A 57,671-nucleotide genomic window follows, 5' to 3' on the forward strand; every position below is an offset into this window, starting at 1 on the left:
AGGGCGGCTGTTGAAAGTTTTTCTCAAGGGTTTAGCTGCAATTATAGTATGATGACAGCAAGATATAGCCAAAACAAGCGTCCAGCCATCACGGATTCAGGCACCTGTCATTTTCGGACCGGGGCCAACCCTTGCAAAGCCTGCTCAAAAAGACTGTGCAGGGCCATGAGCACATCTTCTTCTGTGAGCAACCGCTTGGTAAACCAGGCTGACACCACCATGTTGTAGAGGCCGTAGAGGTGACCAAGGACCAGGGTGAGTTCGAGGTCACGCCGCAGTTCTCCCCTTGCCTGTGCCTGTTTGAGCAGAGGAATCAGCAAAGCGATGTACCGTTCATCGATTCTTCTCGATTCCTCCAGAGCAAAATCCTTGGGATAAAAGGTTTCCCGCATCAGGATCCGGCCAAACTCGGGGTTGTGAAAAATAAAGCGAAAATCTTCCCGGTAGATGGCCACCAGCCGTTCAAGTAAAGGCATGCCCGGGGTATCAGTCGCCAGAATAGTGGCACGGGTTATTTCCATCTGCTCTTCGCAGAAAGCGAGGAAAATCTCACTTTTTTTACGGAAATAGGAATACACGGTCCCCTTGCCGATCCCGGCAGCCCGGGCAAGATCGGCAATACTGGTCCGCTCGTAGCCTTTGGCGGTAAACAGGCGCACAGCCGCCTCGAGAATAGCGATCTTGGTTTTTCGTTTACGTTGCTCACGTTTTCCGGACATGTCACTCCCTCCTGAATCCGTGAGCGTTCGTCCGTGCGTCAGCTTCGTTGTTCGTGGCCGTTCGATTAATGGACACTTTATCGGACGGTTACGGGCAATGAAGATGGCGTGCGGACGGATGCCCCGAAGGGCGGCTGGTGAAATTCAGCACCAAGGATTCCGCTCCAATTAAAACATGATTACAGCAAGATAATATAAAACAAGAGTCCAGCCGTCACGGATTCAGGTCCCTGAAAAATTGACCCGAGTCGACTTTTTACCAGGCCCCACCCAGAGAAACAACAAGAAAAATCGACCACGGTCGATTTTTCTTGCGGAAATATCAGGATGGTGTTGACCTGACTACCGGTCCGGCTTATCTTGCTGGGAGCAAGCGTTCCGCTGGGGATAACAACACCCTTGAATCCATGAGCATCCCGAAGGGCGGCTGGTGCAAGGTGTTGCCAAGGATTTCGCTGCAATTACAAAATGAGTACAACAAGATAGAATAGATCCAAAACAAGAGTCCAGCCGTCACGGATTCAGGAACACAGCAAAGAGGCCGTATGGACATCAAAGGACTGCGCAAGGAATATTCGAGCCCGATTCTCAGCCGGGACATGCTCGACCCTGATCCCATTCGGCAATTTGCACGTTGGTTTGCCGATGCCAGTGCCTCGGACATGCTGGAACCCAATGCCATGTCTCTGGCCACGGCCGGTGTGGATGGTCAGCCCACCCTGCGGACCGTGTTGTTAAAATTTTTTGATCACAACGGTTTCGTCTTTTTCACCAACTATGGCAGCCGCAAGGCCAGGCAGATTGCCGCCAATCACCGGGTTGCGCTGCTCTTCTCCTGGATCAGACTGGAACGCCAGGTTGAAATCATCGGCAAGGCTGAAAAAGTCAGCAGCGTTGAATCGGCCCGCTATTTCGCCACCCGGCCCCGGGACAGCCAGATAGGCGCCTGGATTTCCCGCCAGAGTACGATTCTGAGTTCAAGAAAACTGCTGATGATGGAACTGGAAAAAATGAAAGTCAGATTTCTCCAGGGAGAAATTCCCCTGCCCGATTTCTGGGGAGGATACCGCGTCTATCCGACCAGCCTGGAATTCTGGCAGGGACAAACCAGTCGCCTCCATGATCGCTTTCTCTATACCCGGAGTGATGGGGACGGCTGGAATCTGCAACGACTGGCGCCCTGATGATCGCCTCGCCACCCCATTCAGCCAAGTCCACCTCCGGAAACCGAACCATGGTCAATGACCACATCCTGCGCATGCTGGAAACCATTGCCGGGCAGGGCAATGTCTCCACCCAGTCCACTGATCTGCTCACCCATGCCTACGACGCCACCCGGCAAAAATTCCTGCCGGATGTTGTCGTGCACGTCGAAAACACCGAGCAGGTCAGCCGCATTGTCCGCCTGGCCAATACCAAAAAAATCCCCATCCTTCCTCGCGGTGCCGGCAGCGGTTTCACCGGCGGCAGCCTGCCGGTGCGGGGTGGCATCGTCCTCGTCCTCACCAGGATGAACCGCATTCTTGAAATCGACACCGACAACCTTATCACCGTGGTGGAGCCGGGTGTGGTCACCGGTCGCCTGCAGGCCGAAGTGGAAAAACTGGGTCTGTTCTACCCGCCTGATCCTGCTTCCAAGGATTTTTCCACCCTGGGCGGCAATATCGCCGAGTGTGCCGGCGGGCCACGCTGTGTCAAATACGGGGTGACCAGGGATTATGTCCTCGGTCTGGAGGTGGTCCTGCCCTCGGGAGACATCATCCATACCGGCGGGCGAACCATGAAAAATGTGGTCGGCTACGATCTCACCAGGCTTTTTGTCGGCTCCGAGGGCACCCTGGGTGTGGTGACCCGCATCATCCTTCGTCTGCTGCCCCGGCCCGAAAGCCGCAAGACCATGCTGGTCGCCTTTGCCAGCATCGATGGTGCCGCCCGCGCGGTCTCCACCATCATTCAAGGTAAAATCATCCCCACTACCCTTGAGTTCATGGACGCCTCCGCCATTGATTGCGTACGCCGCACCGCGTCCTTGGATCTGCCCGCGGCCTGCCGGGCGGTGCTGATTATCGAAGTGGACGGGGAGGAAACGGCATTGGATCGACAGGTTGGGAATATCGGGGAACTCATCGCCTCTCTTGATGTACTCGCCACCAGCATCGCGGCGACCACGGCCGAGTCCGAGGCGATCTGGCAGGTACGCCGCAGTGTCAGTGCCAGTCTCCGCTCTCTCAACCCCGATAAATTCAACGAGGATATTGTCGTCCCCCGTTCCAAGGTGCCGGAGATGATCCATGCACTGGAGGCGATCGCGGCCCGCTACGGGGTGGCGATCGTCAATTTCGGCCATGCCGGTGACGGCAATATCCATGTCAATGTCATGGTGGATCTGGCCGAGATCGGCATGCGGGAAACCGTGGACCAGGTTCTCGATGAAATTTTCCGCGCCACCGTCCACCTTGGCGGGTCGGTAAGCGGCGAGCACGGTATCGGCACCGCCAAGGCCCCTTTCATTGCCATGGAACTCGATCCCGCGACCCTGGCCTGCATGCAGACCATCAAGAAGGCCCTTGACCCCAATAATATCATGAATCCGGGCAAAATCTTTCCCGAGTCGGCAGACGAACATCGTCTTTCCGCGTCCCGCCCCTGAACCATCATTCTGAATCCGTGACGGCTGGTGAAAGATATTGGCAAGGGTTCAACTGCACTTATACGATGAGTACAACAAGATATATCCAAAACAAGATTCCAGCCGTTACGGATTCAGGATCATTCTGAATTCGTGACGCCTGATGAACGGTGTTGTCAAGGGTTCAGCTGCAATTATACGATGAGTACAACAAGATATATCCATAACAAGATTCCAGCCGTCACGGATTCAGAATCATGACTGTGTCAAGCTCTCTTGCTGACCTGCGCCACCATATTGACCAATGTGTCCGCTGCGGCGCCTGCCAGGCTCATTGCCCGGTCTACCTGGAGACCTGCCGCGAAAGCTCAGTGGCCCGAGGAAAAATAGCCCTGGCCGAAGCGGTGCTGAACGGAGCCGTCGATCTCGAGGATCGGTTACGGCAGGAAGCGGGGCTCTGCCTGCTCTGCGGTTCCTGTGCCGCCAAATGTCCCAACCAGGTGCCCGCCGACGCCCTTGTTGCCGCCCTGCGGGAACGAATCACCGCCGCCCGAGGCCTGTCGTCGCTTGGCCGGGGTGTGGCTCTATTCACCGGATCCCAGCGACTGCTGCGCGGCCTCCTGCGGAGCGCGAACCTGTTTTCTTCTCTTTTCTTTACGAAAATCCCGACCCAGAGTGGCCTGCGCCTGCGTTTCTCACCGGCTGCCCTCAAAGAGCGTGTTGTGCCCGCCCTTGCCAGACACACTCTTTTTGACCGACTGCCGGAATTCCTGCCGGGTGATGAGGACAAGCCGGTTCTCGGTGTTTTCGCCGGTTGTGCCCTGACCTATCTTTATCCGGCAACCGGCGAAGCCATGGTCCGCCTGCTCAACCGGCTGGGGTATCCAGTGGCTCTGCCCCGGTCCCAGGGCTGTTGCGGCATGCCGGCGCTTGCTACCGGCAACCAAAGGCTTGTGGGGCAGTTGACCGCTGCCAACACGGCAGCCTTCAAGTCGAACGGGACCAAAACCATCATCACCGCCTGCGCCACCTGCCACGGGATGCTGGCCGATCAGCCGGTCATCCACGGCTCTCCGGGCGGTGCGTCCGTCCAGGACATCCATGTCTTTCTTGTCCAGGCCGGTCTGGTGGACACCCTGGCCACCTTACCTGCAGCACCCCGGCGCATCCGGGTCACCTACCACGACCCCTGCCATCTGCGCAATCGGGGCATCACCCGTGAACCCCGGGCGCTTCTTCAGGCCCTGCCGGGGGTCGAGCTGATCGAGATGGAAGGTGCGGGGCTCTGCTGCGGCATGGGCGGAACCTTCACTGCCGCCCACCCCGAACTCAGCCGGGCCATCGGCGACCGCAAACTGGCCGGTCTGCAGGCCACCAGGGCCTCGGTCATTGCCAGCAGTTGTCCCGGCTGTGTTCTGCAGTTGCAGGATATCATCACCCGCGCCGACCTGCCGGTCAAAGTGGTTCATACCCTGGATCTCATTGACCAGGCCATGTCCGGAGAGGGACCGGCATGACCCAGCCACGCTTGCACCTGCGCTACGGTCGCGGCAGCCTCGAGTGGATCCTGCCCGCCACCACAACCATGCTTGATGTCCGTGAGCCACCCCACACCTTCACGCCCGATTCCTTAACGGAGGACTTGGCCTCCGCACTCCCCGCTGCCCTTGGCAAGGGGCAGGTTGCCATCGTGGTGGCCGATAAGACCAGACGCTGCGACTATCCCGTCGTCCTGCCCCTGATCCTGACCGCCCTGCACAAACGCGGTGTTCACCAGGAACAAGTAGTTTTTTACATAGCCTACGGCAATCATGCCCCGCAAAACCGGGAAGAATCTCTTGCCACCTATGGTTCGACCTATGGTGATTACCCCTTTGTCCATCATCGCGCTGACCAGGCAGACCTTTTCGTTGACCTGGGGACAACCAGACTTGGCACCCCGGTCCGAATCCGCGGGGACCTGATGGCAGCGAGCCTGATCCTGACGGTGGGCGCGATCTCGCACCATTATTTCGCCGGCTTTGGCGGTGGCCGCAAACTCCTTTTTCCAGGGCTGGCCGAATGTCGGGCGATCGAAGCCAATCATCGTCTCTTTCTCGACCTTGACGGCCAGAGACTCCACCCCGGCTGCCGGGCAGGACAGCTGGAAGGCAATCCGATTGCCGAGGATCTGGCCGAGATTCATGCCATGTTGCCGCCCCATATCGCCATCCATGGCCTGCCCGACAGCAGGGGAACCATGGCCTCGTTTCGCATCGGCCGCACCTATGACGTTTTCCTTGAGGCATGCCGGTATCACGATGACCATTACCGGGCGCTTGACGATCGCCGCTATGATCTGGTGCTGGCATCGGCTGGAGGTTATCCCAAGGACATCAACCTGATTCAGGCCCACAAAAGCATCGACAATGCGGCTGCCTTTGTCCGGGACAAGGGCACTCTCATCGTCCTGGCCGAGTGTGCCGATGGACTTGGTTCCACCACTTTTCTTCCTTATTTCCAGATGGGGGGACACCAGGCAGCCTTTATCCATCTTGCCCGCCACTACAGCGGCAATGGCGGAACCGCATTGGCGTTGATGGCCAAATGCCAACGGATCACCATCCATCTGATGAGTACCCTGGATCAGTCTCTGTGCCGACAACTGGGCATAAACCCCATCAGCAGGACTGCCATGCAAAAGTTGATCGACACTGATCGATCCACCCTGGCCGTGATCCGCAACGCTTCCATGCTCATCCGCGGCCCAGCACATCCCGGGCAGGCATGAAGGACAGAAGACCGTTTACCTGTTGATAGTTCAGTTCCTCCGTGCTAAAAAGACCACTTGACAGCATGCTGAACAAAACTGATTGTTTACAGTATTCCGGGCACGAATACATTGTTTCTTATATTTATAATAATAACAAAAAATTAAGATCAAAAAACAATGGTAATGGTCAGCAGGCACCCTTCACTGAAACTCCCACGGAGTGGGTCACCACTCTAAAGGCGGAACTCCCGATACCACCCTTTCCTTGTTCCCCACCCCTGTCCCTTTGAGATTTTCTGGTACGACACTCCCATGACATCAAAGAAAAAAAATCCGGTCATCGACCTTCTGGCCTCGGTGCAGCTTGCCCTGTTTCTCATCTTTCTGCTGGCATCGACCTCGATCATCGGCACCCTCATTCCGCAAAACAACCCCCCATCGTTTTATATCCAGGCGTATGGAGAAAAAGCCGCGCTGATAATGCAGCTCCTCCATATTCCCGATATGTATAATTCCTGGTGGTTTCTGACCCTGCTTGCCGTCTTTGCCCTCAACCTGACCGTCTGCAGCCTGGAACGTATCCCCAGGGTTATTCGTACCATCCGCAAGGACGGGCTGAGCATGGCCACGGAACAAGTGGAAAAACTGCCGATCCGCCAGGAGAGAACCCTTGCCGCATCTCCGGAAGAAGCCGCCGAGCACGTGGCCGGGGTGCTTCGCGGCCAGGGCTGGCAGGCACGAACAACCGACCGGGACAACGGCCGCCTCTTCTTTGCCGAAAAAGAGGCCTGGTCCCGATTCGGCGTCTATATTGTTCATCTGTCCATCCTTGTCATTCTGATCGGGGCACTCATCGGGTCACCGGCGGTAGCACGAAAAATTCTCCAGAACCCTTCTTTTGCCTTCAAAGGCTCGGTGATGATTCCGGAATCCCAGACCATCGAGCAGATCACCGCCTTTAAAACCCGCCAGCGGCTGGATTTAGGTTTTGCTCTCCGTTTAGATTCTTTCCTCATCGAACACTATCCCAACGGCATGCCGAAAACCTATCGATCCAGTGTCACCATTTTCGAGAATGGTCAACCCGCGCATACTGCGGATATCGAGGTAAACACTCCACTGATCCATAGAGGCATCACCTTCTACCAGGCGAGCTATCAGCCTCTCCAGAATTTCATTATCGGCATCCGCCAGGATGGACGGGAAACCGATCACACGGAAATTGTTGCTCCGGAACGACAAAGAACCTGGCAGGAAGCAGGAGTCAGCTATGGTATCCTCAACCTGGAGAACCGTGGTGAGGTGACCCAGAGGCTGAAAATCTGGTTCACCGACAACCAGGGCGAACCAGCAATCTTCTGGCTGCCCGCCGGCCAGGAAGCGCGGATCGAGCGACCTTCCGGCGTCTACCATTTTCAGGCACGGCAAATGTATGCCTCCGGACTGCAGGTCGCCAAAGACCCGGGAGTCTGGGTAGTGTATACCGGTTGCCTGCTCATGCTCATAGGTCTGTATATAGCCTTTTTCAGGTCCCATCGCCGGATCTATGTGCTGATCCAGCCGGATGGCCAGGGCTCCCGTCTTCTTTTCGCAGGGACAACCACCAAGAACAAGGAGGGACTGGAAAAGAAGATGAACAACCTGGCAAGCAAGTTAGACACATAAAATAGAGAACCACCCATCAGCGCAGCATTGGCTGCCAAGCAGGATTCCCATGGACAGTTCACAACTTTTCGGCGGCGTCATGGTCGCCTACATCATTGCCACCGTTTTTTACTTCGTTCTTTTTCTCTTTAAAAGTCAACGGGCAGGCCAACTCGGCATGTTGCTTGCCTTGGGAGGGGTTCTTGTTCATACTGTTGCCATTGGTCTGCGCTGGTATGAATCCTATCTAATGGGCATTGGCCGGCCCCCCCTGACCAACATGTATGAATCCCTGGTCTTTTTTGCCTGGTGCACCGCCCTGCTCTACCTGTTGATGGAATTCAGGTTCAAGATCCGGGTCGTGGGCACATTTGTCATGCCCTGTATCGCCTTGATCATGGCCTATGCTTCTTTTTCCGCCCGAATTGATGATCGGATCACCCCGCTGATCCCGGCCCTCCAGTCGGACTGGCTCATTGCCCATGTGGTCACCTGTTTCATCGGCTACGGTGCCTTTACGGTCGCTTTCTGTCTGGGGGTGATGTACCTGCTCAAGCAGGCCGCAATCAACCGGAAAGGCGAGAATACTTCCCGCCTGGCCGCTCTGCCGGACCTCAAGGTCATCGACGATCTCACCTATAAATCCATAGTCCTCGGCTTTCTGTGGTTAACAGCGGGCATCATCACCGGGGCGATTTGGGCCAATGAGGCCTGGGGAACCTATTGGAGCTGGGATCCCAAGGAAACCTGGTCCATTATCACCTGGTTTGTCTACGCGCTCACCCTGCATGCCCGCTTTACCCGGGGCTGGAGCGGCAGCCGTATAGCCTGGATGGCCATTGTTGGCTTCATGTCCGTTCTTTTTCTCTACTTCGGGGTCAATTTCTTTCTGTCCGGCCTGCACAGCTATGCTTAACTCAGACAAGCTGATTCCAGAATCCGTGACGGCAGGAATCATCCTGTATAAGATGCAAGCCCTCCGTTGACAACTCCCCGGAAGCAGGCTATATCTTCGCGGCAATTGTCTTATGAAAGTCCGGCAAGAGGCTTATGGGCAAAGACAAACGATTTCAATTTCCGAACCGTGCACCCCTTGCCTTTCCCCCGATAAACGGCCACGGAGATGCAAGGGCTCTTGACGGATTGTCGTTTTGATCAGATTGCAAACACCAAGGAGAAGGAGAGAGCAGATGAAAAAACAATTGATCTATGGGGTTGTCCTGGCATGTTGCTGCGCCATTGGTTACATCAGCCTGGCGAGCGCCACTGCCGACCCCGGTCCGGACGAAATGATCCTTGAATCCACCATCGATCCGGCCAAAACCCCACGAACGGCCTTCTTTACACATGGGGCCCATCAGGCCCGCATGGAATGCGGGGTCTGCCACCATGGTGCTGATGCCGACGGCAACCGCATCGATTACACCGAAGAACTCGACATTGCCAGGTGTGAAAGCTGTCACAACAGTTCCGCCGATATGCCGCAAGGGCTCGGTACATTCAAGGATGCCGCCCACGCCCAATGTATCGGTTGTCATCGGGAAACCGACCCGGCGCTGGCCAGATGCAACGTCTGCCATAAATAGCGTCTGGATTCCGTTGCAATTATAGCAAGATATATCCAAATTAAGCGTCCAGCCGTCACGGATTCAAGCATCTGTGAGGACTCCACATGGAATTCTCGAGTTCCCTCACGAACGAGCGTGACACGCATCGGCTGTGGGCAACGCAAAAAGGCTGCCCTGTGGAACAGGGCAGCCTTTTTGTTCGACCAGGTAATCCGCCACTGGTGGATTGGTCATTCTTTTTCATTCTTTTTCATTCTTTTTCCACATGCATGCGGGAAATATCGCCGACCTGGAGGACCAGCTCACCCAGAGCGGTCAGCAGATTCAACCGGTTTTGACGAACTGCCGGATCTTCAGCCATCACCAGAACCTTGTCAAAAAAGTGATCAACCGGTTCTTTCATGGTCAGCATCACATCCAGAGCCGCATGGTAGGAACCGGTGCCGAGCAGCGGCAATGCCTTGCTCCGCACCTCTTCCAGGGCGTTAAACAAGGCTTGTTCGGCTGGATCGGTGAGCAGGGCTGCACTGACTTCAGTTGTGGCATTGTCCTTGATGATATTGCGAATCCGCTTGAAGGAGCCAGCCAGAACACGGAAGCTTTCCTGACCGCGGAGTTGATCAAGCGCATTGAGTCGAGCCAGACAGTCCACAGGATCATCAAATCCAACTGAAGTCGCTGCTTCAACCAGTTCCTGGGATAAACCGCGAGCGACCTGCTCATTTTCAAACCGGAGGCGAATAAAGGCCAGCACGTCGGCAACGGTCTTTTCCGCCGCGTCGGTAATCAGGCCGGCATACCCCTGCAAGGCGGACTCGGCTGCATCCCTGATGGAGAGAGAAATATTGAGACCGCGGATGATTGAGAGCAGCCCGATCGCCTGACGCCTGAGTCCGAAGGCATCCTTGTTGCCCGTTGGTTTTTCACCGATGGCAAAACATCCCACCAGGGTATCCATCCGATCGGCAAGACCGACCAGGGCGCCAATCAGTGACGAAGGGGGATGCCCACCGGCCCGCAGAGGTTGGTAATGCTCTTCAATCGCCTGGGCGACCTCTGCTTTCTCGCCGTCGCGGAGGGCATAGACCCGCCCCATGATCCCTTGCAGTGAAGGAAATTCACCCACCATGGCCGTGAGCAGGTCCGCCTTGGCCAGGTTGGCTGCCCGGGTGACGTCCTCCCGCAGATCCGGGGCAATGCGGTCGGCGAGTATTGCGGCCAGCGCGGTGATCCGCTCACTTTTTTCCTTCATCGTGCCCAACCTGTTTTGAAAGACAATGCCATCGAGTTGGGCGCAGCGATCGACCAGGGGACGTCTTCGATCTTCGTTGAAAAAAAACAGGCCGTCTTCAAGGCGGGCCCGCAACACCCGTTCATGGCCGCTGGCGGCGAGCTGCATGTCCTTGACCCCGGTATTGTTGACCGCCACAAACAAAGGCAGCAGGTTACCGTCGGCACCGGCCACGGGAAAATACTTCTGATGCTCCCGCATGGACGTCACCAGGGTTTCCTGCGGCAACCGCAGAAACTTGCGGTCAAAATGTCCGCAAATACCGTAGGGCCATTCCACCAGGTTGGTCACAGTATCCACCAGTCCCTCCTCCAGGACCGGCCGGGCATCGGCATTACCGCCGTATGTATCAACTGCCTGCTGTACCGCTTCGACCACCAACGCCCGCCGCTCTACCGGATCAGCGAGGACAAAACGTTCCCGCAGGCCGCTGAGGTAGGATTCAAGGTCGCTGACCGCAAACGGTTCAGGCGCCATGAATCTATGCCCCCGGGTAGTGTTACCCGATTTCATTCCCTCCAGATCCAAGGGTACGACCTTGCCGTTATACAGGGCCAGCAGCCATTGGATCGGTCGCCCGAAGGTCATGCTTTTATCGGCCCAGCGCATCGATTTGGGGAAAACCAGCTCATGGACCAGCGATTCGAGCAGTGCCGGGAGCAGTGCCATGGTCTCCTGCCCCTTGATATCCTCCACGGCCAGCAGATACTCTCCTTTGGCCGTGGAGATCACCTGCAGTTGCTCCGGCTGCAGCCCCCGGGAACGGGCGAATCCAATGGCCGCCTGGGTCAGTCGTCCTTCGGCATCAAATCCGGCTTTTTTCGATGGGCCGATGTGCTCCTGCCGTCGATCCTCCTGTTGGGACTGCACAGCACCTATTACCAGCGTCAGACGACGTGGGGTGCCAAAGGTGCGAATGGAATCAAAGCCCAGGTTGAGGTCCTCAAGTTTTCTGGCTGCACCGGCGGCCAGGGCATCAAGGGCCGGCTGAATATATCCGGCCGGGATTTCTTCTGTTCCAATCTCAAAAAGAAGTTCACTCATCGCAGTCTGTTGGTGTTGAGTTGATCTTGAGGCAGGCAGAGGAAACTCCTCTCTTTGTTGTCACCTTGCCCGGAGCCGACCGCCAGGTGCTGGATTCAGGACGGTTGTCTGTTGTTCGGTAAGCAATCACAACCCGTGACTGGTTACTGTTGTTCGGGCCATTCAGTAGAGGCAAATGTTGCATACCCGCTGACAATGTTTTTCACAACAACTTTGTACCAATCAAAGGCGTCACTTTGATCAAGAGCCGATCCAATCCGATTGCACATGGTTTCCACGGAATCCGGTCGGTTCCGTTCGGGCAGCGCCCCCTGCCTGATCAATTCGATCAGATCTTCGATCCAGAGAAAACGGTTCATCCGCACAGCCGCGGTGACCACACCCCATATACCTGAAAATCGGGCGAAACTTTCATGCTCTTCCCGGCAACAGAGCAGGGGGACCGGGACATCAACCTCAACGACCAGATCAAGTTGATTGGCGAGAGACCCGTGCAGACGGCAATCATATCGTTCCACGCCGGGTGCCTGCATGACCGTTGCCGCGCGAAGAAAATACGGGAACTCGATCTCCAGGTGCGCTGCCTCGGCTTCAAGCCGGATTTTCATCTCCTCCAGGATGAGGTGAAAGGTTCTGAGGTTGAATTTTCCATGAAATCGGTTGAGGATTTCGATAAACCGGCTCATGTGGGTGCCTTTGAAGCGATGCGGCAGGTTGACGTACATGTTGACCCTGGCCACCGTGTGCTGGGTTTTTCGCTCCTTGTCCAGGACAATAATCGGATACGAGATAGTCTTGACACCGACTTTGCGTATATCGATGCGCCGGGAGTCGTGCAGGCTCTGAATATCTTTCATGGGGATTTCGGTGCAGGCCCGGAATGGAATCTCGTCCCTCTCCCCCTCCACCAGAGAACAAGGCTCAGGCAAGATGCTCGCGGACGACGGCCTTGAGCTCGTCGAGGTTTGCCGATTTGACCACATAGGCCTCAGACGCCCAGGTGCTGAAATCCTGCTTGTATTCCTGATACGCGGAGCTGAGAATAACCGGCAGGTCTGCGCGCATTTCCTTCATCTGCCGCAGCACCTCGATACCATTCATACCGGGCATGTTAATATCCAGGATAACGAGATCAGGCGGCTGAATCTGGAATTTGGCCAGAGCTTCTTCACCATTGCGGGCCGAATCGACCAGATACCCTTCATCTTCGAATTCCTCCCGATACAGCAACTGGATAGCTTCTTCGTCATCAACCAGCAAAATGCGTTTCTTAGCCACGAACTCCTCCTACAGTTGGACCTCCCGAAGATACTCGCAGGTTTCTTCCGGCGGCATGGGATTGATGTAGAAACCAGTGCCCCATTCAAATCCGGCAATGGAGGTCAGCTTGGGAACGATCTCGAAATGCCAGTGATAATGCTCCAGCGGGCCGGAGCGAAGAGGCTGGGTATGGAGGACAAAATTGTACGGCACATTGGCAATACAACCGTCCAGTCGCCGCAGGGTTTCAGAGAAAATCTCCGCCAGGGCGATCAGGGACGCGTCATCCTGATCGACATAGGAAGAATTATGCTCCCTGGGCAGAATCCACATTTCAAATGGTGACCTGGGAGCAAAGGGGGTGATAGTGACAAAGTGGCTGTTTTCGCAGACCAGCCTGATTTTCTGCTGAATTTCCTGACGGATGATGTCACAGAAGATGCACCGGTCTTTATACTTGAAATAGGACAGACTGCCGTCGAGTTCCGAGGTCACCATGCGGGGCAGGATAGGCAGAGCGACCAATTGGGAATGGGAATGCTCCAGGGATGCCCCCGCTGCCTGGCCAAAATTTTTAAAAACCACCACATAATTAAAGCGCCGATCCTGGGAAAGATCGCGGATACGGTCGCGAAATGCCCTGAAGGTCAACAGCATCTGACTGGGGGGTAGGTGGGAAAAGCGAGCCTGGTGATCAGGTGTCTCGATGATGACCTCATGGGCACCGATGCCGTTCATGCGATCGTAGAGCCCCTCACCCTGCTTGTCAAGATGGCCTTCAATCACCAGGGCTGGATACTTGTTGGGCACAACACGCATCTTCCAGCCGGAAGAATTCGGAACCCCCCATTCCCGGCCATAGACCAGCACCTCATTGGGGGTGGTTTTTTCGTGCCCAGGGCACAGGGGACAAAAACCACCCTTGACCTTGAACTCCTCAACCAGGAAATCAGTAGGTCGCTTGCCCCGTTCCTGAGCGATTATGATCCAGCGACCGAGGATCGGATCTTTGCGTAATTCAGGCATTGAATCTCTTACCGCCCCTGTTCTTTTTCCTGCTGTTCCTGCCGGGTCTTGCAGTCAATGCAGAACTTGGCCACCGGTCGGGCCTGCAGCCGTTTAAATGCAATTTCGCAACCGCAGCCAACACAGATGCCATAGGACCCGTCTTCGATCCGGGCGAGGGCCTCGTCAACCTTATCCATGAGTTTGCGCTCCCTGCCGCGGATGCGCAACTCGAAACTGCGGTCCGATTCCATACTGGCCCGATCGTTGGGGTCCGGGACATTGCCGGTCTGGGTGGTCATCTCGCTGAGGGTCTGTTCCACGTCACTATTGATTTCAGCTTTGATTGCCTCAAGCTGTTGTTTAAAATACTGCAGGTTTTTTTCATCCATTTCCACTCTCCAACATAGGTGGGGGTTGTCCAACTCAACTCCGCCAGGGCGACCATCAATTCCGTGCCTTGATCCTGGACCGTCTGTACCCGTTCTCCGGGTACAGTCATCACAGGACTTTCCCGGTGCCTGCAACCAGGGCTCGAGGGTGCAACACGGGATCACGTCCTGACAAACACCCCGCTTGTACCGCCGCTCTTCCGCAGCAGACGGATATCCGAGATGACCATTGTTTTGTCAACAGCCTTGCACATATCGTAAATGGTCAGGGCAGCAACCGAAACCGCTGTCAGTGCTTCCATTTCAACCCCGGTTCGTCCGGTCATGCCCACCCTTGCCTCAACTTCGATCATTGCCTGCTGGTCGTTCAGGATGAAAGAGATGTCAGCCGAGGTGATGGGCAAAGGATGACACAGGGGAATAAGTTGATCAACCTTTTTGGCAGCCATGATGCCGGCTATCCGGGCCACGCCGAGCACATCTCCCTTTGCCACCGTCCCCTGGCGGATCATCTCGAAGGCCTGTGGTGTCATCCGTACAGTGGCGGCGGCCACTGCCCGGCGGACAGTCTCGCCCTTGCCACTGACATCGACCATCCGGGCATTGCCGGCGGCATCAAAATGCGTCAGGCGCGACTCATCAGCCATTGGCTACCTTTTCCGAGTCGTCGCTTTTCTTTTTCTGTTTGCCAAGGTGGCCGTGAAATAAGCGGGAGAAAAACCCTTCCTCTTCCTGTTCCTTGCTCATGCCATCGAATTCCCTGAGCAGTTCCTTTTGCCGTTTGCTCAGTTTTGTGGGAGTCTGTACCTGCACCTCAACCACCATATCGCCCCTGCCTCCTCCGCGCAGACTGGGAACCCCCTCACCCCGCAGGGTGAATCGTTCACCGGATTGGGTTCCGGCCGGTATCTTGAGTTTGCTGGTTCCGTGAATGGTGGGCGCTTCCACCTCGCATCCCAGGGCGGCCCGCACCATGGACAACGGCAACCGCAGGTAGATGGTCTGGCCATCACGCTGGAAGTATTCATGATCGTCAACATGGATGACCACATAGAGATCACCGGATGGACCGCCGCGACGCCCGCCCTCACCCTCGCCGGTGAGACGCATCCGCGATCCGGTATCAACTCCTGCCGGAATACGGATATTGACTTTTTTGCTGCGATTGACCAATCCCTGTCCATGACAATCGGCACAGGGGTCGGTGATCACCTGGCCGGTACCGCCGCAACGGGGGCAGGTCGTGCTCACCTGAAAAAATCCCTGCGAACGAATGACCTGGCCCCGCCCCTGACATCCGGGGCACGTCTGTGGATGATGGCCTGGTCGTGCGCCTGTCCCCTCACAGGTCCAGCAGGTTTCCCTTTTGGTGATTTCCACCTGCCGGTTGACGCCATGGACGGCTTCCATGAACGAGATGTTAATATCGTAGCGAAGATCCTCGCCCTGCACCGGTGCGTTGGGATCCCGTCGTCTGCCACGACCGCTGAAGCCGAAGATATCACCGAAAATATCGTTGATATGGGAAAAAATATCATCATTGCTCCCCGGTCCTCGATAGCCACTGTTATGCAGGCCTTCCTTGCCATAGGTGTCATAGATCCGCCGTTTCTGTCCATCACTGAGCACCTCATAGGCCTCGGCGGCTTCCTTGAATTTTCCTTCGGCCTCGGGGTTGCCGTTGTTGCGGTCAGGATGATACTGCATGGCCAGCTTCCGATAGGCTTTTTTGATGACCTCAGCGGAAGCGTCTTGAGCGACTCCGAGAATTTCGTAATAACTCTTGCTCATGATTGTCTCTACGTACACTAGCTTTCGTTACTCTTCACTGTCTTCTGCTTCAGCCGCAACAGCGACTTTTTCCTCAGCCTTGCGTTTCCTGGGAAGATCGTGGATGTTCTCAAAGGTCACCTCACCGGCGGCAATCTCCCGCAGAGTCATGACAATCTCTTTGTTCTTACCGGCAACAAGAAAAGGTTCGCCTTTCCGATGCTGGCGAATCCTTGCCACTGTCAGATGGATCAGGGAAAAACGGTTCCCATCTCCCACTTTTTCCAGACAGTCTTCCACCGTGATTCGTGCCATGTTCTCCTTCTCCTCTATTAAAAATCCCGGAGCAAACCATCTCCGAGCGTCTTTACCAACCTGTCCCGCCCGGTTTTCCTGAAAAAATCAAAAAAAATACCTCAGGCGGACCGACCGTTGAACCTGAATCCGTGACGGCTGGACTTTTATTTGGATTGTATTCTGCTGTTATCAGGCTTTAATTGCAGCGAAATCTTTGATAATAACCTTCACTCGCCGCCCTTCGGGGCGTCCAACTTCTCGCCATCTTCATTGCCCGTTATTATCCATCAAAGTGTCCTTCCATCGAACGGTTACGGATAACAAAGCTGCCGTGCGGACAAACACTCACGGATCCAGGGTTTTAGTAATAATCATGATCCTGGATTTGACAAGAGCCCCCTTCGTTTGCGGGATTGCACACTATCGAGCCTGATCATGCGCAGATTGAGCGCAGCTGAACAAATACAGCTTTTCAAGCGGCAAAGGGATTGCGCAGCAGCAGGGTTTCTTCACGATCGGGTCCCACCGAAACAAGAATCGGAGCCACCCCGGTCAGATCCTCCAGCCGACGCAGATAGTCTCTGGCCGCTGACGGCAGATCCTCATACGCACGGACAGCGGTGATTTCAGTATCCCATCCAGCCATCTCCTCATACACAGGCCGTGCCAGGCGGGCGAGGCGGATGTTTTCCGGCATGTGCCTGTAGGTGGTGTCTGCCACCTCATAGCTGGTGGCGATCCTGAGTTTTTTCAAGCCGGAGAGTACATCCAGCTTGGTCACCGCAAAACCGGTCAACCCGTTGAGACGGACAGCATCATTGGCAACCACGGCATCAAACCATCCACAGCGCCGTCGCCTGCCGGTTGTTGCCCCGTATTCATGACCCTTGCTTTGCAAAGCATCGCCAATGACATCCCCTTCGGGCAACTCGGTGGGAAAAGGTCCCTCGCCAACCCGGGTGGTGTAGGCCTTGAGAATACCGATGACCTCGCTGATATGCGCGGGCCCGAAGCCCGCGCCGATACAGGCATTGCCGGCGATGGTATTGGAAGAGGTGACAAAGGGATAGGTCCCGTGATCGATATCGAGCTGGGTTCCCTGGGCACCTTCAAACAGGATGTGCTTACCCTGCCGCCTGGCTTGATCGAGTTCCACCGAGACATTGCCGATCAACGGGGCCAGTTGCTCGGCAAAACCGGCAAATTGCTCCAGGATCGAGCTGATATCAAGCGGTTCACCGCCAAATTGCCTGGTGAGAATGAAATTCTTTTCATCCACGGCGGCCTGCAGCTTATCCTTGAACAGGCCTGGATCGAGGAGATCACCGACCTTCATGCCGACCCGGCCGACCTTGTCCATGTAACAGGGCCCAATGCCACGTCCGGTGGTCCCGATTTTATTTTCCCTGGCCAGCGCTTCTTCGCGGGCCTGATCGAGACGGCGGTGATAGGGCATGATCAGGTGGGCGTTACTGCTGATGAGCAGGGACCTGCGACTGACCGAAATGCCCTGTTCGCCCAGACCGGCAATTTCATCGAGCAGAACACCGGGATCGATGATGACACCGTTGCCGATGACACAGGTTTTGTTCTCATAGAGGATACCCGAGGGGATGATATGAAAAATGTATGTCCGACCGTCCACCACCAGGGTATGGCCCGCATTGTTCCCTCCCTGAAAACGAACGACATAATCGGCATACCTGGTCAACAGGTCAACAATTTTACCTTTCCCCTCATCACCCCACTGGGCACCAACCACCACCACACTGGCCATGTTCTCTCCAAAATATCGATGTGTATACAGGAAAAATCGGGCCGCCCACCCCTTCCGGCCCAGAAGAACCTTTTCCAGGAGCAACGCTGTCCTGGATCCGTGAGCATTCGTCCAAGCGTCAGCTTTATTGCCTGTGACCGTTCGATGAAAAGAGACTGTATCGGACGTTTACGGGCAATGAAGATGGCGTGCGGACGAACGCCCCGAAGGCCGGCTGGTGCAGGGTACTCTCAAGGATCCTGCTTCAATTACAAGGTGATTACAGCAAGATATATCCAGAACAAGCGTTCAGCCGTCACGGATTCAGGCTGTCATAAACCTTATTAATTTAGCAGTTATGAATCAAAAAGTCAAACAAGAGCCAAATACTCTCGAATACTGTCGGGGAAAAAACAAGTTAGTGTCGAACCGGCCACCAGGATAGGCACAGTGCGGTTTGCCGCATCCCTGAACCCATCTCTTGGTCCCGCCCGCTCCTGCCTTGCTTGACACCTTGGGTCAAATTTCGTACTGTTATAGTTTTGAACCTGTTGATTCACCAGTCGCAAATACACGAATAGTTCTGCGCGGCGAAAGCACTTTGATGATCGCTGCCAAACCCTCGCATCAACATCAACACCAGCTCCCGGTATCTGCCCATGTTTGGAATCGGCCTCCCGGAATTAATCGTTATCTTTGCCGTTGCCCTCATTGTGGTTGGTCCGGACAAATTGCCGGGTCTGGCCCGCTCCCTTGCCAAAGGGCTGGCAGAGATGAAAAATACCATGCACCAGGTCAAGGAAAGTCTGGCTCAGGAAAGCGAAGACCTGAATTCAGTCGAAAAAGACCTGCGCAAATCCGCCGACGAACTGAAGGCAAAAATGCTGGATGTCGACCCTTCTGTCTGGGAGATACCAACAAGGCAACCTTCCGAAAAAAACGAGGAAAACGACCCCATCGATCTGCGGCCGGTGTCACCGTACCCTCAGGAAAACGAGGGCGGCAAAGCCCCCCTGCCCCCTGAAGAGAAAGGGCAACAAGAGGCTGACCAGAACCCTGACCAGGATCAACCTTCAAACCGGCAAGGCAGCGAACCAGCAACCCGCCACCATGATTGAAGTTCTGGAACAGTACCGCCCGCATCAGGTGGAGATGCGCAGGCGGCTGATGTACTGCTGCCTGACCATTGCCCTCACCAGCTGCATCGCCTATCTGTTCAAGGAGCAAATCGCCTCCTGGTGTATGCAACCGTTGTACATGGCCTACCCGGACCTGGGTAAACTGGTGTACACCAATCTGATGGAAGCTTTTATCAGCTACCTGAAGCTGTCGCTGCTGACTGGATTGATCGTCAGTTTTCCCTTTATCCTGTATCAAGCCTGGCTCTTTATCGCCCCGGGTCTGCGCAAACACGAACAGCAACTGGTGCGGCGCATCACCCTGTGGGGCAGCCTGCTCTTTGCCGGTGGCGCCCTGTTCGCTTTTTTCATTGTCCTGCCCACACTGCTCGCCTACTTCATGAGCTACGCCGGAGAAGACCTCACGCCAATGATCAAGATCGGTCTCTACCTGACGTTCATTGCCCGCACCATCCTCGCTTTTGCCCTTGCCTTTGAAATTCCCTTTCTCATGGTCATGGCCACCCGGACCGGGCTGCTTGCCCGTGATCATTTCCAGAAAAACCGCACCTACTTTTATATCGCCATTCTCGTACTCGCCTTTCTGCTCGCCGCCGGCGATCCCGTTGCCGCGCTGCTCATCTCCCTGCCCCTCTTCGTTCTCTACGAAACCGGGATCCTTGCCGGCAGAATCTTTGCCAACAGGAAAACCCATCAGGATCCCGCCAACCGGTGATTGTCGTGTATCCGCACGCAATCCCAGGCACCTCAGCCTTGCACGGTCGCCCCTGTCCCTCCTGCTGAAGCGGGAAACTGCTTCTCCCGCAACCTTTTTTCTTTCTTTTTTCTCCTTGACTTGCCCTGTCCCTTTCCAGATAATCAGAACAGATGAACAACAAGTGGATTTTCCAGGTATAACAATGACTCTCACCTCAAAACGGTTCTCAAAAACAAAGTAGACCGGTCTGCTTTATTTCACTGTTTCAACCGGTGCGGAAACAGTGCAATCTTTGTTTTTTTCAGGAGTATGCGGTGAAAAATTTAAAACTGGGTGTCAAACTGGTCGGCGGCTTTATCATGACCGCCCTGATCATCCTGATAGTGGGGCTGCTCTCCATTTCTCAACAGGCCAACCTGCAACGACAAGCGGAAGAACTCGGCAATGAGGCAATTCCGGCGGTCCGTGACATTCTTGTCGTCAAAAGCGAGGCCGCCACTATTCAGGCCCTGATGCGGAGTCTGCTCACAACCTACGCCACCAGAGAACAGCGCGAACAGGCCCATCGCCAACTGCCGGAATCCCGGGCAATCTATGGCGCCGCCAGGGACCACTTCATGACCTTGCCCTTTTTCCCCTCGCTGGAAAACGAATGGCGGGAGTTCACCACCAATATCACCGCCTGGGTCGGGGTCAACAATCAGGTGGTGGAGATGTCCCAGGAACTCATGGCCATGGACATCACCCAGCCTGACCTGATGAAACAACTGATGGCTGAATTTGAAATCGCCCATTACACCCTGCTGGCCAATACAAGTCGCCTGGTGATGGCTGACATCCCCTTCGAAGGCGGCGAGAGCGCCACCGCCTGCACCCTGGGTCGATGGATGGACAACCCGGGTACCACCAACCCGGAAATCCTGGCCCTGATCAACCAGCTCAGAGAGCCGCACAATGAACTGCATCGCCAGGTGGGTCGGATCAAAAATCTGATGGCCAACGGTCAGGTGGAAGCGGCCCGGAACGCTCTCACCAACAATCTTTTTCCAGCCTCGGAGGAAGTCTTTGCCCTGTTCTACCAAATTAACGCCGTGGTGGACAATGCCAGCGAACTCTTTGTCCGTATGAACCAACTGCTGCTGATCGATGCCGCCGAGTTTCAGGACCGCACCTTTGCCGCCATCGACACCATGGTGCATAGTGCTGAGGAACTAGCCGCCGCCTCGGTGGCGGATGCCCAGACCATAGCCAACCGCGGACGCCTGATTACCATTATCTGTGTAATTGGTGGCATTCTCCTCGCCGTGGCCCTTGGCATCATCCTCACCCGTTTAATCACCGGGCCGCTGTTCAAAGGGGTCAACCTGGCCAAGGCCATGGCTGAAGGCGATCTGACCAAAACCATGGATGTCGACCAGAAAGACGAGATCGGCACGCTGGCCAACTCCCTCAACGAGATGACCACCAGCCTGCGACGGATGTTCGGCGATATCAGCCAGGGTGTAAGCCGGGTCGATGAGTCCTCGGTCCAACTCGCCGCCATCGCCAATCAGATGTCCTCCGGCTCCGAATCCACCGCCACCCGTTCCGGTCAGGTGGCCGCGGCAGCCGAGCAGATGAGCGCCAACCAGGCCTCGGTCGCCGCCGCCATGGAGCAGGCCTCGGTCAACGTCAATATGGTCGCCGCCGCCGCGGAAGAGATGAGCGCCACCATCAACGAGATCGCCAGTAACTCGGGCAAGGCCAAGGATATCACCGGCGAGGCGGTCAACCAGTCGCATAAGGCTTCGGAACGCGTCAATGAACTGGGCCGGGCCGCCGATGAAATCAATAAAGTCACCGAAGCCATCACCGAGATTTCCGAGCAGACCAACCTGCTGGCCCTCAACGCCACCATCGAGGCTGCCAGGGCTGGTGAGGCGGGTAAAGGCTTTGCGGTCGTGGCCAACGAGATCAAGGATCTGGCCAAGCAGACTGCCGAGGCCACCCTGGATATCAAGAATAAGATCGAGGGCATTCAGCAGGCCACCGGGGTGACGGTGACTGAAATCAACCAGATCAGCGCGGTCATCGCCGATGTCGACCAGATCGTTGCCACCATCGCCTCGGCGGTGGAGGAACAGTCCGCCACCACCAAGGAAATTGCCCAGAATGTCAACCAGGCCTCCCAGGGCATCACCGAGGTCAACGAAAATGTGGCGCAAAGCTCGACAGTCGCTGCTGAAATCGCCACCGACATTGCCGCGGTCAATGAAAGCGCCAACGAAATGAGCAATGCCAGTTCCCAGGTCAAGGTCAGTGCCGAGGAGTTGGCAACCATAGCGGAAAAACTCAAGGAAATGGTGGCCAGGTTCAAGACCTGATCAGCATCTGGAGTCCATGGAAAAAGGGGTGTCGCCCAAGCGGGCGGCGCCCCTTTTTTGTGGTGCTGGTCTCCCTTTCCTTAGTTTTGTCGTCGACTCTGAATCGGTAACGGCCGGACACTTGTTTTGGATATATCATGCTGTAATCGTGATATAATTACAGCAGAACCCTTGATGACAACCTTCACCGGCCGCCCTTCGGGCCGTCCGCTCACGGATCCAGAGCAGACGTACTCGAGAAAACCAATTGTTGGCTGAAGTGAGGCACGACCCCCTACATGTGCATCAAAGCATGACGGCAATGATGGCAAAATGGGGGGGGGGAACCGGCCATCCCTGCTCCTTCAGGCTTACACGCCAGTGGGCAGGACTTCCTGCTTGAGCAGGCAGCAGGAAATACGATGCACCGGAGAACCATCGGCATGATAACGGATGTTTTCAGGCTGGAGCAGCCGGTTCATGACGCAGCCCTCCGGAATGACCAGGGGAAAGAAGCGATCCTCGTTGAGGCCGTCGCGATGCACGAGCCGGTTCTCCTGGATATGAAAGCTGTGGATGGGGTAGTCTTCGCACAGCGGACAACGATACACCCGGCCGTTGGGAAAAACAAAATAATTCTCGGCTACAAGACCGGCACAGAGGAAGGGTTCATCGCTTTCCAGATACACCTTGGGATACACCGCATGGATCCCCAGGCGGGCGGCTTCGGCGGCCACACGGGGGACAACCGCCAGCCAGCGCTCCGGGTCGACCTGCCAATCGACTTCCGTCTTGACTGTGCTGACCGCCGAGGCACCGCGCAGGCCGATGACCTGGATGAAAAAGCGTCGCACCCCCAAATCCTCCAGCAAAGCCGGCATCCGGTGGAGATGATCGATATTGAGACTGGACACCGTATAGATCAGGCTGACGCTGAAACCGGCGGCCACGGCCCGACGGATATTGTCGGTGCAGACCGTAAACACTCCCTGCCCGCGGATCGGATCGTTGACCGCGGCCTCGGGACCATCCAGGCTGAAGCTGAGATAATCCAGTTCTTCCGGGGTGACCCGGTCCAGCAGGTTATGAAAAAGAAAACCGTTGGAATCAACGGTGACCGCATAGCGCATCGATTTTGCCGTCCTGATGATGGCAGCCAGATCGGGGTGCAGGGTGGGCTCGCCGCCAAGAAGGATGAGCTTGGTCTGCTTGTCCGGCCGGGCAAACAACCTCAGCCAGCTGACCGCGGTGGCCATGGACAGGGTAGTGCTACCGTGCTGGGCAGGGTTGATGTAGCAGTGACGGCAGGAAAGATTACAGGCGGTGAGCAGGTGAAAAAAAACGTTGCGTTCTCCGGGCTGAAAAGCAACGGTTTTTGCCGTCAGTATCTCGTTCATGGAAGCAAAGACAGGATATTATAATTGCAGCATCATCCTTGATGATGACCTTCACCAGCCGCCCTTCGGGCCGCCTGTGCGTGCTGACCGTCATGGGCTGCTCTCTTCAAGCGATTGTGCCAGGGTATAGCGGGCCAGGAGGCTGTCCTGCCAATAGGAGCCGCTGCGAAAAAACTGTTGAAACAGCCGCAGACTCTCCTGGCGCAACACCCGATCAACCAACTGAACCCGCATCTGGGCATAGAGGCTGTTGAGCAGGGGCAGGGGCAGGTTCGCTCCACCGCCCATGACATCTTCATAGGCCCAGACAAAGGAGCGGACCCCGGAAAGTAACAGGGTCGAATAGCACATCAGGCAGGGTTCCAGGGTTGAATAGACCGTGACCTCTTGCAGGTCCAGCTCGGGATGCTCGCCAATCAGGCGGCGCAGGGTGAGGATTTCGGCATGATCGATTTCGTTGCGGCACACCTCGGAGCTGTTCTGACGACGACCACGGGCTTTAATACAACCTTTCACCACCAGCACACAACCCACCGGGAATTCACCCTCCGCCAGAGCCTGGCGCGCTTCTTCCAGGGCAGCCTCCATATACTGTTCGTGGCTCGTCATCCGTGTGCATCCTTTTCACCGGCCTGCTTCGCTCCGGTCCAAGCGGTCATAGTTTTTCTATACCACGAAGACCAACCACTGTCAAAGCGGCACGGGTCGAACATCGTCATCATTCCAGGGTTTTTCCTGTACAGCGAACCACGCTCTGCAACAGGACGAGATCCTGGAAACCCTGGGTTGATCCAGCCGGTTCGCCGGAAGCAGGCTTTCAGCGGGCAGCCGCGGCTGGGCAAAAGGGGATATCCGGAACCGCTGCCGACTACTTCCTGGATCCATGAGCGTTCGTCCGTGCGTCAGGTACTTGACCTGCAACTCCAACCTTCAGATGGAGCGTCCCAGACGCAGCACGTTTTTGCCGACAGCGATACCGGTCTCTGGCTGCACCCAATCGTGCCCTTTGTCGACACAGGGCAGGTAGACCAGTTGTGAGGAAACATCCGCCGTCCGTACCTCAGGCAGGGCCGGAAAAATCAACCGCGCCCCGGCGGTGGCCGCGGCGGCGAGAATGATCTTGATCGCTTGCCTGGCCTCGGTCTCCGGCAGAGTGACTGGATAAAACAGTTGCTGGATTCGCCCGGAGACCGGATTGAGCCGCCACTGGGCCAGGGTAGCCTGCCGGCTGGCCTGAAGAAAAACCTTCGGGCGCAACTTGATGGCGGGAACCCAGAAACTCATGCCCCGCTCACCCCATTGGGGACGGGGCAGAAAAGGTTGATTGGTTCGCTCCACAAAGTCGGCAAAACTGCTGATGGCCAGGGTGGGAATACGGGCACGAATCCGCCAGAAAGGCAGATAGAGCCGGGTGGCCCCGGTTCCGGGGACAAAACGCCAATCGACCGCGGCCAGCCCTTCTCTGACAAGGGACCAGGTCGTATGACAATGGGTGCAGACCATCACCTGGCAATCTGTCGACCCGTGCAGACCAGCACCGCACTGGGGGCAGAGGGTCGGCAGGAAACGAACCTGCCAGGCCTCCTGAAAAGGCCGGCCCCGCAGGGAGGTCTTGCCCGCTTGTTCGGGAGGGGCGAGCGGCAGGCCGGTCACCCCATCGAACACCCCCTGCCGCTTGTGCAACAGGGGAAGGTAAATATAGCTGAGGCTCTCACCTATATAGGCACGATGAAACAACTGTCCACCGGTCCGGACCGTAAGGCGACCGACGGCAGCCGCTTTGGCAAGGATGGCTCCTGCCTTGATCTGCCGGGGCAGATAGCTCGCTCCGCTCCCGGCATCGATCCGGCGCAATCGCATGGCCTGTGGCCGCACTCCCAATGAAGGCGGCAATCCGGCAACCTGGGCCGCCGCCTGGGTGGTATCCACCACCCGATGGCTGAGGCCGCGCTCGCTCACCAGGTAAATAGTACCCTTGAAACGAAGATACGGAGCCAGCAGCACCGAGGCTGCCTCTGGTGGTTTCGCCATGGGCAGAACATAGCGAAAAGGGCCATTCCCCTGCAGATAGTTGCGAGTCCCGCAAAAAGAACAGGTCAGCAGTCGATCGGTTTCGGTCAGCTCAACCGGACCGCCACATTGTGGACAGCCCTGCTCAATACGCAGATGCATAAGGTCTCCGCGATCGACGTACACGTCCACCGGATACAGCACAAGGCTGCCTGGTATGGAAAAGGGTTGCCAAACGACAAAAAAGGACTGCTCCCGCCATCAACAGCGATGGCCTTTGTTGGCCGAGAAAACCGGTCACGCGTTGATCTTTTCGCCACACTGATTACAGAACACCGCCCCGGGCAGGTTGGAGGTGTGGCAGTGAGGACAGATCATTTCTCTGGGTCGTTCTTCAGAGGGCAGGCCGCACCGGGAGCAAAAAGCAGCCCCGGGAGGGAGGTTTTCTCCGCAATGGCCGCACTGCTGCTGAATCAGCTGCTGATGACCGCAGTAGGGGCAGAAACGGGCATCCACCGGAATGGCATGGTCGCATTCCTGACACCTGGTCTCCACCGCGGGTTTGCCGGTCACCATACCGGCGGCGGGTTGGGTTCCTGAGAAAAGACCACTGAACATGGCCGGCATCATCATGCCCAGCCCCAATCCCAGACCGGCCCCTGCCTCTCCGCCTGATGCGGCCGCCTTTTCCATGGCCATGGCCGCCTTCATGCGGACAAAATTATCCATATCCTTGATCACGCTCAATCGGGAGCGGTCATCAATGGCCTGCTGCACTTCGGCCGGTGGGGTAATGGAGGTGATGTACAGGGCATCCAGGGCCAGGCCGAAACGGGCAAAATCCAGGGCTAACCGCTGCTGCAGGCCAACGGCAATGGCGTCGAAGGAACCGGGAAGATCAAAAAGGCTGTTGAGTTGTTCGCCCAGGTAATCATTGAAACGGGAGACGATCACCTGGCGCAGATAGTCCTCCACCTGTTCAGTGGTGTACTTGCCCATGGTTCCGGCCAGGGTATTGATCATCAGCACCGGCTGGACCACGCGGATATTGAAAACACCGTGAGCCCGCAGGCGCACCAGGCCCAGTTCGGCATCACGAAAGGCCACCGGGTCCCGGGTCCCCCACTTGAGATCGGGAAAGACCTTGAGATTGACGAAAAAAACCTCGGCCCGTAACGGACTGATCATCCCCCAGGGAACGGACAGAATCTTGGTGAGGATGGGGATGTTGCCGGTCTTGAGGGTATGCCGCCCAGGTCCGTAGGCATCACAGGCCTTACCCTTGTAAAAAAGGACACCGGCCTGGCTTTCCCGCACCGTCAGCTGGGCACCGAATTTAATTTCACCCGAACCCTCTTCGGGCAACCGGTGCAGCAGTTCCCTGCCGGTCTCGTCAAACCATTCCAGTGCTTCCAGCAGAATAATATTGTTCACGCCCATGGTCTATCTACTCCTGAACCGTGCCGTTCCGGCAGCCCTTTTTCATTGATTGGGATTTATTGTATTGTTTCAGATTGTACATGCGGCGGCTTTTCTTGTCCAATGCCCTCCCCCGCCGCCCGAACGAACCCTCACGGATCCAGGAACCATGAAAAAAGGCAGATACAGAGCATATTTCAACCGAAATCGATGGAATCCGAGCAAAGGGTATTGTATCTTGCCCAGGCAACCTCGTGAATCCGTGACGGCTGGACTTTTTTTGGTATATCCTGCTGTAATCAACCTGGACTTGAAGCGGAACCCTTGATAATACCCTTCAACAGCCGCCCTTTTTTTTTGGGGGGGGTCCGTCCGCAGTGTATTTTAAGCAAACAGTCACAGACAATACAACTGACACACGGACGAACGCTCACGGATCCAGGGACTTTCCCCTAAAAAAAGTATAGCAAAGCTCCTGGCCGCATACAAGCGACATGACTCCCCGGATGAATTTGTTTTTTCGTCCGGCCGTGCAGCATGGCCTTGCATGCCATCAGGAGCTCTCTTGAAAAGTATGAAAGCACACGAGCAGGCGAATGCAAGAAAAAACACCCCCTGATGCATCGATGAGCAGCATCTGTATCAAGACGATCGTCGGGATCAGGAAAATGTCTCGATTTCTCGACAAGTACTCAAAATATCTGGACACGAAATACCATGTTACGCTGCCACAGCTGCTGTGCCTTTCAGAGGTGTACGCGAGCGGCAGCATCACCCTGACGGAATTGACCCGCCGGCTGAATATGAACAACAGTGCCATGACCGGCATCATCGATCGGCTGGAATCCAAAGGCCTGCTGTATCGCATCCGCAAGGACAGGGACAGAAGGACCGTCTGTATCGAGTGTACGGAAGCGGGGGGGGAATATACGGATCAGCTCCAGCGGGTCCTGGAAACGGAATGCTTTTTCGACGCCTCCAGGATCTCGGAGCGTCAGTTGTTCGATATTTGCGAATCGCTGGAACGAATCACTTTATCCCTTGACCCGGAAGTGAGAAAAATCAGCCTGGATGACTGAAGGAGGGCAGCCCGTGGGCTGATACATCCACAACAGGAGTGCGGTCTCGTCACGAGTTGACGAGAAACTGTGAATCCCGGGGGCGGACAAGCCCGCCCCCCGGAGTAAGGTTTCGCTTATTTTTGCATCAGATTTTCAATGGTTTCCCAATTGGCCTCGACGAATTCCGCCGCACTCTGTCTGGGATCCACCCCTTCTTTATTTTCCACCAGGACCGACTCCCACGGAAGTTGCAGCCAGTCAAAATCGCGGAAAAAGGCAAACAGTTCCGGATTATCCTTTTCCAGATCCTTGCGGACCATGGTATGGATGGTTTCCTCCGCGCCAAAGATGCCGTCCGGATCGGCCAGGAATTTCAAATCCCACGCCCCGAACTTCCAATGCGGCTGCCAACCAGGCACCACGATCCATTTGTTCTCCCGGATCGCCTGCTGCAAGGAAGCCACCATGATGGCATCACTGCCGGTCAGGTGCCGGAATACTCCCAACCCGGAGGTATTATCGGCAATGGCTTCATCGATCGATTGCGACATGCCGGCACCGGGATCGATACCAACGATCCGGCCGTCAAACTTATCGGCATGCTCGGCCATTTCAGTAATGGAATCAATGGTCACGTATTCCGGGACGACCAGCCCCAGTCTGGCGCCGACAAAATTCGGCCCCAGATCAACGACCTGATCCTTATACTGGGCATAGACATCGGCGTGCGTCACCGGCAGCCAGGCGGACAGCATGGCATCCGAATCGCCGGCAGCCACTGAAGCCCACATCGCGGTCATGGCCACGGATGTCAAACGGACATCATACCCTTTTTTTTCCAGAATCGCGCCGGCAATATGGGTAGTCGCGACGGAGCAGGCCCATTCAACATACGCCAGCCGGGCGGTTTTCTGCGCGGCTGCGGTTCCGACGAACAAACAGCATGCCACGGCGAGACTTGCTACAATTTTGAGCAGTTTCATTCTTTTCTCCATTTACCAAATTTAATATTCTGCGTGGTTCGATCAAGGATCATGGCAATGATGACCACAGCGATCCCTGCTTCAAAACCCCGCCCCATCCATAAACGCTGAATTGCGCGCCACACTTCACCGCCCAAACCACCGGCCCCGATCATCGCCGCAATGACAACCATGGAAAGCGACAGCATGATGGTCTGGTTGATACCGGCCATAATCGTTGGCGCGGCCAGGGGAATCTGGACCTTGAACAGTTTCTGCGATGCGGTTGATCCAAAGGCATCCGCTGCTTCGATCAACTCCTTTGGGACCTGCTGGATACCGAGGCAGGTCATGCGAATGGCCGGCGGCATGGCAAAAACCATGGTGGTGAAAATCGCCGACACAGGCCCGAGCCCGAAAAAGGGAATTGCCGGAATGAGGTAGACAAAGGCCGGCATGGTCTGCATGAAATCAAGCACCGGCATGACCACCCGGCGAATCGGACTGACCAGCGCGGTGATGATTCCCAGCGGGATTCCGACCATAGTCGACAGACTGGTCGCAATGAGCACCAGGGCCAAAGTCGTCATCGTCGCTTCCCACAGGCCAAGATTCCAGATGAGCGCAAAACCCAGCAAGGTTCCCAGGCCGACCCGCCAGGATGAAATCAGCCAGGCAGCAGCCGCAAAGATGAGGATGACAACCGGAATCGGGATAAACATGATCGCTTCGACCATGGCTTCCAGACCGGTACCAATGGCCGTGGACATGGCTCTGGTGATGAAGGCGAAATGGGTGGTGGTGAAATCGATGAACGCCTCGATCCCATCACCGATGGGCAGTTTACCGATCTCCATCTTTCCCTCCATGGTCTGCCATTGCGGCAAGCAGTGATCCTCTTTTGACAATGCCCAGAAGTTTGTTCTCCGTATTCACCACGGCGACCGGATATTTTTTTTCCGGAAACAGGCAGGCAACATTATCGTCCGGCTGGGCGGTGGCTACCTCACGGTCCAGAATCTGGGTCAGGGTCTTATCCCCCCGCTTGAAAGCGGTAAGGACATCTTCAACATCCACCAGGCCAAGTAATTTCCGGTCCGTATCCACCACCATGACCCGCGACAACCCCTCTTCCTTCATTTTGTGGATCACGGTCTTGGGTCCATCCTTGGGATACGTGACGCTGATCGCCTTGCGCATCACCTTGGCCACCGTGAGGACCTTGGTGATGTCCACATTCTGGACAAACTGCTCGACATAGTCATCGGCCGGAGCTGTCAAAATCTCCTCGGGAGTACCGATCTGCACCACCCGGCCATCTTTCATGATGATGATCCGATCTCCCAGTTTCAGGGCTTCGTCCAGGTCGTGGGTGATGAATATGATGGTCTTGCCGACCCGACTCTGCAGAGCCAGCAATTCGTCCTGCATTTCCCGCTTGATGAGCGGATCCAGGGCGCTGAAGGCTTCGTCCATCAAGAGGATATCCGGATCCGTAGCCAGGGCCCGAGCCAGTCCCACTCGCTGGCGCATGCCCCCGCTCAGACTTTCCGGGGGATATTCCTCCCAGCCGGACAACCCCACCAGATCAATAGCTTTCTGGGCCTGCTCGGCACGAATCTTGGGCGCCACACCTCGAATTTCAAGGCCATACTCGACATTCTTCAAAACTGATCGATGGGGAAACAAGGCGAAGCTCTGGAACACCATGCCCATTTTTTTCAAGCGCAAGGTGCGCAATTCACGGCCATTGAGCCTGGTGACATCAACCTCGTCGATCATGACCGATCCCGCGGTCGGCTCGATCAATCTGTTGATACAGCGAACCAGGGTCGACTTGCCACTGCCGGAGAGTCCCATGACCACCAGGATCTCGCTTTCATTGACTTCAAAAGTGACATCATGGATTCCAAGGGCTAATTTATAACGGGACATGATCTCTTCCCTGCTCATCCCCTGCCTGGCAGCTTCGAGTCCCTTCTCCGGGTTGGCTCCAAAAATCTTGTATAAATTTTTGACCTGTAGTTTCATTCTCCTCCAAGTTCAATTGAACTTTACAACCACCACAATACAGACACAAACATTTACTATATGAAATATACACAGAATAAACAAGAAAAAACTGTTCAACACCCGCACTCTGTGGTACCAGAATTCTGTACAAGACCTAAACCGTGACAGCTGGACTCTTTTGGGATATATCTTGCTGTAAGCACATTATAATTAAAGCTGGGCCCTTGAGCATAACCTTCACCCGACGCCCTCTGGGGCGTCCGTTCACGGATCCAGGAACGAATAAACAACCCGGAATGACTGAACAGATTCCACGTTGCCCGCACCATCAGGAGAAAAAAGGCCCATGAAACAATTCAAAGAGCAATGGACCCTGGACACGGCAATGACCGTTCTCAAGCACCCCACCGTGGATTGTACCATCTGGGCGGAAGCCGTGGAATGGCTCTTATTGTACGGCCCGCCGGAAACCCGGGAGCTGCTGCAGCAGGCCTCCGGACATGCCACCCGGGAGTCTTTCCCCGCATTGCAGCCCAGGCGCTATGCCCCGGACGGTTCACCCTGTTATGACATTGGCGAATTGGCCCGATCGCTGGGCATCAGCGAGGAAGAGGCGAGGCAGCAACTCGCCGAAAAGGAAGAAAAACACGGCATGCGCCACGGCTACGGCGAAGAGGACACCACCGGTCTGCAATGACAGGAAGTTGGCCGCAAATGTCCACTTGGTACAGACAAAAAATGGCCTGATCTGGGAACCGGGGTACTGCTGTTCACCTGGATCCGTGAGCGTTCATCCGTGCGTCAGCTTTGTTGTTCTATCAGAAACAAGAACCCCGCCGTCACGGATACAAGGGTTCAGTGATCCCCATTTTTCACCACTTGGTGGCAACGGGGTTACTTTTGTAGGGTATCAGTTCGAAGATCCGCTTGTGCGGGTCGATCTGGATGTGATAATAGCGGTCCTGGGGCATGTAAATATAGGGAATCTCCGCTTCCTGACGAGAGAGAAAACTGGCCAGGATCATCCTGTTGACAGCCCGGTGACCGACAATCATGATATTTTCATCATAATTATTGAGGAAGAACACTTTTTTCAACCCCCGATGCACCCGCTCCTCCATGGTTATGTAACCTTCACCTTCGGGGTAGATGTAGCGGTATTTATTCGGGCCCCGAGCCTTGGCTACATGGGGCATGGTATGGCGGATCTCCTCGTAGGTCATGCCTTCACAGACGCCGGCATGAATCTCGTTGAATTCCGGCAGGGCAATGATCGAACATTGATTCTGACGTTCGGCAATGGGCTCGGCGGTCTGCCGGGTGCGGACATAATTGCTGGTAAAGATTGTGGGGATGCGAATAGTGGCAAAATGATCGGCCAGTCCATTGGCCTGCTCCCGCCCTTTCTCGGTCAGTTCCGAGTCGCCGCCGATGCGGTCCTCGAGATTGTACCAGGTCTCACCATGCCGAACCAGAAAGAGATTGCGCACCACTCGGGTGGTGAGAATATCCCGGATCCGGTCATAATAGGGCAGCACTTCTGAGATCTGTTCCTGGAGAATACAATTATCAAAAGAATCCACCAGGATGCGGTTGGCTTCTTCATCCAGCGGCTCATAGATGGACTCGTAATAGCTGATGCGTTTGAGAAAGCTCTCCAGGGCCTGCTCCGGCGAAAGGTGACAGAACTCCTTGAGCGTGGCTTTGCGCTCCAGGTTAGCCTCGAGAGCCTCTTCATCCGCATTGACACACTCGATATAACACAGCGGCAGGTAGGGAAAAGCCTCGGCAATCGTTCGGCGACGCTGCCGGGTGACATTGCTGGCATCGAGGATGGCAACCTCCCCGCCCTCAGCCAGAAAAGTCCGGGCCGCCTCGATGTTGGTGCGGGAGATAAACTCGCGCATTTCCTTGCCGCGAGCATTGGTGGGAGAGAAAAATTCAGCCGATGAACTGTTTTCGCCGGCCTCCATCTTACGCCGCAACTCACCATTATTGAAAATACGGACCTGGATGCCATCCAGTTCCAGGGTGCGGCCAAGCTTGCGCCCCATGGTGGATTTCCCCCGGGCCGGCAGGCCCACCATAACGATAACCAGTTTTCCTTTCATGCCTTTTCCTCAGAGGAAATTAGGGACACTTCCCTATTTTCCTAATTGCATTACGAAAATAGGGAAAATAGGGAAGTGTCCCTAATTTCCCAACATCAATGAGAGGTCAAAACGGTGGGCACAGGGCCGTATCGTTTGCCCAGGGTCTAGTTTTACAATTCATACAGGTGGTCATCACGCCGGGGCAAACGTTGCCGCGACTGGGCCTTTTTTTTCAACCCCTCCAGGGTAAAGGGTTCTTCCCCCTCCATCAGATCCCCCATCTCCCGCTCGATCTGTTCCGGATCTTCACCTGCCTCCATGCGGGCAATGGCCTCCTCCATGGGGGCCCCCAATGACATACCGGTTTTATCGGCGAATTTCCGCATCAGATTGGCCATCTGGCGGGGATCGTCTTCATTGATGCGCTCCGCCTCCTGCATCAACCCGGCCAGAGCCTGTTCCATCTTGCTTTCATCCAGACCGGCAAGAGGATCGTCCTCGTCTGTTTCCTTGGCCTTGCCGATGGTGGCAAAGGTCGACATCATCTTGTGCAGCTCCACTTTTCCGCACTGCGGACAATCGGGACGCTTGTCGCTGTTGGGGCGTCTGGAAAAAAAATTGAAAATCGTATGACACTGGTCGCAGAAAAATTCGTAAATCGGCATGTGATGGTCAATCGAAAAAAAATAAAAGGATACGGAGAGCATTCAAGGATCCGGGCGTTGCACATTTGTCAGCGCCCTCCGGACGCGGGCAAAAGGCCGCATGACCTGAAAAATGGAACCACTTGCCGGTTCTCCATTGCTGTCGTTTCAACTCACACCAGAATCCGTGAGCATTCGTCCGTGCGTCAACTTCGTTGCTCGTGGCCGTGCGATGAAAGGAGACTGTATCGGACGGTTGCCCGCTGGGCGGCTGGTACAAGGTCTTGTCAAGGATTCCGCTGCAATTATATGATGAGGACAGCAAGATATAGCCAAAACAGACGTCCAGCCGTCACGGATTCAATTCTCATGATACCCACCAGTCAGTACGACGTCAATATCGGCTTCAATAACCCGATCCGTGACCACCACCTTGCCTACAGCGACCGGCAGAACAAAGTGCAGCCGACCGGCGACATTTTTCTTGTCGGTGCGCAGATACCCACGAATGGTATCAGGGGTAAACTCGGCCGGCAGAACCGTAGGCAACTCATACAACTGCAACAGTCCCGTGATGGCCTTGACCACACCGGGGTCGGTATAGCCGCCTCGTTCGCCCAGTTGAGCGGCGGCGACCATGCCGATGGCGACGGCAAAGCCATGGTTGAGTCTGTATCCCGAGGCTGCCTCCACGGCATGGCCGACGGTGTGGCCGAAATTGAGGATGCGGCGCACCCCCCCTTCCCGTTCATCCTGCTCCACCACCGAAGCCTTCAACTCGCAACAGCGACGGATCATCGTGGCCAGGGTCGATGAGGTCAAGTTGAGAATGGCCCGGTGATGGTCAGCAAGCCATTGGAAAAATTCAGCATCGATTCCGGCACCGTATTTGATGACCTCGGCCATGCCGCCGAGGAATTCTTCCGGGGCCAGGGTCGAGAGGACCTTGGTGTCGATGAACACCGCCCTGGGTTGATAAAAGGCCCCGATCAGGTTTTTCCCCTCCGGAAGATCGACCCCTGTCTTGCCCCCCACCGAACTGTCGACCTGGGCAAGAAGAGAGGTCGGCACCTGGACAAAGGGGATACCGCGCATGTAGATGGCGGCGAGAAAACCGGTGATGTCACCGCAGACGCCGCCCCCCAGGGCTATCAAGCCGTCACTGCGATCAAATCCCCGTTGCGCGAGCTGACGAGCGAGGTGACCGACCGTGTCCAGGTGTTTGCTCGCCTCCCCATGGGCGAAAAGGAGCAATTCGCCACGGAGACCGCTCTCCTCGAGGCTGGCAAGGATCTCCTCACCATAGAGGGTCCCCACCTGATCATCGCTGATGATTGCATAGCGGTTGGCAACATGGGCCGCCTTCAGCGCAGGACCCACCTGGGCAAGAATACCCTGGCCGATGGTAATGGGATAGCTCCTCTCTCCCAGGCCGACGTGAATTGTGTGACGATCCATTTCTTGCCCCCTGTTGTTCATTTTTCTTGGAGAAACGCAATAATTTTTCGGCATCGAGTCGCGCGGGTACATGCAGCCGCAGGCATGGTGATACTCTCCTGAATCCGTGACGGCTGGACTCATATTTTGGATATATCTTGCTGTACTCACATTATAACTGCAGCAGAATCCTTGAAGCTGGCGTGCGGACGAACGCTCACGGATCCAGGACTCTTATATATACGCTCACGGATCCAGAATGCCCATAAAAAAAAAAGGAGATGCCGCTTCCGCGACATCTCCTTAGCTTGGCAGCCGGCTGTACAGCGATGCCGGATCTTACATTTTTGATCCTGCAGCAAAACTCTGCATTTTGACCTCAACCTTCTCGGTCAGCCCGGCGTAGTATTTCCGCAGCAGATCGAGAACCTCGTCACGGCCAAAGTGGTCAACAACCGGTTGTCCTTCGGACAGGGCTTTGCGCAACTTGGTACCGGAGAGGATGACACGATCGTCCTTGGTGTGCGGGCAGGTGCGGAGAGAAGCCATGCCATCGCACTTGTGGCAATAGAAGGTCCAGTCAATCTTCATCGGCTTGCAGAGCAGGTCTTTGCCAGGATCACCGGTTACGGGGATGCGATCGAAAATTTCCTGGGCCTCGAACAGACCGTAGAAGTCGCCAACACCGGCATGGTCACGACCGATGAGCATGTTGTTGATGCCGTAGTTCTGGCGGAAGGTGGCGTGGAGCAGACCTTCGCGGGGACCGGCATAGCGCATGTCCATCGGATACCCGGCATTGAGGATGTTCTCTTTGACAAAGTAATGGTCGATGAGGATCTTGATGGCTTCGATGCGGGTTTCGGCAGGAATATCGCCAGGCTTGAGGCTGCCGATGAGGCTGTGGATAACCACGCCGTCACAGACCTCGATGGCGATCTTGGCCAGATACTCATGGGAGCGATGCATGGGGTTACGCAGCTGCAGAGCGGCAACATTGGCCCAGCCACGCTCGTCGAGGATGGCGCGGACTTCGGCGGGGCGCAGGTAGATGCCCGGATAGTCCTTGTCAAAGCCGCCTTCGGACAGCACTTTGACCGGACCGGCCAGATTCACTTCTTTCTGAGCCATGACCATGATCACGCCGGGATGATCTTTCGGAGCGATTTCCCAGAATTTGTCGTCAGCGGATTCCTCGCCTTCGCCCTTGAAAACTTTTTCACATTCCCACTTTTTGTCGGCGTCGGTCATTTCGAACTTCTCGGTGACCTTCATGGTGGCATAGGTCTCGCCACCCTTCACCAGAGCAATCTCATCGCCCACATTGATGCCGGCGGCATCAGCAGCGGACACGTCCATGGTGATCGGCACCGGCCAGAAGGTGCCGTCAGCCATCTGAAAATTCTCGCACACGCCCTTCCAGTCAGCCTTGGTCATGAAACCGGACAGGGGGGAAAACGCGCCGATACCCATCATGAACAGGTCGCCCCTGGTCCGAGAGGAGATTTCGATCTGCTTCAGCCCCGCGGCTTTTTTCAACTCAGCTTCACGCTCAGCGCCTTCAAGCAAAGCACAAACAAGACCTTTTCCGCCGTGGGGCGCTACTAATTTTGAACTCATACTTTTTTCCCTCTCTGGTTGTATTCTTGTGAGAACGTTTACCCAACATATATTCCGATCAGATGCGCCGGAAAGACCTGACTCAGAAAAAACTGAACCGGCATTCAGTCGTACCTGCTATTTATAAAGAAGACCAGCGGAAGTCAAGAAAAAACTCATGACTTGCATCAAGGAAATTGATACAGGTCATGAGTAATATCAACACTTGGCAAAACCAAGCCTGGACCCGTAAGCGTTCATCCGAGTGTCAGCTTCAGTCAGCTTCATTGTCCGCGACCATTTGATTCCAATAGACAGTATCAGACGGTTACGGACAATGAAGATAGCGTGCGGATGGACGTCCCGAGGACGGCTGGTGAAGATTCGTATCAATTAATTCGCTGCAATTATAATATGATTTCAGCAAGATATATCCCCAAAAAGCATCCTGCCGCCTTGGATTCATGCCAAAATGTACACCCAGATTATCCGTTCAACTGGACCACACTTGTAGATTTTGTGTATTATATGTTTTAACATGTGATAACGTACTAAAAAGATTTGACTTCAAGATCAATACCCAAAATATTGTAGCCCTGCAGGAATGAGCGCGACTACATAATGGGCACATACGCATATTTTCCGATTGTCACCAATTCACCAAGTGTTAAGTTTTTTAACATAAAGATTCGGCAAAAAGGAGTCTTTACCGAGAACTTTCCTTGAAAAATGTTGCTTCACTTTGACAATACGCTGAAATAAAATCAATTATTGATTTTCCATGCCGGATTTATTCTTCAGGCGTGATATATGCATAAAAAAATGAAAAATGGTTACTCAAAAATAGATGCAGCAACCTGTGAGTGAGGTTTATGAGTTCAGAAAAAAGACAAAGGGGTTTTACACTGGTCGAACTGATAACCACCGTCGCCATTGTAGGCATTCTGGCTGCTATTGCTGTGCCTAATTTTATCTCATGGTTGCCGAATATGCACTTAAAGGCTGCGGCAAGGGATGTGTATTCCAATATGCAAAAGGCAAGAATTGAAGCTATCAAGACTAACAAGCTAGTTAGATTTGATTTTACAAGTGGCACTGGAACCCCTTGCACGGGAGGGGAATACAGATTTTACTACGAAGTCGGTACCGATGAAGTTACCATAGTTGATGTCAAGATAAAAAATAATGTTTGCCTTTCAACTGCAACTGCTTTTCCAGCCGGTTTTACTGCAAAAGGTACCTCGGTTGTGCCTACAGGAAGAATAGATTTATCTCACCCTCGCAGCACTGTTACATATACTATCACCCAGACCATAGCCGGGGGCATCAGATTGCAATAATGGCATGGATTACCAAAAAATGAATACATCATCGAACAATTCCTACGGGTTCACGCTGGTCGAACTCATGATAGCGATGACCATAGCCGGCATAATTATGGGCGCTATTTATACCGCTTATATCACACAGCAGCGAACCTACCTCGTTCAAGAACAGGTAGCTGAAATGCAACAGAATATCAGAGCTGGTTTGGACATGATGGTTCGTGAAATCAGGATGGCCGGATTCGATCCTACCGGCAATGCAGGCGCGGGTATTACCCTTGCCACCGCAGGGAGATTTTCTTTTACGCAAGATATCAACGGAGATGGCACTATCCCCACCGCTGCACCTTTTGGCGGAGAGATTGTTGCGTTTGGATTTTCCAACGCAAATGATACAGACAATGATGGTCTAGCCGATGCGGGGGCAGCACCACTTGGGCGTGATACTGGAGGCGGCTTTCAACCCATTGCCGAAAACATACAAGCTATTGAATTTCATTATCTTGACAGTGATGGGGATGCAACCACCACACTCGAGGACATCCGTGCGGTCCAGATTTCCATCTTGGCTCGTGCTTATCGAGAAGATGGGCATTTTACCGACACTACGACCTATACCACTGCTTCAGGAGTCGACTGGGGGCCATTCAACGACAATTTTCACCGCCGTTTTCAAATCAAGACCGTTAAAATCCGCAATATGGGGCTATAAATGGACCGAGTATTTTGTGGTGATTCAATTACCGACAATAAAGGTTTTACCCTTATTGAGGTTCTCATAGCAATTTTTATATTTTCCGTGGGCATCCTTGGTGTTGCAACATTGCAGATTACTTCTATCCAGGGCAATAGTAATGCAAGACAAATCAGTGAGGCAACGAATGCCATAACTGATCGCATTGAAGCATTACTTGCCCTTGATTATAACGATCCATTACTGGATGACACCAATGGTAACGGTACTAATAAGGATCTTAACGGTGACGGTATTGATGATTCCGGGGAAAACTTCGGTCTCGATGATTTCGGAACCCCTGATCATGGACCGGTAGCCGTAGGGGCGTATACGATTCGCTGGAACATAGCCATCGATTACCCTTTGACGAACACCAAAACAATACGAGTCATTGTCGAGCCACCGGGTCGAGTGCCGAATTTTTCATTCGATATGGTAAAAGCCCGATACTCGAACTGAATCATACACGGAATAGAGATGAAGAAGATACTGAACAATGAACAGGGTTTTGTGTTAGTCACCGCACTCATGATATTGGTTATGGTGACGATTATCGGCATAGCCGCGACGAATACGACGATATTTGAATTGCAGATCAGCGGCAATGAGACCGCAACGCAAATGGCTTTTTATGGCGCGGATGCAGGCAATGAAGTAGCTAAAGAACTGATAGAACAGGCTATTGAGGCTCGAGGATTGCCGGACGATGTTGGCATTATCAGTATAAGCAATAACGATTTTTGGTTAAACGACGTCTTGGATCCTGACCCTGAGATTGATTCTCCTACTTTGGCCAATCAAGATGCCGAATTACCCTTTAACAACGGGACAACTCGTTTGCGCATTGGCGGTCAACCCGAGTTAGCCTACGGAGGTGCCATCCAGATGGCCGCTGGTTATGAAGGAGTTGGAAAAGGTGCGGCCGGTGGTGGCTCTTTGATTAATTATACTATTCGATCACACCATGAAGGTGTGAAAAACAGTGAACAACAAATCCGCGGACAGTGGCGCCACGTAAATTGATCCAACGTAATGATATCAAGAGGTTTTACAAGTTATCGTGAAGCCGTGATGACTGAATGTTTTTTTGGATATCTCTTACTGTACACAGATTATAATTGCAGTGGAATTATCAACAACAACCTTTATCAGTCGCCCTTAAGGCGTCCTTGAGGCGCTCGTCACACACCCTCTTCATTGCCCGTGTCCGTCCGATAAAGTGGACTGTCATCGAACGGACACGGATACTCAAGCTGACGCCCGGACGAACGCCCCCGGATCCAGGATTATGGTGGTGATTATTCCGCTAAGATCTCCGGAAGAACAGCTGCAAGCACTTACTAAGAGGAATGAGTCCATGACTTATAGAAAATTCGTACTGAAAACAGTAATGGCAGTATTGACGTGTATATCATTGGCTAGTGTGCACCCATCTTTGTTGACAGCTGAATCAGTAGATGACTTCAGTCTTTTGCCTCCCTTTGTCAATGCCGGCATTCCCCCATTGGTGCTGTTGAATGTTTCCAATGATAACCAGCTCTACTTCAACGCCTACCCCGAATACGCAGATCTCACTGGTAACGGAGTACCGGAGAGAGGGTATACGCATGCTTTTGACTATTATGGCTATTTTGATTCGTATAAATGTTATGCATACGATAATTCCAGCGAAGCTGAGCGTTTTACCCCTGCAGGCCCGGTGGATAATGATAAATACTGTAGCGGTGGCCTTTGGAGCGGAAACTTTCTTAACTGGCTGACAATGGCCCGCATAGACACTGTTCGTAAGATTTTATATGGTGGCTATCGCTCAGTTGACACGCCGGATCTGACGGTGCTGGAACGAACCTATCTACCCAATGATGCCCATAGCTGGGTCAGATACTATGACGGGGCTGACCTGGAACAGCTTTCCCCTTTTACCAATGAACCCGCTGCGCTCGCCACAAGTACATCATCGATAATTGTCCCCGATCCGCCCGCTGGTGAACGAAACCAAACAATTTATCGACGAGTATTCAGTATTCCGGACTGGACCCATAACGACGTGCAACTGGGAGATCAACTGCATATTGTCAGCCAAGATGCTGCTTCCGAGACATGGATGCGTGGCGTTGTCAGGTCGACCAATTTTTCCAGTGGAACCTTGGAAGTCCAGATAACAAGCTCTCAAGGTGCTGGAGAAACTTTCAGTGACTGGCTCATATCCAACAATTCCCGTCGCGGGGTCTCTTTCTGTAATACAACCGTGTCATCGACAACCCGCTCACGGGATGTCACTGATCCACCCTTATTGCGTGTAGCACGGGGAGATTACAGTTTATGGACCGCCAATGAGCGTTGGCAGTGCCGCTGGAATGAAGAGGAAAGCAGAACCGGCCATAATGACATGCGCGTAGGCGGAATTAATTTCAGTAATGGTAACGACATTAGTGCTTCTGGACTGTGGTCTAATTCGGAAAATCCGGTACGTAATCAAGTTGGATTGGGGCTTCATGATTATCAGGTCATGGTCGAAGTTTGCAACGCTGATCAGTTAGGCACCGAAATTTGTAAGGCCTACCCTAACGAGGGCAACGATCCCATCTACAAACCGGTTGGTTTGCTCCAAGAATTCGGTACTGAAGCCAGTGATGCGATCCAATTTGGCTTGATGACCGGGAGCTACAGCAAAAATCTATCGGGAGGAGTGCTGCGCAAAAACATCCAACCGTTTGCAGATGAAATCGATCCACAAACCGGACAGATAATAGAACCTGCTTCGGGCGAATCTATAGTCAGGTCGCTTGATGCATTGCGACTGTATGGGTACAACCATTCAACCGGACTTTATGAAAATGCGGGAGATAACTGTGGCGTTGGGGTCCGATTAGACCAAATGACGGACGGCCGATGTATGAATTGGGGTAACCCGCAATCTGAACTTTTTGCTGAAGCCCTCCGGTATTATGCCGGTCTTGCTTGCAACCCGGATTTCAATGTGACCGGTACGGACCGTTTACCTGGTTTACAGAATGCTGTATGGGCAGATCCCCTCTCCGATGAAAACTGGTGTGCGCCCTTAAATGTTGTCCAGTTTAATGCCAGTTTTACTTCCTTTGACAATAATATCGAGCAAGCTGTCTCCGGGTTGGGCTTTGCGAGTGGTGATGTGGGAACTGTTGATGATTTTACCAACCTGGTGGGAGCAGGGGAAAATATTGATGGTCAACAGATTTTTGCAGGCGGCGACAATCGCTTATGTACCGCTGAAGAATTAACCGGGCTGGCGGATTTTGAAGGTATTTGTCCGGAGGCCCCCAATCAACGCGGCACCTACAGTATCGCTGGTTTGGCGCATTACGCATACACGAACAGCATTCGTAACAATCTGACCAAAGACACGCAGTTTGTGAAAACCTATGGGGTGTCACTGGCGCCCGCGGTGCCTCGAATTGAAATTCCCAGACCTGGTGAGACAGTACCTTCTGTCGTGATATTACCTGCGCTTGAAAATGTTGAGGATGGCGGGTTGAGGGGAGCGCTTGCTGATTTTCGGATCATCGATCAGGACATTGAGAATGGTACGGGGCGTTTCTTCATTCAGTGGGATGTGCATGAATGGGGGAGTGATTTTGATATGGATATAAACGGCACCCTGACGTACCAGATCACGGAAGATGACATAACCATTACAACAGATGTATGGTCGCAATCAAGTAGTCGTACAACCGGCTTTGGATATATTATCAGCGGGACCGGTGAAGATGGTTTTCATGCACATTCAGGAATTAATGGGTATAACGGCTCGCACTGCTCTAATTGCCGAATCACCGACGCCCCGACAGAGAGGACATATACAATTGGTGGGGACGTGGCATTGCTGTTGCGAGAACCGCTTTACTATGCCGCGAAATGGGGCGGCTATGATAAAGAGCATACCGGCTTCCCTGATGATCCACTCTCCTGGGACCGTACTGGGGACGGATTACCAGATAATTACTTTTTTGCTACCAATCCAGCGGCATTAGCTACCGGTCTTGCCAAGGTCTTTCGTGATATTTTAAAACGCAGTTCTTCGGGCACCGCGGCCTCGGTTATTTCCAGCAGCCGTTCAGGTGAAGGGGCGATTTATCAGTCCTTATTTTACACATCCCAGACAGATACCCTCGACAATACTGTTCATTGGACTGGCCAGCTGCACAGTTTATTTGTCGACGCTTATGGCAATATGCGGGAAGATACCAACAATAACGGTATCCTTGACATGGAGTCCGATAAGATCGTGGTGTTCAGTGAGGATTCTTCCGGTGGCGTCGTTCGGGCGGTTGCTCATTTATATCTCGACGCAGACGGTACCGGTATATTAGAGGAGGCAACCCTAACCGACACCAATATCGATATCTCTGAGCTGAATTTTATTTGGAATTCCTCGGATTGGCTCAATAATCTTCAAGATATCGATCTTACTATTAATCGCGATCCATATATTTCCAATACAGGTGAGCGATACATCATTACCTTTATTGACAATAATGGTGATATGATGCCTGGTATTGGTGATGTGAAGGCTTTCGTCTCCACCGATGACGATATAATCCCTTATCTCCATGGACTTTCTCCCTTTGATGATACGCTCCTACCCACCGATCTGAATAGTATACGAATAAATGACCCCTTAAGCTATCCTGTTGTCCTGGAAGATTATTTACGAGCCCAAAGAAAAAGAGTTATTGATTATGTCCGCGGCATTGAACAACAGGAGGACACTGTAACATCCAACGGTTATGAATTGACCCTACCGGCCATGCGCTCGCGTCAGTTTGATTATAATCAAGATGGTACCGCGCAAACATGGCGTTTAGGAGACATTGTCTACTCCACGCCGACCGTTGTTGCCACCCCTGCGGAAGATTATGATTTGCTGTACCGTGACAGCAGTTACACCGATTTTTATCGTAAGTATCGCAATCGACGCAATGTGATTTACGTAGGTGCCAATGACGGAATGTTGCATGCTTTTAATGGTGGGTTTTATGATCGCCACACCAAAGGGTTTTACAATAATTATAATCCTTTTTCTGAAGCCGTTTATGAGAATTCATCGACTCAACCGGAACTAGGGGCAGAGCTTTGGGCGTATGTGCCGTTCAATCTCTTACCGCATCTCTATTGGCTCACGGAAGAATCTTATGACCTGAACAAGCATGTGGCCTTTATGGATCTCAAGCCACGAATATTTGATGCCAAAGTATTTCCCCCGAGTGCTACTCATCCCAATGGCTGGGGCACAATCTTGGTTGCCGGGATGCGTTTAGGTGGCGGCACGTTGCATGCTGACACAAATTTTGACAATAGTAAAACCGAAGAACCGGTTATGCGCCCCGCGTTTGTGGTGATGGATATTACTGACCCGGAACAACCTCCAACCATTCTGGCAGAGTTAGCTTTCCCTGATTTAGGCTTCACCACCTCATTCCCAACTGTTGCAATATTCAAAGATCGGGGAGATATTTCACCAGCGCCACCATCCGACCCCAAAAACGACTGGTATCTGGTTATTGGCTCAGGCCCGTATGATAGCAATGCAGGCGGCGCCAGGGGGAGAGCATTGTTTGATGCGACCAGCGATCAGCCGGCTAAAGTCTACATGATTGACCTGGTCAGACTTGCCCGTGGTGAAGGATTGAGGGCTATCGTCGATCCAGGTGAGGGATATGACCCCGTCGAAACAACAGGTGCAGAATCGATCCTCCCTTTTGCCTCGTTGGATGCGAATGCTTTTGTGTCCGATCTGGTGGCAGTTGACTTTGATCTCGATTACCGCGCGGACGCCATCTATTTTGGTACGGTCTCCGGTAACTTCGAGGATGGCTGGGGTGGAAAGTTACGCCGACTAGTATTTCGCAATAACCCTGTCTTCTCTACCTGGGATAATGATTCTGTTCTCATCGATCTGGACAATGTCCACGACGGCCAGCCGATAACAGCTGCCCCAACTATTTCCATATCAATGAATACTATAACAGGACTAGATGACCGTTGGGTATTTTTTGGGACAGGGCGCTTTTTTAATCGAAAAGATGTCGAAGTTATTGAACAACAAACCTACTATGGGATCAAAGAACCAGTCGATGTCGCTGATAACAGCTTTACCTGGATGGAAGTCAACATTGATGATTTACTCGACACCTCGAACGCCCGCGTCTTTGAGGGAGGATCCACTGTTTACACGGATTATGAGGATATTTTTAATACTGAAACGACTTTCGATGATCTCGTAGTGCGAATGCAAATCCAAGATGATTCTAATGCTGACTTTCTTGCTGGTTGGAAATTAAATTTTACAGGACCGACGGAAAGAAATATTGGTCAAGCGGCTCTGCTGGGAGAAATTTTGACCTTCACAACCTACCTCCCCTCGGAAGATGTCTGTGAAATTGAAGGTGAAAGTAATTTTTATGCCTTGTATTTTACCACAGGTACTGCTTTCAAAAGACCCGTCATCGGTTTAACAGGCAACTCTATTACCGAGGGAGAAACAACAGTGTATGAAGTTGCCAGACAGATGTTAGTTGGACGGGGCATGACAATTACACCGAGTTTACACAGAGGCGCTAGAGATGGCAGTAAGGCATTTTTGCAAACAAGTACGGGCGGGATTTTTGATGTAGATATCGACAACCCAGGTTTTACTAAGAGTGGCGCTGTTTCATGGGAAGAGGAGCGATGGGATTAGCCTGATCTGAATGATTAAGTGGTCTGATTCACAACTAATACCAACTCTGAGTGTACTGAGTTTTTAAGCTGAACCCTGAATCCGTGACGGTAGAACTGCTGGTATATCTTGCTGGAATCACCTTGTCATTGCAGAGGAACCCCTGACAAGAACTTTCACCAACCGCCTTGGGGGGCATTTGTTCACGGATCCAGGTCTTTATTTTTCCGATGTGCCCAACCCATACTCCTTGATCTTGCTGAGCAGCGAGGGGTAACTGATTTCCAGCAGTTCGGAGGCCTTGGATTTATTGCCGCCGGTGGCCTGGAGGGCGCGGCCGATGAGGGAGGTTTCCATGATTTTTTGCGCCTGCTTGATGGAAAATGAACCGAGGAAATCATCCAGGCGCCGATCGCCCCGGTGGGTGCCGAATTCGGCGGGCAGGTTTTCCGGCAGAATAACCTTCTTCTCGGCAAGCACCACGGCTCGTTCGATGACGTTTTCCAACTCCCGAACATTACCGGGCCAGGAATGTTGCAGCAGCAGGTTCATGGCTGCCGAGGCAATGGAGGTCACGTCGGAGTCCAGCCGTTGGGCATGGCGTTTGAGGAAATACGTGCTGAGCAGCGGGATATCGCTGCTCCGTTGACGCAGCGGCGGCAGGCGGATGTGGACCACGTTGAGGCGGTAGTAGAGATCGCTGCGAAAGAGTCCCTTATTGACCTCCTCCTCAAGGTTACGGGCGGTGGCGGCAATAATCCGCACATCGACTTTCCGCGGCCTGGAGGCACCGATCGGCTGAACCTCCCCTTCCTGCAGGACCCGGAGTAACTTCACCTGCAGAGACAGGGGCAATTCGCCTATTTCATCGAGAAACAGGGTGCTGCCGTGGGCCTTGACAAAAAGGCCCTCCTTATTGGTATCCGCGCCGGTGAAGGCGCCTTTCCTGTAGCCAAAGAGAATACTTTCAATCAGGTTGTCCGGCAGTCCGCCGCAATTGACGGCCATGAACTGTTGCGGCGCCCGGTGACTCAACTGATGGATACCCTGGGCAACGAGTTCCTTGCCGGTACCACTTTCGCCGGTGATCAAAACGGTGGTGGGATGCGGTGCCACCTTGGTGGCCAGGGTAAAGACATCTTCCATGGCCTTACTGCGGGCCACCATCTTTCCGAAACGACATTCACCGGTCAGAGAGGCCAACTGATGCCGCAGGGTCTGGTTGTCCCGACGCAGGGTCTCCCGCTCTTCAGCCTTGCGCAGGGTCAACTCGATTTCATCATGCTTGAAGGGTTTGGAGATATAGTCATAGGCCCCCAGGCGCATCGCCGCCAGAGCGGTCTCAATGGAGCCAAAGGCCGACATCATGATGATGGTGGCGGAAATGCCGGCGGAAGAAACATGGCGAAGAAATTCCATGCCGTCCATTTCCGGCATGCGGATGTCGCAGAGAATGACGTCCACCGCTTGTTCGCCGAGAACAGTGAGACCTGCCCTGCCATCGGCAGCAGTGAGGACCTGGTAGCCCAACCGTTTGAGCAGGGAGGCGAGCATGTGCCGCATGTTCTCTTCGTCATCGATAATCAGGATCTGTTTGGCTGTCTCCATGGGCGGAAGCGTGAGGTGGAATGATGGTTTTTACGGTGGTGATACACCGGCATTCCGTGGCGAACCAAGTTTCGGTGCCACGGAATGGAGCTTGGATGTACAGATGGTCGAACAAGAGCGATCATTTCTTCTCCAGCAAAAACTGGAGGAATGGAAAAGATGATTGATTATAGCATCGATGGGACAAAACAACAAATCTCTTGAGCGTGGCTCAGCTTCGCTGTGCCTGGCCGTTCGAGTAAAGTAGATTTCATCGAACGTTTACGGGCAATGAAGATAGCGTGGGGAAAATGCCCCAAAGGATGGCTGGTGCAAGGTCTTATCAAGGGTTCAGCTGCTAATATAATATGATTAAAGCATGATATATCCAAAACAAGCGCCCAGTCGTCACGGATTCGGGAGGCAGATTGTCGAGGCGATTCGCACCATGCTACATGCTATTGCTGACCGATGAGCATCATCATCGCGACAATGACAACAAAGGCCGGAGGAACATCAAATCAGGGGATAAACAGAGAGTTCAATGAATAAAAAAAGGAAGCAGACTCTCTTGCCGAGTCTGCTTCCCTGTTACTTTCGTGCGGTGCCGGTCTGGTCACCGTGTTAAGGCGTTGGTGAGACAAGTTACGCCGGATATTTCCCTTCGATATAATCGGTCAGGAAACGATTCTGCACATCACGTTCCTTGATCTGGGCACTGACGATGTCCCCAATGGAGACAAGTCCTTTCAACTCGGATTGCTCCATGATCGGGATATGACGAATCCTGTTCTCGGTCATGATGGCCTGGATGTAATCGATGGAATCCTCTTCGGAGGCGCAGATAATATTTTTGGTCATCACCTCATTGACCCGCTGCAAGGCACAATTTTCCGTACAGCCTTCATGCACTGCCTTGAGGATGTCATTGGGGGCGATGATGCCGACAATGACCTCAGCATCATTGACGACCAGCAAGGAGCCGATCTTGTAGTTGAAAAATTTGGCTGTGGCGGCCATCAGGGTTGCATTTTCATTGATGGTGTACACCTTGCTGCCTTTGACTTTCAGAACATCTTTTACCTTCATATCCGATACTCCTTGGAATGAGGCCCACGGCTCTCATTCGGGTTGGGTTAAAATTGGTGTTCAGGTGTCCATGCTCTTCAAAAGACGACGCTCTCAAACGATCAATGGATATAAACTAATGGCAAATACACAGAAAACAAGGACAAAAGTGCATGTCGGCGCCAGTCTGGAGGGAAGGATATCACTGAATGATTCCTCTGCCTCATGGAAGTACATACTGATGATGAGACGGAGGTAATACCACATGGAAATAATACTGCTGACAATACCAAGAACCGCCAGAGCCACATGCCCGGCACTGATGGCGCTGGTAATGATATAGAATTTACCCATGAAGCCGGCGGTCGGTGGAATACCGGCCATGCTCAGCAAAAAGATGCTGATGGCGGCCGCTGAATAGGGGCGGACCTTAGCAAGGCCTTTGAAATCATCAAAGGTCTTGCGCTTCTCATCAGCTCCACTCAGATAGGAGAGCGCCGCGAAGATGCCCAGGGTTGCCGCTGCATACGCTGCCAGATAAAAGGCAATGACGCTGCCGGAAAAGTCCTGGCTGCTGATAGCAACCAGAGCGATGAGCAGATAGCCGGTGTGGACGATACCGGAGGCAGCGAGCATCCGTTTCAGGGATTGCTGGCCAATGGCGATCAGGTTGCCGACAAACATGGTGAAGATGGAGATGTAGAACAGATAGGTGATCCATCCGGCATGCATGCCGTCGTCGACAACCAGGAAGTTGGCAAAGACCGCGAAGATGGCAGTTTTCAGTGCCGTGGCCATGAAACCGGTGACCGGAATGGGTGCTCCGTCATACACATCGGTGACCCAGGCATGGAAGGGAAAAGCGGCGGCCTTGAACAACAGGGCAACAAGGACGAAGAATGAACCGCCGATGAGCAGCGGGGTCTGCATGAAGCCATTGGCGGCAATGTACTGACCGATCACGGCGAAATTGGTGCTGGTGGTGGCACCGAAGATGAAGGCAACGCCCATGACCAAAAAGGCTCCGGCAAAGGCCCCCAGGACCAGATACTTGAGCACAGCCTCGGTGCTGATGACATTGTCCCGGTTATAGCCGACCAGGACATAGACAGCAAGGGACATGATCTCAAGGGCGATAAAGGCGGTGATCAGCTCGTGGGACATGGTCAGCATCAGCATGCCCGTAACGGCAAACAGAACCAGGCAGTAATATTCTGAGGTACAGAACCGGTTTTCCTTGAAATAAGCCACGGAACTGAGGACCGTGAAAATACCGCTGGCGAGAATGATCAGGCCGGCTGCCTTGGAAAAGGTACTGACAACCAGAATGCTGTTGAAGGTTTCCGAAAACACGGCCACATTTCCGGAAATACTGTTGCTGAGCTGCGTGAGAAAGGCGATGGCAAGGATTGCCGCCGTACTCTGGGCCGCAACTTCAATGGTGAATTTTTCATAGGCTGAGGCGATCATCACGATGATCCCCCCCAGGCCAACGATAATCAGGGGCATTAACAACATTATATCGTTCGTCATGACTGAGATCCGGCCTTATTTCTTTTCAATGGTGAGCTCTGGGAACAGAGCATTGGTTGCAACGGTCTGAGCGACGACCGGGGTGTCCCCGGCGAACTGAAGCGCTGTGGTCGGCGTAATTTTACTGAGAAACGGGTGCGGATAAATCCCCATGATGATAATGAGGAGAATGACCGGCAGAAAGGTCAGTCCTTCCACCAGGGTCAGATCCTTGAACGTTGACGTATTGGGGTTGGTTTTTTCAAAGAAGACCCGCTGGAACATATACAGCATGTAACAGACTCCAATGATCAGCGTGGTCCCGGCAAAAACACCGACCCAGACATTGAACTTGATCGCGCCGAGAATGATGAGAAACTCACCGATGAACCCGCTGGTCCCCGGCAGGCCGACGGAAGCCAGCAGAGCGATGGCGAAAAAGAGAGCAAAGACCGGTGCCTTGGCGGCAATACCACCGAGATCCTCAATGCTTCGCGAATTGGTGCGGGATTCAATCAGACCGACAAAGAGAAAGAGAACGCCGACGCTGGTTGCATGGGCGACAATCTGATAAATACTGCCGGTCAGGGCCTGCATATTCATACAGAAGACCCCGAGGGCAATGATGCCCATGTGGGATGCCGAGGAAAACGCCAGCATCCGTTTAAGATCTTTCTGAGCGATGGCGGCAATACCGCAGTACATCATACCGACGACACCGGAGCAGGCCAGGAGAATGGCAAAGCGGGCCAGTTGCTCGTCAAAGACCGGGACCACAAAACGAATGACTCCATAGACACCGATCTTGGCCATTATGGCGGAAAGTACAAAGGTAGCCGCGGTCGGAGCTTCGGTGTAGGCGTCCGGCAACCAGGTATGAAAGGGGAACAGCGGGATCTTGATGGCAAAGGCGATGATGAAGCAGAAGAAGAACAGAATCGCCGTCTGCCCGGAGAGATTCAGCTTGGCCATATCACTGATGGCGAAACTCCACTCATTGAACTGGGCATGGTAGCTGACGCCAAGATAGACGATGGCTGCCAGCATCAGCAGTGATCCGGCGATGGTGTAGATGGTGATCTTGATCGTGGCCGGTATCCTCTTTGGACCTCCATAGAGACCCATCATGAAGAAGATGGGCAGCAGCATGATCTCCCAGAAAATATAGAAAAGAACCATATCGGCTGCGCAGATGGCCCCGATCATGGCGCCCTGGGCGATGAGCAGGTTGGCGTAGAAACCCTTTTCCCTGGTGGTGAACACCAGATAGACCATGGGCAGCAGCAGGGACGCCGCCATGAGCACGAAAAGGTTGATACCGTCAACGCCAAGGTGATAGGAAATCCCCAGGGACGGCACCCAGGCCAGCTTCTCGACAAATTCCAGGTAGCCGGTGGCAGCGAAGTGCACGTACAGATCAATGCCGAGGATAAGAATCGCCAGGGAGACAAGCAGTCCTGTGATTCTGGCGATGCCCTGGCTCGCGGGAGTCATCAGCAGAATGACCCCCGTGAGAATGGGCAGAAATATCATGACTGATAGAATATGTTCAAACATACGTCCACCTATTCTAGTTCAACGATTGAGAAAGGAACAGGGTCATAAGACTCAGCCCCACGACCATATATATAGCATAGACTCTGACGTATCCGGCCTGGAAGACCTTGAAGGCGTTACCAAGCATCATATACAATCTGCTGGCTCCCTTCACCGGAGCATCGGTCACATTAGGCTCGATGTTCTTCCAGATAGTGGCACCCAGAGCCCGGTAGGGCTGTACCAGGACGCGATCAAAGGCTTCATCAACATAGAACTTGTTATAGGCGAACCGGGAGAAGCCGGAAAATTCAGGTTTGGTTGCTCCCTGGCCATATTTGGACCAGGCCAGTTTCAGACCAACCGCAAAGGCGGCTATACTGGCGACGACCACAAAGATTTCAACGAAAGTAGAGGTGTAGGGATGGACTTCGGTCAGACTTGGTTCGAGCCATTGTGAGACCATCAGGTTGCCGCCGAACACGCCAGGAAGGTTGAAAAAACCGGCGAAGATAGCGCCAACGGCCAGAATGATCAGGGGAATGGTCATGACTGAAGGCGGCTCATGCGCATGGTCGAATTTTTCCTGATCACGTGCCTGACCGTGGAAAACAATGAAGATCATGCGGAAGGTATAGAAGGCCGTCATGGCCGCGACGACAATACCGACAAGCCAGATTCCGTAATGTCCGGTGGCGAAAGCACAGTAGAGGATTTCATCCTTGCTGAAAAACCCGGAGAAGGGCGGACAGCCCGCCAAGGCCAACGCACCGATAACCATGGTGACATAGGTAATGGGCATTTTCGCTTTCAGACCACCCATTTTCCAGATGTTCTGCTCGTGATGCAGGGCATAGATAATGGAGCCGGCGCCAAGAAAGAGCAGAGCTTTGAAAAAGGCGTGGGTGAAGACGTGGAAGATACCGGCGGAATAGGCTGCCACGCCGACACCAGCAAACATATAACCCAGCTGACTGACGGTGGAGTACGCGAGGATTTTTTTGATGTCGTCCTGGTACATGGCAAAAATGGCCGCCAGCAGAGCGGTAAGAATACCGACCCAGGCAATGACGGATCCGGCCAGCTCAACCCCCGCATAGAGGAAGCTGAAGCGAGCAACCATATAGACACCGGCAGTAACCATGGTGGCGGCATGGATCAGCGCGGAAACAGGTGTGGGGCCGGCCATGGCGTCGGGTAACCAGACATAGAGCGGAATCTGGGCCGATTTTCCGGTTGCACCGATGAAGAACAGCAGGCAAACGGCCAGGGCAATACCCGGAGCCAGATTATCAGCATTGACACTCAATGAGAGATAATCGAAGCCACCGGAACCGATGCCCCAGAAAAGAAAGGCCATACCGAGAACAAAGCCGAGGTCACCGATGCGGTTGACGATGAAGGCTTTATTGCCGGCGACGACATTGGCCCGGTCTTCGCTGTAGAAGCTGATGAGCAGATATGAGCACAGACCGACACCTTCCCAGCCGACAAACATGACCAACGGACCGTCGCCGAGAACGAGCACGAGCATGCTGCCGAGGAAGAGATTCATATAGGCAAAGAACTTGCCGTAATTGACGTCGCCACTCATATACCCGATGGAATAAATGTGAATGAGGGTTCCAATAAAGGTAACGAACAGCAGGAACAGGCAGGCCAGAGGGTCAGCGAGAAAGCCCATGGAGACGTTGAATTCACCTACACTGATCCAGGTGAAGACGTCATGGGTCAGGAATCGTGACTCAGGTGGCAGAGCCTTGAGAGCGACCCACACCCTGAGGGCGAGAATGAACGACAGGATCGGCCCGATGCAGGCCAGTATGCCATACACTTTTTCCGGCAGCCTGGTTCTGTTGCAGGTAAAGACATGCAGTAGTCCGATGATGACCGCTCCCATCAGTGGGAAGAGCGGGATCAGACCAAGATAGTTGACACTTAGTTCCATGGAATCACCCTTTCAGCAGGCTGAATACGTTGGTATCGAGCTTGCTTTTATGTTTGTGCAGTAGAATCACCACGGCCAGAGCCAGGGCCGCTTCCGCGGCGGCAACAGCCATCACCATCATCGCCAGTACATGACCGTCCATATGCACATGCAAGCGGGCAAAGGCGATGAGAGCGAGGATACCGGCGTTCAACATCAATTCAATGGACATGAAGACCGTGAACACATTCCGCCGGGCTATGACACCGACTATGCCCAGGCAGAAGAGGATAATGCTCAAAAAGAGATAATTGTGAATCATTTATTCTTCCCCCTTTTTCCGGCAAGCACTACGGCACCGACCAGCGGCACAAGCAGGAGAATGGCAATGAACTCGAAAGGGATCAGCCAGTTCTGGTACAGCTGAATGCCGACCTCCTTGACTCCGCCGAAGTTGTTGCCCACGATTTCGGTGGAAATGTTGGGTAAGGTTCTGACCATCTTGACCATGAACAGTCCTATCGGCATGACGATGATAGCGCCGCCGATGAGATACATCCACTTGGTCTCTTCGTGAGGAAGGTCTTCCGGCTGGATGTTCAGGAACATGATAATGATGATAATGAGCGACATGATAGCCCCGGCATAGACAATCAACTGCAGGGCAAATATCAGTTTGGCGGAGAGTAGTGCATACAATCCGGCCAAGGCAATCAGTGTCACTATGAAACTCATAGCCCCGTTCAAAGGATGCCGGAAAAGCACCAGTCCGGTTGCCCCCAGCACCGCGATGACGGCAAATGTAAAAAACAGCCAATCGGCAAACATGATATCAAGCGCCCCCTTTTTTGTACTCTTCTTCAGTAAACGCACCTTTTGTGGCCAGCAGTTCATCCAGGCCCTTGACAAAAGGTTGCCGCTCTTCACCTATGACGGAATATATCCCGGTGTCCATGCGAATGGCTTCCATTGGACAGGCTTCAACGCAATAGCCGCAATAGATGCATTCGAGCAGGTCGATATCAAACCGCACCGGCATTTTCTCGGATCGGCCATCGGTCCGCTCACCTGCTTCAATCATGATGCATTTGGCGGGACAGTTGGTCTGGCACATATAGCAGGCCACACATTTCATGGTCCCGTCTTCGTGGGTGGTCAACCGGTGACGCCCTCGCCAGCGGACGGGTATCTCCGGTTTGACCTCCGGGTAGTGGCGGACAAGCAGTTTCGAATTGTCGAGGAAATTGGTGATGAAATGGCGGAAGGTCACCGCCATTCCCTTGAAAACCTCAAACAGATAGAGTCGTTCGTAAAGGCTGGAGCCTTTTCGTTCCAGTATTTTTATTTTTGCACTCATGCCAGCTCCTATTTAACTCAAGGCAACGACAACTGCGGCTGTGACGATTATGTTCAGCAGTGCCAGGGGAATGAGAATTTCCCACCCCAGTTTCTGCAGCTTATCATAGCGAAAACGCGGTAAGGTCCAACGTACCCAGACATAGACGAAACACATGAGGGTCGTTTTCACCAGGAAGGTGAGAATCTGCAGAAAAGTGACCAGGATACGATCGGCAGGACCGCCGGATACGGCGATCAGATAGACAAGCAGCACGATCTCAATCGCGATCACCAGGCCCCACACCACCTTGGTATAGACCTGTGCTTCGCGCACGCGCGGATCATCGGGTCGAGCGTAGTGGCTTTTATTGTTCTTGTTGATCCATTTGACAAAGAAATAGGCCAGTGCAGGGAGGAGAAGCATGATCAGCACAGTGATCGGCCGTGCATTATTGACCAGGGTTTCAGTGCTGAGCCAGGGGATCTGGAAGCCGCCGAAAAAGAGGGTGACAATGATGGCGCTGGACGTGAATAGAGCCACGTACTCGCCCATGAAGAACATACCGAACTTCATGGAGCTGTATTCGGTGTGAAAGCCGCCGACCAGCTCGCTCTCGCCTTCGACCAGGTCAAAAGGAGTCCGATTGGCCTCGGCAAAGGCAGCGACTATGAAAATGACTCCAGCCAGCGGTTGGAGGACGATACCCCACATGGGAATGAAACCGAAGAGCAACTGTCCTTGATACTGGACGATTTCGGTCAGATTGACCGTACCGTACACGATCAGAACCGAGATAATCGCTAAAGCCAGGGGGATTTCATAACTGATCACCTGAGAGGCTGAACGGAGCCCGCCAAGCATGCTGTACTTATTGTGCGAGGACCAGCCGGCCAGAATGATGCCATACACCGCAAAGCCGACAATGGCCAGGAACCAGAGAATGCCCAGATCGGTCGGTATGGCCTGCATCATGTATTCCTTGCCGTCGAGGACCAGGATATCGGCAAAAGGCACCGCGGCAAAGGACAGAACGGAAACCACAAAAAGGATAACCGGGGCCAGCACAAAATAGAATTTATGCCGGACATGTCCGGGAATAACGTCTTCCTTGGTAACGAGTTTAACCGCGTCGGCGAGATTCTGGACCAGTCCCCCGGCCCTGAACCCGAAAATATTTGCGCGGTTGGGGCCGGACCGGTCCTGGATAAAGCCGGCCCCGCGTCGTTCCATCCATACCAGGACGGCAATGAAGCACAGCGGGACAAAGGCTCCGAAGGCAACCCTGAGAATTATAAGTAAAATATCAAGCTGCGACATTTGAGACCTCGCTATCGGTTAATGCTAATCCCTGTTCAGGGATCTGGGCAAAATCTACTTTGTTCAGAACGGCCACAGAAGCGGTCAGATCTTCCCACGCACTTTCGAGGCTGGTGATCTCTCCCCCCAACTGAGCTACGGCCTGAATCAAGCTGACCGGCGGTGCATTTTTGACAACAGCCACTGCAAAACGCTGCAGTATTCTGTCTGCATTGACGATGGTGCCGCTCTTCTCGCTATAGGAAGCGACCGGGAGGCTGATCGATGCCAGCTGGCTCAAGGCGTCATCATAACTGCCGATGCTGATCAAATTCATACGCTCTTTGAGCTGACCGCAGGCCTCCGTTCCCAAGGTTCTGGTCAGATCGTTTTGAAAACTGACCAAAAGGTCGGCTTCAGCCGCGGCGGCCTCGAAGCCGCTCTGGCTGCTGTCGATGCCCAGCAGATCAAAACCGGCGCGGTTGGCGGATTTATCGTCCTGGATCAGGTAGTCGTCTCCGTCTCCCTGTTTGATATATCCGTCACTGTACCCGCAAAGGGTGGCATTCTGCGATGCGGCCAATTGCTGGATAGCGCGCATCTCCTCCAGGCTGCAGTTGGGCGAGACAACAAACAGCGGTTTCCGCGCCTGGCTCAAGGCCCGTCGGATACCCTCAACGGCTGTCCCGAAATCGGTGGCCTTGCCGTTGAGCATCGCTTGGGTCAAACGCTGCTCGTTTTCAAGTTTGTAGGTCAGCCGTCCCTCATCGCAGATGAAATATCCGTTGACCTGCTCGTTCAATCTCGGCCTGAACCGGTAAATGACATCGTCTTTATATTTTTCCCGGTTATGATCGATGAAAATATTGCACCCTTTGGAGCAACCATGACAGATGCCTTTACTGCTGGTCAGGAACCAGGCGCGTTGTTTGAAGCGGAAATCGCTGCTGGTCATTGCGCCGACCGGGCAGATGTCCACCACATTCAAAGCATAGCGGTTCGCCAGCGGTCGCCCGGGAAAGATGGTGACACGTGCATAATCGGTCCGGTTGACGATACCCAGTTCACCGGTTTTGGTGATCATTCTGGTGAAACGCACACAGCGGGCACAGAGAATACAACGTTCCTGGTCATGGACGACTCCGCAACCGAAGTCGAGATGCTTCGCTTTTCTGACCTGCGGCACGGTCATACGGCTTTTCTGACCGTCATACTGCATGTAATAGTCCTGCAGTTTGCATTCACCGGCCTGATCACAGACCGGGCAGTCAACAGGATGGTTGACCAGCTCGAATTCCATGACATCGTGTTGGATTTTTTTGATCTTTTCCGTATCCAACTGCACTTTCATGCCTTCAACGGCTCTGGTCTTGCACGCAGGGACCAGCGGCGGTCTGCCGTCTTCGATGCCGACAAGACACATGCGACAATTGCCGTCCGCTCCGAGTGCGGGATGATAGCACAGGTGCGGGATTTCAATACCAACAGCGCCTATGGCATCGACCAGATTCTTGCCTGATTCGACCTCGACTTCCTGCCCGTTTACAAAGAGCTTTATCTTTTCAGCCATGGTTATCCTTATCCCCGTTACATCGCGGATTGAGTCGAAGCACCACCTTTAACATAGGCTTCGAATTCATGCCGGAACTTGTTCAGATAGCTGCGCACGGGCATGGTACATGCAGCCGAAAGTACGCATACGGTCTTC

General features: G+C 53.7%; 49 protein-coding genes (1 of these 49 only partly in view). 17 read left to right on the forward strand and 32 right to left on the reverse strand.

Going from position 1 to position 57,671, the window contains the following annotated elements:
- Positions 1 to 107: 107 nt before the first annotated feature.
- Positions 108 to 719, reverse strand: coding sequence for a TetR/AcrR family transcriptional regulator (locus tag JWG43_RS00295; RefSeq protein WP_205240805.1), 612 nt, complete (start codon positions 717 to 719; stop codon positions 108 to 110).
- Between the two features lie 545 nt (positions 720 to 1,264).
- Between JWG43_RS00295 and pdxH the strand changes: the two genes are divergently transcribed.
- The 7 genes from pdxH to JWG43_RS00330 all read left to right on the forward strand — a co-directional run bounded on the left by pdxH (position 1,265) and on the right by JWG43_RS00330 (position 9,330).
- Positions 1,265 to 1,903: a pyridoxamine 5'-phosphate oxidase gene (pdxH, locus tag JWG43_RS00300; RefSeq protein ID WP_205240806.1), complete on the forward strand. Its 639-nt coding sequence runs from the start codon at positions 1,265 to 1,267 to the stop codon at positions 1,901 to 1,903.
- A gap of 50 nt (positions 1,904 to 1,953) precedes the next feature.
- A complete protein-coding gene (locus tag JWG43_RS00305; RefSeq protein WP_205240951.1) occupies positions 1,954 to 3,369 on the forward strand; it encodes an FAD-binding oxidoreductase in 1,416 nt (471 codons plus the stop codon).
- A gap of 236 nt (positions 3,370 to 3,605) precedes the next feature.
- A complete protein-coding gene (locus tag JWG43_RS00310) occupies positions 3,606 to 4,865 on the forward strand; it encodes a (Fe-S)-binding protein (protein WP_205240807.1) in 1,260 nt (419 codons plus the stop codon).
- On the forward strand, positions 4,862 to 6,118 hold the full coding sequence (locus JWG43_RS00315) for a lactate racemase domain-containing protein (RefSeq protein ID WP_205240808.1): 1,257 nt from the start codon (positions 4,862 to 4,864) through the stop codon (positions 6,116 to 6,118). Before JWG43_RS00310 ends, JWG43_RS00315 begins: the two co-directional genes overlap by 4 nt.
- A gap of 294 nt (positions 6,119 to 6,412) precedes the next feature.
- Positions 6,413 to 7,765 carry a cytochrome c biogenesis protein ResB gene (gene resB, locus JWG43_RS00320; RefSeq protein WP_205240809.1) on the forward strand — a complete coding sequence of 451 codons (1,353 nt, stop codon included), beginning with the start codon at positions 6,413 to 6,415 and terminating at the stop codon, positions 7,763 to 7,765.
- Between the two features lie 49 nt (positions 7,766 to 7,814).
- Complete coding sequence (gene ccsB, locus JWG43_RS00325) at positions 7,815 to 8,660, forward strand: c-type cytochrome biogenesis protein CcsB (protein ID WP_205240810.1); 846 nt, start codon at positions 7,815 to 7,817, stop codon at positions 8,658 to 8,660.
- A gap of 274 nt (positions 8,661 to 8,934) precedes the next feature.
- Positions 8,935 to 9,330 carry a cytochrome c3 family protein gene (locus JWG43_RS00330; RefSeq protein WP_205240811.1) on the forward strand — a complete coding sequence of 132 codons (396 nt, stop codon included), beginning with the start codon at positions 8,935 to 8,937 and terminating at the stop codon, positions 9,328 to 9,330.
- Between the two features lie 232 nt (positions 9,331 to 9,562).
- Here JWG43_RS00330 and glyS read toward each other — a convergent pair whose 3' ends face one another.
- The 9 genes from glyS to JWG43_RS00375 form a co-directional block, all read right to left on the reverse strand.
- Positions 9,563 to 11,647, reverse strand: a complete 2,085-nt coding sequence (gene glyS, locus JWG43_RS00335; protein WP_205240812.1) for a glycine--tRNA ligase subunit beta — start codon at positions 11,645 to 11,647, stop codon at positions 9,563 to 9,565.
- 143 nt (positions 11,648 to 11,790) lie between these two features.
- On the reverse strand, positions 11,791 to 12,504 hold the full coding sequence (locus JWG43_RS00340; protein ID WP_205240813.1) for a GTP cyclohydrolase, FolE2/MptA family: 714 nt from the start codon (positions 12,502 to 12,504) through the stop codon (positions 11,791 to 11,793).
- A gap of 64 nt (positions 12,505 to 12,568) precedes the next feature.
- A complete protein-coding gene (locus tag JWG43_RS00345; RefSeq protein WP_205240814.1) occupies positions 12,569 to 12,925 on the reverse strand; it encodes a response regulator in 357 nt (118 codons plus the stop codon).
- A gap of 9 nt (positions 12,926 to 12,934) precedes the next feature.
- The gene (galT, locus tag JWG43_RS00350; RefSeq protein WP_205240815.1) at positions 12,935 to 13,933 is read right to left on the reverse strand and encodes a galactose-1-phosphate uridylyltransferase; all 999 of its coding nucleotides are present in this window, start codon (positions 13,931 to 13,933) and stop codon (positions 12,935 to 12,937) included.
- 8 nt (positions 13,934 to 13,941) lie between these two features.
- Positions 13,942 to 14,304, reverse strand: coding sequence for an RNA polymerase-binding protein DksA (gene dksA, locus JWG43_RS00355; RefSeq protein ID WP_205240816.1), 363 nt, complete (start codon positions 14,302 to 14,304; stop codon positions 13,942 to 13,944).
- A 161-nt stretch (positions 14,305 to 14,465) separates the two neighbouring features.
- Positions 14,466 to 14,951 carry a cyclic pyranopterin monophosphate synthase MoaC gene (gene moaC / locus JWG43_RS00360; protein WP_205240817.1) on the reverse strand — a complete coding sequence of 162 codons (486 nt, stop codon included), beginning with the start codon at positions 14,949 to 14,951 and terminating at the stop codon, positions 14,466 to 14,468.
- Positions 14,944 to 16,095, reverse strand: a complete 1,152-nt coding sequence (dnaJ, locus tag JWG43_RS00365; RefSeq protein ID WP_205240818.1) for a molecular chaperone DnaJ — start codon at positions 16,093 to 16,095, stop codon at positions 14,944 to 14,946. Before dnaJ ends, moaC begins: the two co-directional genes overlap by 8 nt.
- 27 nt (positions 16,096 to 16,122) lie before the next feature.
- On the reverse strand, positions 16,123 to 16,389 hold the full coding sequence (gene rpoZ, locus JWG43_RS00370) for a DNA-directed RNA polymerase subunit omega (protein ID WP_205240819.1): 267 nt from the start codon (positions 16,387 to 16,389) through the stop codon (positions 16,123 to 16,125).
- Between the two features lie 454 nt (positions 16,390 to 16,843).
- Positions 16,844 to 18,148, reverse strand: coding sequence for an adenylosuccinate synthase (locus JWG43_RS00375; protein WP_205240820.1), 1,305 nt, complete (start codon positions 18,146 to 18,148; stop codon positions 16,844 to 16,846).
- A gap of 638 nt (positions 18,149 to 18,786) precedes the next feature.
- Between JWG43_RS00375 and JWG43_RS00380 the strand changes: the two genes are divergently transcribed.
- The 3 genes from JWG43_RS00380 (at position 18,787) to JWG43_RS00390 (ending at position 22,326) form a co-directional block, all read left to right on the forward strand.
- On the forward strand, positions 18,787 to 19,245 hold the full coding sequence (locus JWG43_RS00380; protein ID WP_205240821.1) for a twin-arginine translocase TatA/TatE family subunit: 459 nt from the start codon (positions 18,787 to 18,789) through the stop codon (positions 19,243 to 19,245).
- Complete coding sequence (tatC, locus tag JWG43_RS00385; RefSeq protein ID WP_205240822.1) at positions 19,238 to 19,981, forward strand: twin-arginine translocase subunit TatC; 744 nt, start codon at positions 19,238 to 19,240, stop codon at positions 19,979 to 19,981. Before JWG43_RS00380 ends, tatC begins: the two co-directional genes overlap by 8 nt.
- Positions 19,982 to 20,277: 296 nt before the next feature.
- Positions 20,278 to 22,326 carry a methyl-accepting chemotaxis protein gene (locus tag JWG43_RS00390; RefSeq protein ID WP_205240823.1) on the forward strand — a complete coding sequence of 683 codons (2,049 nt, stop codon included), beginning with the start codon at positions 20,278 to 20,280 and terminating at the stop codon, positions 22,324 to 22,326.
- A 350-nt stretch (positions 22,327 to 22,676) separates the two neighbouring features.
- Here the strand turns inward: JWG43_RS00390 and JWG43_RS00395 are convergent, their stop codons facing one another.
- From JWG43_RS00395 to JWG43_RS00410, 4 genes are all read right to left on the reverse strand, one after another.
- Positions 22,677 to 23,702 (reverse strand): radical SAM protein, encoded by a 1,026-nt coding sequence (locus tag JWG43_RS00395; RefSeq protein WP_205240824.1) that lies wholly within the window; start codon positions 23,700 to 23,702, stop codon positions 22,677 to 22,679.
- A 90-nt stretch (positions 23,703 to 23,792) separates the two neighbouring features.
- Positions 23,793 to 24,311, reverse strand: a complete 519-nt coding sequence (locus tag JWG43_RS00400) for a nucleoside deaminase (RefSeq protein ID WP_205240825.1) — start codon at positions 24,309 to 24,311, stop codon at positions 23,793 to 23,795.
- A 321-nt stretch (positions 24,312 to 24,632) separates the two neighbouring features.
- Positions 24,633 to 25,874, reverse strand: a complete 1,242-nt coding sequence (locus JWG43_RS00405) for a hypothetical protein (protein WP_205240826.1) — start codon at positions 25,872 to 25,874, stop codon at positions 24,633 to 24,635.
- Positions 25,875 to 26,009: 135 nt separating this feature from the next.
- Entirely contained in the window at positions 26,010 to 27,152 is a 1,143-nt protein-coding gene (locus JWG43_RS00410) for an SPFH domain-containing protein (protein ID WP_205240827.1), read from the reverse strand.
- A 575-nt stretch (positions 27,153 to 27,727) separates the two neighbouring features.
- Between JWG43_RS00410 and JWG43_RS00415 the strand changes: the two genes are divergently transcribed.
- Positions 27,728 to 28,210: a MarR family transcriptional regulator gene (locus tag JWG43_RS00415; RefSeq protein WP_205240828.1), complete on the forward strand. Its 483-nt coding sequence runs from the start codon at positions 27,728 to 27,730 to the stop codon at positions 28,208 to 28,210.
- A 116-nt stretch (positions 28,211 to 28,326) separates the two neighbouring features.
- On the opposite strand, the gene JWG43_RS00420 is transcribed toward JWG43_RS00415, so the two are convergent.
- From JWG43_RS00420 to JWG43_RS00430, 3 genes are read right to left on the reverse strand one after another with little or no spacing between them, the layout of a single operon-like run.
- Positions 28,327 to 29,175, reverse strand: coding sequence for a glycine betaine ABC transporter substrate-binding protein (locus tag JWG43_RS00420; RefSeq protein WP_205240829.1), 849 nt, complete (start codon positions 29,173 to 29,175; stop codon positions 28,327 to 28,329).
- Entirely contained in the window at positions 29,172 to 30,011 is an 840-nt protein-coding gene (locus JWG43_RS00425) for an ABC transporter permease (RefSeq protein ID WP_205240830.1), read from the reverse strand. Before JWG43_RS00425 ends, JWG43_RS00420 begins: the two co-directional genes overlap by 4 nt.
- On the reverse strand, positions 29,998 to 31,185 hold the full coding sequence (locus JWG43_RS00430) for a quaternary amine ABC transporter ATP-binding protein (RefSeq protein WP_205240831.1): 1,188 nt from the start codon (positions 31,183 to 31,185) through the stop codon (positions 29,998 to 30,000). The genes JWG43_RS00425 and JWG43_RS00430 overlap by 14 nt, the downstream gene beginning before the upstream one ends.
- 328 nt (positions 31,186 to 31,513) lie before the next feature.
- Here JWG43_RS00430 and JWG43_RS00435 point away from each other — a divergent pair, with 328 nt between their 5' ends.
- Complete coding sequence (locus JWG43_RS00435) at positions 31,514 to 31,864, forward strand: hypothetical protein (protein ID WP_205240832.1); 351 nt, start codon at positions 31,514 to 31,516, stop codon at positions 31,862 to 31,864.
- Between the two features lie 175 nt (positions 31,865 to 32,039).
- Here JWG43_RS00435 and JWG43_RS00440 read toward each other — a convergent pair whose 3' ends face one another.
- From JWG43_RS00440 to sat, 4 genes are all read right to left on the reverse strand, one after another.
- Entirely contained in the window at positions 32,040 to 33,278 is a 1,239-nt protein-coding gene (locus tag JWG43_RS00440) for a bifunctional nucleoside/nucleotide kinase/histidine phosphatase family protein (protein ID WP_205240833.1), read from the reverse strand.
- Positions 33,279 to 33,430: 152 nt separating this feature from the next.
- On the reverse strand, positions 33,431 to 33,925 hold the full coding sequence (locus JWG43_RS00445) for an FmdB family zinc ribbon protein (RefSeq protein WP_205240834.1): 495 nt from the start codon (positions 33,923 to 33,925) through the stop codon (positions 33,431 to 33,433).
- 339 nt (positions 33,926 to 34,264) lie between these two features.
- On the reverse strand, positions 34,265 to 35,362 hold the full coding sequence (gene aroB, locus JWG43_RS00450; protein WP_205240835.1) for a 3-dehydroquinate synthase: 1,098 nt from the start codon (positions 35,360 to 35,362) through the stop codon (positions 34,265 to 34,267).
- 318 nt (positions 35,363 to 35,680) lie between these two features.
- Positions 35,681 to 36,961, reverse strand: a complete 1,281-nt coding sequence (gene sat / locus JWG43_RS00455) for a sulfate adenylyltransferase (RefSeq protein ID WP_205240836.1) — start codon at positions 36,959 to 36,961, stop codon at positions 35,681 to 35,683.
- A gap of 851 nt (positions 36,962 to 37,812) precedes the next feature.
- Here sat and JWG43_RS00460 point away from each other — a divergent pair.
- The 5 genes from JWG43_RS00460 to JWG43_RS00480 all read left to right on the forward strand — a co-directional run bounded on the left by JWG43_RS00460 (position 37,813) and on the right by JWG43_RS00480 (position 45,719).
- Positions 37,813 to 38,280, forward strand: a complete 468-nt coding sequence (locus tag JWG43_RS00460) for a GspH/FimT family pseudopilin (RefSeq protein WP_205240837.1) — start codon at positions 37,813 to 37,815, stop codon at positions 38,278 to 38,280.
- A 4-nt stretch (positions 38,281 to 38,284) separates the two neighbouring features.
- The gene (locus tag JWG43_RS00465) at positions 38,285 to 38,977 is read left to right on the forward strand and encodes a prepilin-type N-terminal cleavage/methylation domain-containing protein (RefSeq protein ID WP_205240838.1); all 693 of its coding nucleotides are present in this window, start codon (positions 38,285 to 38,287) and stop codon (positions 38,975 to 38,977) included.
- The gene (locus JWG43_RS00470) at positions 38,978 to 39,460 is read left to right on the forward strand and encodes a prepilin-type N-terminal cleavage/methylation domain-containing protein (RefSeq protein WP_205240839.1); all 483 of its coding nucleotides are present in this window, start codon (positions 38,978 to 38,980) and stop codon (positions 39,458 to 39,460) included.
- 18 nt (positions 39,461 to 39,478) lie between these two features.
- Complete coding sequence (locus tag JWG43_RS00475) at positions 39,479 to 40,024, forward strand: pilus assembly PilX family protein (RefSeq protein ID WP_205240840.1); 546 nt, start codon at positions 39,479 to 39,481, stop codon at positions 40,022 to 40,024.
- 334 nt (positions 40,025 to 40,358) lie between these two features.
- Entirely contained in the window at positions 40,359 to 45,719 is a 5,361-nt protein-coding gene (locus tag JWG43_RS00480) for a pilus assembly protein (protein WP_205240841.1), read from the forward strand.
- Between the two features lie 198 nt (positions 45,720 to 45,917).
- On the opposite strand, the gene JWG43_RS00485 is transcribed toward JWG43_RS00480, so the two are convergent.
- The 11 genes from JWG43_RS00485 to nuoF all read right to left on the reverse strand — a co-directional run.
- A complete protein-coding gene (locus tag JWG43_RS00485) occupies positions 45,918 to 47,306 on the reverse strand; it encodes a sigma-54-dependent transcriptional regulator (protein WP_205240842.1) in 1,389 nt (462 codons plus the stop codon).
- A gap of 624 nt (positions 47,307 to 47,930) precedes the next feature.
- The gene (locus tag JWG43_RS00490; protein WP_205240843.1) at positions 47,931 to 48,374 is read right to left on the reverse strand and encodes a CBS domain-containing protein; all 444 of its coding nucleotides are present in this window, start codon (positions 48,372 to 48,374) and stop codon (positions 47,931 to 47,933) included.
- A 93-nt stretch (positions 48,375 to 48,467) separates the two neighbouring features.
- Complete coding sequence (locus JWG43_RS00495) at positions 48,468 to 49,886, reverse strand: NADH-quinone oxidoreductase subunit N (protein WP_205240844.1); 1,419 nt, start codon at positions 49,884 to 49,886, stop codon at positions 48,468 to 48,470.
- 15 nt (positions 49,887 to 49,901) lie between these two features.
- Positions 49,902 to 51,422, reverse strand: a complete 1,521-nt coding sequence (locus JWG43_RS00500; protein ID WP_205240845.1) for a complex I subunit 4 family protein — start codon at positions 51,420 to 51,422, stop codon at positions 49,902 to 49,904.
- Between the two features lie 13 nt (positions 51,423 to 51,435).
- The gene (nuoL, locus tag JWG43_RS00505) at positions 51,436 to 53,349 is read right to left on the reverse strand and encodes an NADH-quinone oxidoreductase subunit L (RefSeq protein WP_205240846.1); all 1,914 of its coding nucleotides are present in this window, start codon (positions 53,347 to 53,349) and stop codon (positions 51,436 to 51,438) included.
- 4 nt (positions 53,350 to 53,353) lie between these two features.
- Positions 53,354 to 53,650 (reverse strand): NADH-quinone oxidoreductase subunit NuoK, encoded by a 297-nt coding sequence (gene nuoK, locus JWG43_RS00510; protein ID WP_205240847.1) that lies wholly within the window; start codon positions 53,648 to 53,650, stop codon positions 53,354 to 53,356.
- Positions 53,647 to 54,156: an NADH-quinone oxidoreductase subunit J family protein gene (locus JWG43_RS00515; protein WP_205240848.1), complete on the reverse strand. Its 510-nt coding sequence runs from the start codon at positions 54,154 to 54,156 to the stop codon at positions 53,647 to 53,649. The genes nuoK and JWG43_RS00515 overlap by 4 nt, the downstream gene beginning before the upstream one ends.
- Before the next feature lie 4 nt (positions 54,157 to 54,160).
- A complete protein-coding gene (locus tag JWG43_RS00520; protein WP_205240849.1) occupies positions 54,161 to 54,685 on the reverse strand; it encodes a NuoI/complex I 23 kDa subunit family protein in 525 nt (174 codons plus the stop codon).
- Between the two features lie 12 nt (positions 54,686 to 54,697).
- The gene (locus JWG43_RS00525) at positions 54,698 to 55,984 is read right to left on the reverse strand and encodes a complex I subunit 1/NuoH family protein (RefSeq protein WP_205240850.1); all 1,287 of its coding nucleotides are present in this window, start codon (positions 55,982 to 55,984) and stop codon (positions 54,698 to 54,700) included.
- Positions 55,971 to 57,533, reverse strand: coding sequence for an NADH-quinone oxidoreductase subunit G (locus JWG43_RS00530; RefSeq protein WP_205240851.1), 1,563 nt, complete (start codon positions 57,531 to 57,533; stop codon positions 55,971 to 55,973). Before JWG43_RS00530 ends, JWG43_RS00525 begins: the two co-directional genes overlap by 14 nt.
- 17 nt (positions 57,534 to 57,550) lie before the next feature.
- Positions 57,551 to 57,671, reverse strand: partial view of an NADH-quinone oxidoreductase subunit NuoF gene (nuoF, locus tag JWG43_RS00535; RefSeq protein WP_205240852.1) — the 3' end only. Its footprint extends 1,151 nt past the window's final position; the window shows 121 of its 1,272 coding nt (coding positions 1,152–1,272); its start codon lies off the right edge, out of view — the gene reads right to left on this strand; it ends in the stop codon at positions 57,551 to 57,553.

The organism is Desulfobulbus alkaliphilus, assembly GCF_016918545.1.
Classification (GTDB): domain Bacteria; phylum Desulfobacterota; class Desulfobulbia; order Desulfobulbales; family Desulfobulbaceae; genus Desulfobulbus; species Desulfobulbus alkaliphilus.

What these genes read in the sequence shown, in the direction of transcription:
- JWG43_RS00295 (WP_205240805.1), bottom strand. Translation starts at nt 719, where the DNA reads ATGTCCGGAAAACGTGAGCAACGTAAACGAAAAACCAAGATCGCTATT.
- pdxH (WP_205240806.1), top strand. Translation starts at nt 1,265, where the DNA reads ATGGACATCAAAGGACTGCGCAAGGAATATTCGAGCCCGATTCTCAGC.
- JWG43_RS00305 (WP_205240951.1), top strand. Translation starts at nt 1,954, where the DNA reads ATGGTCAATGACCACATCCTGCGCATGCTGGAAACCATTGCCGGGCAG.
- JWG43_RS00310 (WP_205240807.1), top strand. Translation starts at nt 3,606, where the DNA reads ATGACTGTGTCAAGCTCTCTTGCTGACCTGCGCCACCATATTGACCAA.
- JWG43_RS00315 (WP_205240808.1), top strand. Translation starts at nt 4,862, where the DNA reads ATGACCCAGCCACGCTTGCACCTGCGCTACGGTCGCGGCAGCCTCGAG.
- resB (WP_205240809.1), top strand. Translation starts at nt 6,413, where the DNA reads ATGACATCAAAGAAAAAAAATCCGGTCATCGACCTTCTGGCCTCGGTG.
- ccsB (WP_205240810.1), top strand. Translation starts at nt 7,815, where the DNA reads ATGGACAGTTCACAACTTTTCGGCGGCGTCATGGTCGCCTACATCATT.
- JWG43_RS00330 (WP_205240811.1), top strand. Translation starts at nt 8,935, where the DNA reads ATGAAAAAACAATTGATCTATGGGGTTGTCCTGGCATGTTGCTGCGCC.
- glyS (WP_205240812.1), bottom strand. Translation starts at nt 11,647, where the DNA reads ATGAGTGAACTTCTTTTTGAGATTGGAACAGAAGAAATCCCGGCCGGA.
- JWG43_RS00340 (WP_205240813.1), bottom strand. Translation starts at nt 12,504, where the DNA reads ATGAAAGATATTCAGAGCCTGCACGACTCCCGGCGCATCGATATACGC.
- galT (WP_205240815.1), bottom strand. Translation starts at nt 13,933, where the DNA reads ATGCCTGAATTACGCAAAGATCCGATCCTCGGTCGCTGGATCATAATC.
- dksA (WP_205240816.1), bottom strand. Translation starts at nt 14,304, where the DNA reads ATGGATGAAAAAAACCTGCAGTATTTTAAACAACAGCTTGAGGCAATC.
- moaC (WP_205240817.1), bottom strand. Translation starts at nt 14,951, where the DNA reads ATGGCTGATGAGTCGCGCCTGACGCATTTTGATGCCGCCGGCAATGCC.
- dnaJ (WP_205240818.1), bottom strand. Translation starts at nt 16,095, where the DNA reads ATGAGCAAGAGTTATTACGAAATTCTCGGAGTCGCTCAAGACGCTTCC.
- rpoZ (WP_205240819.1), bottom strand. Translation starts at nt 16,389, where the DNA reads ATGGCACGAATCACGGTGGAAGACTGTCTGGAAAAAGTGGGAGATGGG.
- JWG43_RS00375 (WP_205240820.1), bottom strand. Translation starts at nt 18,148, where the DNA reads ATGGCCAGTGTGGTGGTGGTTGGTGCCCAGTGGGGTGATGAGGGGAAA.
- JWG43_RS00380 (WP_205240821.1), top strand. Translation starts at nt 18,787, where the DNA reads ATGTTTGGAATCGGCCTCCCGGAATTAATCGTTATCTTTGCCGTTGCC.
- tatC (WP_205240822.1), top strand. Translation starts at nt 19,238, where the DNA reads ATGATTGAAGTTCTGGAACAGTACCGCCCGCATCAGGTGGAGATGCGC.
- JWG43_RS00395 (WP_205240824.1), bottom strand. Translation starts at nt 23,702, where the DNA reads ATGAACGAGATACTGACGGCAAAAACCGTTGCTTTTCAGCCCGGAGAA.
- JWG43_RS00400 (WP_205240825.1), bottom strand. Translation starts at nt 24,311, where the DNA reads ATGACGAGCCACGAACAGTATATGGAGGCTGCCCTGGAAGAAGCGCGC.
- JWG43_RS00405 (WP_205240826.1), bottom strand. Translation starts at nt 25,874, where the DNA reads ATGCATCTGCGTATTGAGCAGGGCTGTCCACAATGTGGCGGTCCGGTT.
- JWG43_RS00410 (WP_205240827.1), bottom strand. Translation starts at nt 27,152, where the DNA reads ATGGGCGTGAACAATATTATTCTGCTGGAAGCACTGGAATGGTTTGAC.
- JWG43_RS00415 (WP_205240828.1), top strand. Translation starts at nt 27,728, where the DNA reads ATGCAAGAAAAAACACCCCCTGATGCATCGATGAGCAGCATCTGTATC.
- JWG43_RS00420 (WP_205240829.1), bottom strand. Translation starts at nt 29,175, where the DNA reads ATGAAACTGCTCAAAATTGTAGCAAGTCTCGCCGTGGCATGCTGTTTG.
- JWG43_RS00425 (WP_205240830.1), bottom strand. Translation starts at nt 30,011, where the DNA reads ATGGAGATCGGTAAACTGCCCATCGGTGATGGGATCGAGGCGTTCATC.
- JWG43_RS00430 (WP_205240831.1), bottom strand. Translation starts at nt 31,185, where the DNA reads ATGAAACTACAGGTCAAAAATTTATACAAGATTTTTGGAGCCAACCCG.
- JWG43_RS00435 (WP_205240832.1), top strand. Translation starts at nt 31,514, where the DNA reads ATGAAACAATTCAAAGAGCAATGGACCCTGGACACGGCAATGACCGTT.
- JWG43_RS00440 (WP_205240833.1), bottom strand. Translation starts at nt 33,278, where the DNA reads ATGAAAGGAAAACTGGTTATCGTTATGGTGGGCCTGCCGGCCCGGGGG.
- JWG43_RS00445 (WP_205240834.1), bottom strand. Translation starts at nt 33,925, where the DNA reads ATGCCGATTTACGAATTTTTCTGCGACCAGTGTCATACGATTTTCAAT.
- aroB (WP_205240835.1), bottom strand. Translation starts at nt 35,362, where the DNA reads ATGGATCGTCACACAATTCACGTCGGCCTGGGAGAGAGGAGCTATCCC.
- sat (WP_205240836.1), bottom strand. Translation starts at nt 36,961, where the DNA reads ATGAGTTCAAAATTAGTAGCGCCCCACGGCGGAAAAGGTCTTGTTTGT.
- JWG43_RS00460 (WP_205240837.1), top strand. Translation starts at nt 37,813, where the DNA reads ATGAGTTCAGAAAAAAGACAAAGGGGTTTTACACTGGTCGAACTGATA.
- JWG43_RS00465 (WP_205240838.1), top strand. Translation starts at nt 38,285, where the DNA reads ATGGATTACCAAAAAATGAATACATCATCGAACAATTCCTACGGGTTC.
- JWG43_RS00470 (WP_205240839.1), top strand. Translation starts at nt 38,978, where the DNA reads ATGGACCGAGTATTTTGTGGTGATTCAATTACCGACAATAAAGGTTTT.
- JWG43_RS00475 (WP_205240840.1), top strand. Translation starts at nt 39,479, where the DNA reads ATGAAGAAGATACTGAACAATGAACAGGGTTTTGTGTTAGTCACCGCA.
- JWG43_RS00480 (WP_205240841.1), top strand. Translation starts at nt 40,359, where the DNA reads ATGACTTATAGAAAATTCGTACTGAAAACAGTAATGGCAGTATTGACG.
- JWG43_RS00485 (WP_205240842.1), bottom strand. Translation starts at nt 47,306, where the DNA reads ATGGAGACAGCCAAACAGATCCTGATTATCGATGACGAAGAGAACATG.
- JWG43_RS00490 (WP_205240843.1), bottom strand. Translation starts at nt 48,374, where the DNA reads ATGAAGGTAAAAGATGTTCTGAAAGTCAAAGGCAGCAAGGTGTACACC.
- JWG43_RS00495 (WP_205240844.1), bottom strand. Translation starts at nt 49,886, where the DNA reads ATGACGAACGATATAATGTTGTTAATGCCCCTGATTATCGTTGGCCTG.
- JWG43_RS00500 (WP_205240845.1), bottom strand. Translation starts at nt 51,422, where the DNA reads ATGTTTGAACATATTCTATCAGTCATGATATTTCTGCCCATTCTCACG.
- nuoL (WP_205240846.1), bottom strand. Translation starts at nt 53,349, where the DNA reads ATGGAACTAAGTGTCAACTATCTTGGTCTGATCCCGCTCTTCCCACTG.
- nuoK (WP_205240847.1), bottom strand. Translation starts at nt 53,650, where the DNA reads ATGATTCACAATTATCTCTTTTTGAGCATTATCCTCTTCTGCCTGGGC.
- JWG43_RS00515 (WP_205240848.1), bottom strand. Translation starts at nt 54,156, where the DNA reads ATGTTTGCCGATTGGCTGTTTTTTACATTTGCCGTCATCGCGGTGCTG.
- JWG43_RS00520 (WP_205240849.1), bottom strand. Translation starts at nt 54,685, where the DNA reads ATGAGTGCAAAAATAAAAATACTGGAACGAAAAGGCTCCAGCCTTTAC.
- JWG43_RS00525 (WP_205240850.1), bottom strand. Translation starts at nt 55,984, where the DNA reads ATGTCGCAGCTTGATATTTTACTTATAATTCTCAGGGTTGCCTTCGGA.
- JWG43_RS00530 (WP_205240851.1), bottom strand. Translation starts at nt 57,533, where the DNA reads ATGGCTGAAAAGATAAAGCTCTTTGTAAACGGGCAGGAAGTCGAGGTC.